Below are 57,671 nucleotides of genomic sequence, written 5' to 3' on the forward strand. Positions count from 1 at the left end.
TTCAAAAACAATCATGTATTTGTGACCTGGGAGAAGGCCTTGCAGAATCAGGCATATTGTCCGACGCAGCCATCGATCGAGTGTTAGCTGCAACCTCTAGGTTTATAGATGCGGCTCATGCATGGGGAGCGGACAGTGCTGTATGCACGCTTACGAGTGCCGCCCGTGATGCAGCAAACTCTACGATTTTGCTTGAGGGACTTCGAGCTCAAGGACTTGTACCACAAGTTATCCCCGGATCAGTAGAAGCTCGCCTTACCTTTATAGGTGTGGCGTCTGACTTTACAGAGAAACGCATTGTTGTTTGTGACAGCGGTGGCGGTTCAACAGAACTTGCGGTTGGTACGGTGTATGCTCATGGAGTGCTTGAGTTGGAGGAAGTAGTTTCTCTCCAAATTGGTGCGCGCCGTATTACGGATATGTTTTTGTTGGAATCTAATCCACCAACGCTTTTGGCGCGCAAAAAAGCATATGACTATTGCAATCAGGCGTATATGAGGCACATGCCTGCTGTTTTGCGCAATGCTGCGCTGCCAATTATTGCTGTAGGTGGAACGGCTACCTCACTCGTAGCAATGGATAAGCAGTTGCGGCCCTATGACAGTGCTGCTGTACATTTGTCTCATATCACAACACACAAAGTTGGCCAACTTGTAGACCTTCTCGGCAGCATGACGGTAGACCAACGTGCACACGTAGTGGGGCTACAACCTAAACGCGCAAAAGTTATTTTAGGTGGCACTATTGTGCTGCAGGCTTTGCTTCGGGTGGCAAACTCTCCATATATGCAGGTCAGTGAGCATGATTTGCTGTACGGGTTGGCAAATGTGGCCCATGCCGCGCAATTTGGTATGCAGAGTTTTGAGGATTGGGACATTCAACTCTCGCATCTGTGATAAAACTGCGGTAGGATAGTGCAGTACCTGTGTGGGGGCGTGGTGGAATTGGCAGACGCAGGGGATTTAAAATCCCTGGCCGAAAGGCTTGCGGGTTCGAGTCCCGCCGCCCCTACCAGCTTTTCTCTAGGCATCCATCACACGCGTACGAGGATTATTCACTCGGTTTAACAGGTTTGATGTAGTATGCCACGTTCTTCGTATGATTTAAAAGCTACCAAAACAGCCTCTAAGTCTGTACTGCATTCGCAGGTAGCCAATGTTCTTCGCGAGAAAATCTATAAACGTGAGTGGGTGCCAGGTCAGCGTATTCCTTCAGAAAACACGCTCGTAAAAAGCTATGGTATTTCACGAGGAACCGTACGCAAGGCGTTGGGCGCGCTCATAGAGGAGGGTCTCCTCAAATCAATTCATGGCAGCGGTACCTTTGTAGAGGATCACGCCATTTCTCATCCAGCAGGTGAGAAACCCATTTCATTTGCTAAATCACTCAACAAGCAAGGTAAGCAGTTTGTAACTCTTGTACAGAACAAGCAGTTGCTCGATGCTACGCCTGAGGTAGCTAGTCAGCTACATATTTCCGTTGGTGACTCCGTTATGTTTTTGCGGCGCATTCGTTTAGTAGAGAATGAGCCTATTATGTGTCAGGAAGGCTACTATCCTTTGCGAGAATGCCCTGGTATCGACAGAGCAGATTTTACAGTTGAGTCAGCTTTTGATGTTGTACAAACTTGTTCAGGTCGTAAAGTTAAAACATCTCGTATGCGTTATGTAGCTCGCGTTGCTGGTGATGAGCATGGTGCCTACCTTGATGTGGATGCAGCGGCGCCAGTTTTGTTGTTGGAACAAACCATTTTGCTTGATGATGACACGCCTGTGGAGTGGAGTTACACCTGGTTTAAGGCTGGACAAGAGATAGTGGGAATAGCCACTCAGGAACAATAACAATTTTCTCTTGCATTGTTCACGGTTTATGCATAAACTTGTTCATAAAAATATATACAAGTTAATGAGATGCGTAACAGCGTATTGGTAAGTTGGTAAGCTTGTGCAAGGGAGTTCCATATGGAAAAAGTAGTCCTGCAGCGTCCGTTCTTCGTAGTAAATCCCAAGTCCTACTTGTATGGGGAAGAGGTTTATAAGCTTGCAAAAAAGACTGATGAGTTGTGCGAGCGCTATAACTTTCAGTCTTTATTTACTGCACAACTTATTGATCTTCCCTGGATTATTGCGCATTGTCCTCACTTGATTCCCTGTGCACAAACCATGGAATCATTAAAACCCGGTCGTGGTATGGGACACGTATTGCCAGAGGCGTTGGCAGCAGCAGGCGTTAAGGCAACCTTCCTCAATCATGCAGAAAATCCTATGACTATGCATGAGCTGGCGGCAACTATTGCGCGCGCTCATGAAGTGGGCATTCTTACTTGCGTATGTGCGGACTCTGTAGAAGAGGCCCGTGCAATTGCACAACTGCGCCCCGATATTATGACCTGCGAGCTTACCAGCCTTATTGGCACTGGCCAGATTGCTGGCGAAGATTACATTCGCAGTTCTACTCAGGCTGTAAAGGAAGTTTCTCCTAACACTATGGTGCTACAGGCCGCCGGCATTTCTACTGGTCAAGATGTCTATGATGCTATTATGTATGGTGGCGACGCTACGGGTGGTACTTCTGGTATTGTTGCTGCAGATGACCCCTTTGCAACTCTGGAAGAAATGTTTGCAGCTTTGGACCGCGCACGTACCAAGCTTGCTAAGGAGCATAACTAATGAGCGTCTATAAGGGTCTTGTAACGGTACAGACACAAGCTGGCAAGCCTACCTATATTGATGTAACTAATCAGGTAGATGCCATTGTCCAGGAGTCTGGTATTACAGAAGGAACGGTTACGGTCATCTCGTGCCACACCACCTGCGCGCTTTTCTCGGATGAATTTGATCATGACCGCACGGGAGCTGGTGATCTGTTTTTGCAGGCAGATCTTAATGATGGCCTCCAAAAAATCTTTCCTGAGCAAAAAGATTGGTCTACCTATCGCTATCCCGGCGAGAAGCACTTTGAGGAAGTAGAAAGTTGGCCTTCTGCAGCAAGTTATCTTCCTAATGGGGATCGTACTATGCTTTGGAATGGAGATGCTCATCTGCGTGCTACGCTTTTGGGCAGTTCATGCATCTTTGAAGTAGAGGAAGGTAAGTTGCAAATGAGTGGTCTTGCCTCCATCTTCTTTGTAGATTATGACCGTACGCGTGAGCGTACACGTAAGGTCCGCGTTATTGTCATGGGTGAATAGTCATAAAAACTGCTACTTTTAGCATTTTTTGACCACGTTTGTGCAATACTTCTATAGTTTATTCGAGCTGTTTTAAACATTTTTGAAGGGGGGAAACATGAAGAACATCATTTTAGCTTGTGGCTCTGGCGTAGCAACTTCTACGGCTGTTGCAGCCAAGATTAAGGACCTGTTAGATTCCAACGGTCTTGCAGGTACCTTTACCATTACCACCTGCTCCATCTCTGAGGCAGTTGGTAAATCCAAGGATGCTGATTTGCTCATTGCCACTACCGTTAAGCCAGATGGTATTGAGTGCCCATTTATTTCTGGCATTCCATTCCTTACTGGTATGGGCCGTGCCGCTGCAGAGCAGCAGGTAGTTGACTTTATAAAGAACTAGTTTTGCTCGTACGAAAGTTCGTAAAAACGAGCTGTTGTTCATGATGAGAGAGGGAAATTAAACATGGACACTATCGTCAGTTTCTTTTCCGGTGTCTCCAGCTTGGGCGTATCTGTTGTAATGCCCATTGTTCTTACCATTATTGGCATGTGTTTTGGCGCAGGATTTGGTAAGTCTCTTAAGGCTGGTTTGACCGTTGGCATTGGCTTTATTGGTCTTAACCTTGTAATTAATCAGCTTATGGGTACGGACTTTGCTGGTGCTGTTACCGCAATGGTACAGCGTTTTGGTCTGTCCCTTTCCGTTATTGATGTAGGCTGGCCTGCCGCTTCTGCAATTGCAATGGGCTCTATTGTTGGCACCATTATTATTCCGCTGTCTTTGGCAGTTAACATTGTGATGTTGCTTACCAATACCACCCAAACTGCAGACGTTGATATTTGGAATTACTGGCACTTTGCCTTTACGGGTGCTCTTGTTGCTGTTGTTACCAACAATGTGGCTTTTGGTATTTGTGCTGCAATTATCAACGAGGTCGTTGTCCTTGTTATTGGTGATGTAACTGCTCCCATGGTTGAGGAATCTCTGGGCCTTCCTGGCGTTTCTATTCCTCATGGCTTTGCAGGTGCTTATGCTCCTATTGCTTTTGCCATGGACTGGCTTATTGACAAGATTCCTGGCCTTAACAAGATTGACATTAATGTACAGAGCCTTCAAAAGCGCTTTGGTGTATTTGGTGACCCTGTCATGTTGGGCTCTCTTATTGGTCTTGTAATTGGCATTCTTGCTGGATATGGCTTCCTTCCTGTTGTAGATGCTGCTACTGGCAAAGCTACTCCAAGCTTCCTTGCTACAGCAGTTTCTATGGGCGCTGTCATGGTTCTTATTCCTAAGATGGCTGCTTTGCTTATGGAGGGCTTGCTTCCTATTTCTGATGCTGCTTCTGCATTTATTCAGAATCACTTCCAGAGTCGCGGCAAGATTTACATTGGTCTTGACTCCGCCGTTGGTACTGGCCATCCTGTAACGCTTACCATGGCTCTTATTCTTGTACCTTTTGCAATTTTGTTGGCACTTATCCTTCCTGGCAATAAGGTAATGCCTTTGGTAGACCTTGCCTGCATTCCTTATATGTTGGTATTGGTTACTCCCATCGTTCATCAGAATGGCTTCCGTGGCATCTTGACTGGTATTGTTGTGTTGGCTGTTGGCCTTTACATTGCTACCGACCTGTCTCCCCTCATTACCACTGCCGCTGCAAATGTAAACTTTGATATGAACGGTGCTGCTGCAATTTCTTCCATCTGTGATGGTGCTAATCCGCTTACCTGGGTTATTGTTCGTCTGGGCGCGCTTGGTAATGGCATCGGCCTTATTATCCCTGCTGTTGGCGTACTTGCTCTTGCTGTATGGAATCGTACGCGCATTCTCAAGGAAGCCGCAGCAATGCACGAAGCAGAGACTGCTTCTGCAGAGTAGCTGGTTGTTTGTAGGAACTATATACAAATAAAGCTCCATGTGGAGGCGGGACTTTCGCAAGGAGGTTCCGCCTCTGGAGGTTGTAATGGGAACTTATATATATGATGCAAAGCGATTTGGCTTCTCGGTAACGTTTATTGGCATATTTTGCATTGCCATGTGTCTAGCAAGTATCGCTGCATTTTTTAATATGTTTAGCCTGCCTAAGGGTATTGCTGCGGTAGTACTTATTGTTGCGGGCTATCAAATATGGAACACTTTCATTGCACTTGCTAATCCACGCCAAGTTACGATTGATGAGCATAGTATCGCGTTTAGCGCGTATGGCCGCACCGACAGGTTTGTCTTGGATGACATTCATGCTTTTACCGTGCGCGAATTTCCAGGGAAGCGCTATGTTCGCATTAATGAGGGTGGTCTGTTGCGTGGCAGGTATTGGGTGCAAACAGGTTTTATGGACAACGGAGAAGCTCTTGAGGCTTGGTTGTCTGAGTTTGAATATCAGGTAAATCCCAATACAGTTAAGGCGCAGGCGCGTCACTCCAATCAAAACTATGCTGCTCACAAACAGCAAATTGAAGAGATTCTTGAGCGTGATAAGCGTCAAAAGCGCACCAAATCCAGTACAAAGGAGAAATAATGCTGGTAAATCTTCGCGATATTTGTGCTATTGCCGAGCAAAACAATATGGCAATCGCTTCCTTTAATACTCCGAGCCTTGAGGCAGTGCGCGCTGCTATTGATGCTGCCGAGAAAACCGGGTACCCCGTTATCTTATCCCATGCAGAGGGACATGAGCCGCTTGCGCCTTTGGATGTTATTGGACCAGCTATGATTGCTTTGGCAGAGCGCTCGAGTGCACTTATCTGTGTGCATCTTGACCACTGTGAACACCTATCGTATATGCGTCGCGCTCTGGAACTAGGTTTTACCGGAGCTATGTTTGATGGGTCCTACCTGCCGTATGAGGAAAATGTTGCCAATTCTCAACGCGCGGCAGACATGTGTGCCGCTTTTGATGCGGGCCTGGAGTGTGAGCTGGGTTCTATGGGTTCTCGCGAGGCGGGAGCTCGTGATGAGGGAGGCACTGCAGAAGAGTCCGGTGCTGTATATACAGATCCCCTACAAGCAGAAGCGTTTATCAACAGTACAGGTTTGGATATTTTGGCATGTTCGTTTGGTACCGTTCATGGAATCTATAAGGGCGAGCCTCATCTTAATTTTGATGTGCTCACCAATATTCGTAAGCGCGTGCATACGCCTCTTGTTATGCACGGTGGTTCAGGTGTATCTGATGAGGATTATCACAAAGCTATTGATGCAGGTATTCGCAAGATCAACTACTACACCTATGGCGTAAAATTTGCAGGTGACGCCGTTCGTTCGCTTATTGCCGAGCGCGAGGCTCAAAGCAGTGACGCAATTGTTTACTGGCACGATATGACCGCCGCAGCTTACGAGCGTCTTGTGGACGACTTTACGAACGTAGTAACTGTATTCGCCAACGGCGCAAAACCACTTGCCTAAGGAGGCAGTATGAGTTCTATTGATACATCCCTTTACACACCCGACTTGGTCTTTTTTGACTTTGAGGCCACTACCTATGAGGACTTCTTCCAGAAGTTTTCCAAGATTATGATGGAGAAAGGCTATGTAAAGGATAGCTGGCTTGCTGCTATTACAGAGCGTGAGCGCAATTTTGCCACAGGCTTACAGTTTGAGAGTATCCCCGTAGCAATTCCCCACGTAGACCCTCAGCATATCCTTAAGCCCTATATTGCAATCATTAAGCCTAAAACTTCTATTAGCTTTGAACCGATGGCCGGAATGGTAGACCATGCCATTGACACCAAACTCATTGTTAATCTTGGTCTGCTTAAACATGCAGAAGGCCAGGTAGAAGTGTTGCAGGCAATGATGGGCATGTTTATGGATGAGAAGGCAGTGGAAGACATTATGTCTCAAACGACTGCCGAAGGAATGGTTGATTGCTTCAAGCGCTATGCAAATTAGTGGTACGCTGTTATATCCGTACACCAGATTTAGCGCCAAAAGGAGGCACTCATGGAACTTAATTCCTATATTGATCACACCATCCTTAAGCAGAATGCTACCGAGGCTGACCTTGCCAAGCTGTGCGATGAAGCAATGAAGTATCACTTTGCCACGGTTTCCATCAACACATGTTGGACGGCATTTGCAGCTCAGCGTCTTGCAGGCTCTGGTGTAGGCGTAACAAGCTGCATTGGTTTTCCTCTAGGCGCTGCAAACACTGCAGGTAAGGTTGCCGAGGTAAAGCAGGCTGTAGCAGACGGTACCGCCGAGATTGATATGGTAATTAACGTAGGTAAGCTTATTGATGGCGATGATGAGTATGTAATCAATGACATCAAAGCTGTTGTAGAGGCTGCTGACGGTCATCCCGTCAAGGTTATTCTTGAGTGCTGCTTGCTTAATGACGAGCAAAAGGTTCGTGCATGCGAGGATTGTGTAGCTGCAGGTGCTGCCTTTGTTAAGACCTCTACTGGTTTTAGCACGGGTGGTGCAACTTTGGCCGATGTAGCTCTTATGCGCAAGACAGTTGGCGATAAGTGCAAGGTTAAGGCTGCAGGCGGTATTCACAACCGTGCAGAGGCAGAGGCTATGATTGAAGCTGGTGCTGATCGTTTGGGTGTAAGTGCTTCTGTTGCTATTGTTGAAGGCTAGATTAAGTTAAAAGCCAAGTAAACGATCGTACTAAAGCCGAGGTAAGGCTACACGTAACTACCAAGGTATAGCTTAGCAATTACAAAACTATAAAGAAGGTCTGTACAGCTTACGGGTGTACAGACCTTCTTTTTAAAGAGTCTATTTAAAAAATCCTATAGTCTGAACTGCTAACTCTAAACAAAGACAAGACGTATTTGGCGCGAGCCCATATAAAAATTAACGCTTAGTCAAAAATAACAACCATTTACCGGTCTTCCGCGCGTGCGCACTAACCCCACACTAAGATTTAGCTATAACAATGATATATCTTATTGCGAAGATAGCATTGGAAGTGTGGTTGTATGGGTAAATGGTTGCACAGTATTGGTCGTATCTCCTTTTTGGTAGTTTTAGGTGTAATACTTTTACTCACTATGCCTGTATTAGCGCTGGCTGTTCCGTCTGATAGTTTGGTTATACATACTTCTACCGATAAAAACGTGTATACAACAAATGATGTCGTTTTGTGTCATGTAACCATTGAAAATCCAACTAATGTTGATGCAAAAGATGTTGAGCTTACCGTAAAACTTCCTGACGGATTAGTTCTTGATGGTAAAAGTCATGTTTCTTTCCACATAGGTACTATTGCGGCTCATACAAACTTTGAGAAAGACCTTACCTGTAAGGCTGTTAAAGGTACATCTGCTATAGATGGGTCTTCGCAAAGCAAAAAAGATCATGCTTTATACAATAATAAAACGTCCGTAGGTCTTGCAAATCTTAGTGATAATTTCTCCCTTTGGCTTGTAATAGCACTTGTAGTTGTTGGTGGCATCTGTGTAGGCATAGCTCTTTGGAGTAAACACATGCATGGTGCGTGCGCACTTTTTATTGCGGTTATTGGTGCGTCACTTTGTTTAAGTAATGTGGCGTATGCTCAGCCAAATGCTTCTCAAAAGATGAATGTTCATACAACTAAAACTATTACAGTTAATGACATTACGTACGATATTACGTTTGACGTAAGTTATATCTGGGAGACCAATAGCCCTACCATTGCAATAGATAAGACTAAACTTACTCATATAGAAGGTATTGATGGCTTTGGACTTCCACATGACGGTGCTCTGAGTGGGGCCCTGGATAGCAAAAGCAAGAAGATTTCTTCATTTGAACTTATTGTTGCCGATGATAAAAACAACACTATAGGAACGTATGCTATAGATGTTAAGCAAAACTGGTCTATTGGGTCATTTGGACTTTTAAAAGGTGCAAATACTCTTACCGTAAAATGCACGTTTGAAGATGGCTCATGTGTAGTAGATAGTGTTGTTATAAATTATGACAAGACTGATAAGCTCGATGTATTAACGATAGACAAACAGGATTCTGATGCAGACGGGCTTATTAACTATCTGGAAACCTACTACAACACAGATCCCAATAAGAAAGACACCGACGGCGATGGTATAGATGACTATACCGAGATAGCTGGCATACATACTGATCCAACCAAGCAAGATTCAGATGCAGATAGCATCCCTGATGGAAGTGAGGATTCCGACAACGATGGTCTAAACAACCTTAAAGAGATTGAGTTTGGTACTAATCCAGCTTCTTTTGATACAGATCTCGACAGACTTTCTGATGGACAAGAAATTAAGATGAGCACAAATCCTCTTAAAGAAGACACTGATTCAGACGGTGCTTGGGATGGCTGGGAAGTGGCGCATACAACAGATCCTTTGCAAGCTCAGAAAAGTTTTGTTGTGAGTGCAACTCAAACAGGCTCTAACAATACAACTACGCTGACTGTAACAACAGAGGGTGCATCAGTAGAGCAAGTCTATATGCTCCCTATAACAGGAACAGATATTGATCTTACTCAAACGCCAGGATATATCTGTGGTTATGAGTTTAATGCTCCGAAGAATTTTATGTCTGCTACCGTTGAATTTAAGCTTGATGAGAAATTGTTTAAGAATAAAGACTTTAATCCTTGTGTGTATTACTACAATCCAGAAACTCAAGCGCTTGAAGAACAACAAACAAGTGTGAACGGCTCTACCGTAAGCTTTAAGCCAAGCCATTTTTCAATTTACTTGGTGGTGGATAAACACTCGTTTGACCAGGTATGGAACCGCGATATAAAAGATCCAACTAAGCAGTCTCAAGCTTCTGCATCGTATGATTTTTGTTTTGTACTGGATAGGTCTTTTAGTATGAAGACCACTGATCCCAAATGGTTAAGAAAAACAGCCCTTATCAATCTTGTTGATAAGTTCAGGGAAGGTGACAGAGCGGCAATTGTTGAGTACACAGCAAAAGTTACCAAAGTTTTAAACTTTACGGGTGAGAAAAGCTTTATAAAAAAGTATATAGGAGGCATTACTAACGACAGTGGTTTTGAAGAACATAGCGGCACTAATGGAACGGCCGGCCTTCAAATGGCACTTGATAAATTTAGTAAAGAGGCTCGTCCAGAAGCACGGAAAGCAATTTTCTTCTTAACTGACGGTGATGATAATGCATCTACCCAATACAGCTATATGCAGCTTGGTCAAATGGCAAAAGAGCAAAGTATTGCAATTTACTGCTTTGTGTTAGGTGATATTGTTTCTGAAGATAAGTACAACATGCTTGAACAGATTAGTAAAGCTACTGATGGCAAGTGCTATAGAGGCATAGATGCTGACATGTCTTCTTTTACTGGTCTTATTTTTGATGAAACTATTGATTATGAGACCGACTCTAATGGAGATGGTATATCTGACTACTATGCCAAGCTTATTCAAAATGGAACACTTACCCTAGCCAATGGAACTACTCCCTATAAAGGGGTTGATTTCTCTAATCCAGACTATGATCATGATGGTCTTTTAAATGGGCGAGAACTCAAAGTGTGCGTGTATTACTCACCAGATGGTAATAGGTATGTGTATCTCCAACAAATAAGTAACCCCTTGGTTAAAGAGTCTAGTCACAAAGTTGACTCACGAACCTTAGCTATTTTTGCTGCACTTTGTTATGAGGATGGTAGTGCGGCTGAGCGTGACGGTAGGTTTTATAAAGAAAGTGAGATTGTGGGAAATCCAGATCCAGAAGAAAGAGAAAAGAGTAACGATGAAATTGGCCAAAGATACTATTTCTTAGGGGGTGCTAATGTCTTTGGCTCTAACAAAGACGGCCATATCTCAGGCTCTTGGATAGTTGCAGAGTTTGTAAACCACTTTACAGTACCTAACATATTCGCGAACTTTAGTGCAACCGTATATGTTCGAGGCAATGATGTAGTACTTGCCTACCGCGGTACCGATGAGGACCCTGAGTGGATTAATGACTTACAAGGTGGTCTTACAAACTTTACCTTTGAAGAGTCTTATGCAGAAGTAACAGCTCTTTGTGTGGCTTATAAGTATGCTGCTACTGGCAAAAATGTCTATATAACAGGACATTCTTTAGGTGGATACTTGGCACAAGTGGGAGCAGCAAAATTCTTGCAGACCTCATACAAAAATCAACTAAAGTCTTGCGAATACTTTAATGGTATAGGTTTTGATTATGCACTATGGGCATGGGCATCAACTACACCATCCAAATATAATCATGTAAATAAAAGAAACATTCTAGGGTACTTTTATGGCAACGGTGGAAGATTGATTTCCCATAGGATTCATGGTGACTTTGTTTCTCCCATGGGATTCCATTCTGGAAGAACGAAAACATACTTTGCTGTTCGTCCATGCATTAAGAATCATACCAAAATACACGGATATGGAAATGATGGCGCGGGGATTAGCATGATTGTGGCTATATCTACTCTTAACAATAACAATGGAGAGTTAATTAATTTCGCAAGGCAAATCAACCTATATGGGAAAGGTTTGCTTTGGACTGTTCATGAGACTGATAGCTTTTTCTATCACAACTTAGATGGATAGTTTTGAGGCTAGGATATGAAAATGAAAATCACTTATCGCAAAGCAGTAACTGTTTTTATCGGGCTTGTTCTACTACTGTTCGTAGTGCCATCTCTTATAAATTTTGTACGTCTAGTAAAGGAATACCAAGAAGGCCCTAGCGTTCAGGCAGCAGTAGATTCTGCCAATATAGCATATGATAGACCGCTATATGGTCTTACATATAAGTTTGAGTATGAAGATAAAGATGCTGAAGGTAACACACAATACCACTTCATTTCTACAGGTGGAGAAAATGTTTCTAAAGTACTAAGAGCAAAGTTTAAATGGAGAGATAGTTGGTCATGGAAGATGCTCCCTGACTATCATCCTGCAGGGTGGTATTACGGAGTAGCAAATTACGAGGAGTGGGAAGAAGCTTTTATCAAATGGATTAAAAGTCCCAACTACGATGGACGTAAGCTTCCATATGAGTATCAAGAGTATGCGTATAAGCAGTAGATTCTCTGTAATAATCTCAATGGATAGATGTTGAGGTTTATGGCATGGAAAAAGATTCCTTATCGCAAAATAATATATAGCCTCATTGGAGTCGTTCTCGTACTGTTTGGCATTTCGCTAGCTTTACATCTAGTGCATATGGCAAAGGAGTATCAACAAGGTCCTTCTGCAGCTGCTGCATTGAATTCGTATGGTGTAAGCAGAGATAGTATAGAAGGCCTGTATTATAAATATGAGTATGAAGATAAAGATGCTGAAGGCAATACACAATACCATTTCATTTCTACAGGCGGAGAAAATGTTCCAAGGGTTGTAGTTTGTAAGTTTACCTGGTTGGATGAGTGGGATTTTGTAATGCTTCCTTCTCGTACTCCAGCTGGATGGCAGTATTTAGAGACTAACAAGGAAGAATGGGAGCAAGCCTTTATAGCTTGGATTAAGAGTCCCAACTATGATGGGAGAAGTCTTTCTCCCATCTACGAAGTATATGTTCCTAAAAAGCCTTAGGAAATGCCCTCTAACAATGCTATGAATTCCTCAAACTAAAGCTCACGGAGAATAATGAAAATCACGTATCGCAAAGCAGTAACTATTTTTATCGGACTTGTGCTACTCCTGTTTGTAGTGCCATCTCTTATAAATCTGATGCGTCTAGCAAAGGAGTATCAAGAGGGTCCTAGCGTTCAGGCAGCATTAGATTCTAACAGTGTAGGATATGATAGACCCCTATATGGTCTTACATATAAGTTTGAGTATGAAGATAAAGATGATGAAGGTAACACACAATATCACTTCATTTCTACGCGTGGAGAAAATGTTCCCAAGGTTATAGTTTGCAAATTTCTTTGGTTTGATGAGTTGAGTTTTGTAATGCTTCCTTCTCGCACTCCAGCTGGATGGCAGTATATAAAGAACAATGAGAATGAGTGGGAAGAGGCTTATATCAAATGGATTAAGAGCCCCAACTACGATGGGCGTAAACTTCCTCCTGAGTACCAAAAATATGTTCCTAAAAAGCCCCAAGAAGAACCTTCCAGCAATGACACTAGTGGAGTACCTTCTAACAATAGTGTTAGTTCATAAAGTTAAGATTTGTAGAAATCAATAAACGTTACCTATCCTAAAACACCATCTGTTTTGCTGTCTGTCTATAGGGTACTACTCGTTCAATCTTTTTCTGCTTTTAAGCAAAAAGTGAACTGCCCTATTTCCTGTATCCAAGAAAGAGGAGGCAGTTCACTAAAGCAGAATCCTTTTCACATACCAAAAGGATATAGCGCTCAGATGAGTCGTGGCAGATTATGCGCCTGCAATGCCCATGTGCAATGTGTGTTTACAATACCTATGCGCGACGTGCACTTAACTCACGAGCAACTTGTGCGCCTAAAGCAACGTTGTTAAATACCAGTTGGATATTTGCCTCAAGGCTGGCTCCACCAGTCAGCTTCTGGATTTTATCAAGAAGGAATGGCGTAATCTTCTTGCCAGTAATGCCCTTCTCATCCATCTCGGTAATGGCTGCTTCAATGGTTGCATTAATGGAATCCGCATCCATGGAATACTGCTCGGGGATAGGGTTAGTAACCAGCATGCCGCCGCCCAGGCCAAGCTCAGACTTGGTGTGGAAGATGCCTGCCAGCTCAGCGGGGGTGTCTACGCGGTAATCTACACTAAAGCCGCTCTTACGGGTATAGAAGGCGGGTAGTTCATCAGTCTGGTAACCAAATACAGTAACACCCTTGGTTTCTAGGTATTCGCGGGTAAGTCCCAAATCCAAAATGGATTTAGCGCCAGCACAAATAACCATAACGGGGGTTTGTGCAAGTTCTTCCAAATCTGCAGAGACATCCATGGTGGTTTCTGCGCCACGGTGCACGCCACCAATACCACCCGTTGCAAACACAGAAATGCCAGCCAAAGCTGCAACAATCATGGTTGCGGCAACGGTGGTAGCGCCATCCTCGCCACGCTCAACTAAAACAGGGATGTCACGACGGCTTGCTTTAGTAACCGCAAGGCCCTTCTTGCCCAAGTAATCAATCTCGTCTGCAGAAAGACCTGCGCGGAGCTTGCCTTCAATAATGGCAATGGTTGCAGGGACAGCGCCCTTATCGCGAATAATCTGTTCTACCTGCAAAGCAGTCTCTACGTTTTTGGGGTAGGGCATACCGTGAGAAATAATAGTGGACTCCAAAGCAACAACGGGCTTGTTGTTATCCAAAGCGTCCTGGACCTCGGGTGATACAACCAAATACTTCTTCAAAGACTCTGTATTCATACATAGTTCCTTTCTACGGGTCCCAGAGCGGGACATATAAAAACAGTAGGAATGCAAATGGAATGCAAACGCTTATAGTGGGGCGTTTGCACTAAAATACCTGCGTTACTTGGTGCGCGCTGGAGCTTGTTTCATGCGCTCAAGTACAGCACTTTCCGAAACGGCCTTACTAATGGTTTGCGGACTTTCAATGCATAATGCGGCGGTAGCCAAGCCAGCCTGTGCGCACTTTTCCAGAGTAAAGCCCTTGAGCCAGCCCCAAGCAATAGCTGCCATCATGGAATCACCCGCACCGGTGGTATTGACTACGTTTGCTTTAAGCGGAGCCATTTTAAAGCGCTCGTTTTTATCGGCTACCAAAAGGCCATCAGAACCTAGCGAGACAAACAAGCGCTCAATACCAGCATCTAAGAGCACGTCAAGAGCTTTGTTGAGGCTTTTCTTGTCTGTGATAGCAATGCCACTCAAAAGCTCTGCCTCAAGTCGATTAGGCTTGAGTGTGTGAATATGGCTTAACACGCCCTGGAGCTTCTCGGCCTTGGTGGTAGAAACGGGATCGCAAAAGAGGGGCACCTTTACGTGTTCGGCTAAGAACTTGATGGACTCAACAGGCAGGTTGGTGTCAATAATACAGGCAGCACCACGATTAATAAGATCAATCTTGCCAGCCAGGTAGTCTGGAGTGAGCTTCTCATAAATGTGCATGTCAGAGATTGCCAGCTCCATGTCTCCCGCTTCATTTGCAATAGATACGTAGGTGGATGTGCTGCCACCAGCAACAATCAAAGCATCGGTAATGTCCATGCCTGCGGTACGGCAGCGCTCTTGCAAAAAGATGGCGTTATCGTCATCACCAAATGCGGTAAGCAACTTGACCTTGGCTCCAAGTAGCGCCAGATTGTGGGCAATATTGCGACCAGCACCGCCGGGAGATGTGGTTACTATGCCAGGATTGGAGTCCTTAGCACGCAGGGGAGCAGAAGGCCTACCGGCAATATCTAGATTTGCGCCGCCCACTATAGTTACGTAGGGATCTTTGCGCACAATATAGCTGCGGCCTAAAATGGCACCTTTGGTAGTAAGGTTGGAAATATGCACCGCTACGGACGAGCGTGAAATGCCAGCCTTTTGTGCCAGTTCGAGCTGTGAGATATAGGGGTTCTCTTCAATCCAGCCAAGGATTTGTTGCTCTCGCTCGGTGAGTGGCTCCATGTGTACCCCTCCTTAACTAAACAAGAGATTAGATATATAAACACTAGATTAGTAATTGAAACTCAGTATAGGATGGCGCGTGTGCCTGTCAATAGTCATTTCTAACTATTTCGCGAGTGGCAGTTTATAGGGGTGTAAACAAACACCTGTTTATATAAAGATAGTACGAATTAACAGGGTTTCTCAACATTTGTTGAGAAAAAATACCCCCTTTGTGCTTGATTTCTAAATAAGTGTTGTGTTTACCGCTCACGGAATAAACATCCGTCTACCGACAGAAGTTAAGGTACCGCTCACCGGATTGTTATGCTTAATGGGTTAAGAAAGGCTATAGCCATTGTGATTTGTAGGTGAGTAACATGGCAAAGCGTGTATTTATTACGGTCTTGGACAGCTTTGGAATTGGCGAGGAGCCAGACGCAGCCGAGTATGGCGATGAGGGCAGCAATACGTTGTGTGCCTGTGCCACAAGCCCCTATTTTTGTATGGATAACTTGCGTGAGCTTGGCTTGTTTAACATTGACGGAGCGCTGGAGTCTGTATATGACACCACTATTGCTCCTGTTGATGCTCCAACTGGTGCATATATGCGCTTACGTGAGGCTTCCAAGGGTAAGGACACTACGGTAGGTCACTGGGAGATTGCTGGTGTAATTTCACCTGAGCGCTTCCCAACCTATCCTGATGGCTTCCCTGCTGAGGTTATTGAAGAGTTTGAGCGCCAAACTGGTCGTAAGGTGTTGTGCAATAAGCCTTATTCAGGCACGGATGTTATTCGTGACTTTGGTGACCAGATGGTAGAGACTGGCTCTCTTATTGTGTATACCTCTGCGGATAGCGTTTTCCAGATTGCGGCACATGAAGCTGTTGTACCTTGCGAGCAGCTGTATGAGTACTGCCGTATTGCTCGCAAGATTTTAACGGGTAAGCATGGTGTAGCTCGTGTTATTGCCCGTCCTTTTGTAGGAGAAAGCGGTAAGTATACGCGCACTTCTCACAGGCATGATTTCTCTTTGGAGCCTACTGGTCCCACAATGATGGATGTGCTGGTAAAAGCACAAAAAGATGTTATTGCCGTGGGCAAGATTGCAGATATTTTTGCACATCGTGGCGTAACAGAGACCATTCCTACTTCTGGTAATCCTGAGGGTATTGACCGCACCATCGAGTTGCTTGACCGTGACTTTGAGGGACTGTGTTTTATTAACTTGGTAGATACAGACATGATTTATGGTCACCGCAATGACGTGGACGGCTATGCCAAGGCACTTGCTTACTTTGATAAGCATGTTCCGCTTATGCTTTCCAAATTGCGCGAGGATGATTTGTTTATGGTCGTAGCAGATCATGGCTGTGATCCAGTAACCCCATCTACGGATCATTCACGCGAGTATGTTCCTTGGGTTATTGCTGGTAAGAAGGTTAAACCACATACAAACTTGGGCACCAGCACCACCTTTGCTGATGTTTCCGCTACTGTTTTGGAGTACTTAGACGCCCCTGCATTGGAGCACGGTACGTCTCATCTAAACAAAATTATGGAGGGATAAATAATGGCTACTCCCACCCCACACAATGCTGCGCTTGAAGGTCAGATTGCCAAGACAGTGCTTATGCCGGGTGATCCTTTGCGCGCTAAGTATGTAGCAGACAACTACCTTGAAGATGTTGAGTGCTTCAACACGGTTCGCAACATGTTTGGTTATACAGGCAACTATAACGGCAAGCCCGTCTCTGTTATGGGCGGTGGCATGGGCATACCTTCCATTGGTATTTATTCCTATGAGCTGTATAACTTCTACGATGTAGACGCTATTATCCGCATTGGTTCTGCTGGTGGCCTGGCACCTCAGGTGCAGCTCCGTGATTTGGTAATTGGCATGGGCGCTTGCACGGATTCCAACTATGCGTCTCAGTATCGCCTACCTGGTACCTATGCTCCTATTGCAGATTTTGATTTGCTTCGTCGCGCAGTTGCATCTGCCGAGAAGCTCGGCGTACCTACGCATGTAGGTAATGTACTTTCCGCAGATGTTTTCTATAACGATGATCAAACGGTCAATGAGCGCTGGGCAGGCATGGGCGTTTTGGCTGTAGAGATGGAATCTGCTGGCCTTTACATGAATGCAGCCCGTGCTGGCAAGAAGGCATTGTGTGTTTGCACCATTTCTGACCTACCGCTCACCGGCGCTTCTCTGCCGGCGGACGAACGCCAAACGAGCTTTACGCAGATGATGGAAGTAGCACTGTCACTTGCGTAAGAATATAGTACGTATTGTTAGTGCACGATGTATAGTGGCAAGGATTTTGGTTTTAGAGAAAGGAACTACGTATGTTAAACAGGAATCTTTCGCGCAGGGATTTTCTGGGCGCATCTGCAGCATTTGCAGTAACGCTCGGCTTGGGTGCATGCAGTAAGGGTGGCTCCCAGGGTGGTTCTGAGGCTAAATCTTCCTACAAGATTTCTATGATTACCGATACGGGCGGTGTAAATGACCAGTCCTTTAACCAGGGTTCTTGGGAAGGTCTCAAGCAGCTTGAGAAGGACAAGGGCTGGAAGGTTAATTACCTTGAGTCCAAGCAAGAGTCTGATTATGCCTCTAACCTGGACAAGGCTGTAGATGATGAGGCTAATCTCATCTGGGGCATTGGCTTTGCAATGGCAGATGCTGTAGCTGATGTAGCTAAGAAGAACAAGAATGTTCAATTTGCCATTATTGACAACGCTTATGAGACACCAGTAGAGAACCTCACTGGCGTAACTTTCCGTGCTCAGGAGCCTTCTTTCATGGTCGGTTACATTGCAGCTCGTACCACCAAGACCAACAAGGTTGGTTTTGTTGGCGGCATCAGTGGTGTAGTTATCGATCAGTTTGATTATGGCTACAAGGCCGGTATTGCGTATGCAAACAAGGAGAATGGCACAAACGTTGAGGTGCTTACTCAGTATGCAGACTCCTTTACTGATTCCGCAAAGGGTAAGGCTATTGCCTCCAAGATGTTCTCCGATGGTTGTGACATCGTATTCCATGCAGCAGGCGGCGTAGGCGCTGGCGTTATTGAGGCTGCTAAGGAAGTCAATAAGTTTGCTATTGGTGTAGACCGTGACCAGGCGTATCTTGCGCCTGATAACGTACTGACCTCTGCACTCAAGAAGGTAGATAAGGCCATCATTGAGGTATCCACCGAGATTCAGGGTGGTGCCAAGGGCGGTCGCAACATTGAGCTTGGTGCCGCAGAAGGCTGCGTAGGCATTCCTGAGGATCACCCCCACATCGATGATGCTGTGTACAAGGCTGCTATTGCATTTGAGAGCAAGTTTAAGGATGGTAGCGTAGTACCTCCTATGAATAAGGAGAAGTACGACGAGTATGTTGCAGCTCTCTAAGCTGTAGCGCTGTCTATATAAAACACGCGTACTACTGGGATGGTGAGGGCACCCCGGATTTGTGGGCGCCCTCACGCCTTTAGAAGTGCGCAAGAGGAGTGTGTTATGGAAGCGAGTCGCGATTACGCTGTGCAGATGCATGGCATAGTCAAACGGTTTGGAGCATTTACTGCTCTTAACGGCGTCGACCTCGATGTAAAAAAGCAGTCCATTCATGCTATTTTGGGCGAGAATGGCGCGGGTAAATCCACGCTTATGAACATCTTGTATGGCCTGTATCAGGCAGACGCAGGTAAGACCTTCCTCAATGGTGAGGAAGTAGATATTTCCAACCCTACCAAGGCAATCAAACAGGGTATTGGTATGGTTCACCAGCACTTTATGTTGGTAGAAAACTTTACCGTTACCGAGAATATCGTGTTAGGTGACGAGGTATGTGGCGCAGCAGGCGTGTTGGATATGAAGCGCGCTCGTGCTGAGGTTGCTGCTATTGTTGAGGAATACGGCTTTGACGTAGATCCCGACGCGCTTATCGAAGATATTACCGTTGGCATGCAGCAGCGTGTAGAAATCCTTAAGGCGCTGTATCGTGGCGCCGACACCCTTATTCTTGATGAGCCTACTGCAGTGCTTACTCCCCAGGAGATTGAGCAGCTTATTAAGATTATGCGTGATTTGGTAAGCAAGGGTAAAACCATCATTATTATTACGCATAAACTCAAAGAGATTATGTCCTCGGCAGATGAGTGTACCATCATTCGCCGTGGTGTATATATGGGTACCGTTGATGTATCCAAGGTTACGGAAGATGAATTAGCATCCAAGATGGTTGGACGTCACGTTAATCTAACGGTCGAGAAGACCCCAGCCAAGCCTGGTGATGTTGTCCTGTCCATTCGTGATTTGCATGTCAATAACGAGCGCGGCATTGAGGCTGTAAAGGGCCTTAACCTCGAGGTGCGCGAAGGCGAGATTGTTGGCATTGCTGGTATTGATGGTAATGGACAAAAAGAACTCGTAGATGCTATAGATTGTTTAATTAAGGCACAAAGCGGCACCGTTACCGTATGTGGTAAGGATATTACCAATACCACACCTCGCACAGTTATTGACAACAGTGTGTCAACGGTACCTTCTGATCGTCATCGTTGGGGCCTTGTTTTGCCCTTCTCGGTATCAGAAAACATAGTGTTGGAGCGCCATGGCGAGGACCGCTTTGGCTCGGGCATTATGCTTGACCATGCCAAGATTGATGAGTTTGCTCGCGACCTTATTGCTGAGTATGATATTCGCCCTGCAGATTGTGAGCACTCTACTGCAGGTGGCTTGTCCGGCGGCAACCAGCAAAAGGTTATTATTGCTCGTCAGGTTTCCAGTAATCCTAAGTTGCTCATTGTTGTGCAGCCAACCCGTGGTCTTGATGTTGGTGCTATTGAGTTTGTTCATAAGGCACTTATTCGTGAGCGCGATAGGGGTTGTGCAATTTTGCTTATCTCTCTTGAGCTTGATGAGGTTATGGATATCGCCGATACCATTGCAGTTATATATGACGGTGCCATTGTGGATGAGTTTGCACAGGGAACCATCACAGAAGAGGAGATTGGTCTTCTGATGGCAGGAGGTGCAAAATAATGGATACACTCGTTAAAGTTTTAAAGAAGCCCATTACCGCAACAATTCTTGCTATTTTCTTTGGATTTGTTGTTGCAGCAATTGTTTTGATGGCAGCTGGCTATGATCCCCTAGCTTCTTTTGGCATTTTGTTTAATGGTGCCCTGGGCAAGCCCAAGTACATTTCTAACGTCATTATTAAAGCAACCCCTATTATTCTGACTGGTGTTGCCGTTGCTTTTGCCTTTAAAACGGGCATGTTTAATATTGGTGCTGAGGGTCAGTACATTGTTGGTACCATTTTTGCTGTTATTGTGGGTGTTTCACTTAATTTACCTCCAGTTTTACAGATTCCCGTTGTTATTTTGGCGGGAACTTTAGGTGGTGCTTTAAGTGGTGGCCTGGTTGGTTTTCTTAAGGCTAAGTTTGGCATTCATGAAGTTATTACCAGCATCATGCTCAACTGGATTAGCTTGTATGCTTGCAATTTTGTGGTTAATACGCCTGCGTTCCACCAGCCTGATTCCACCAGTACCTTCCCGGTAAATCCTTCCAGCTTTACCATGATTCTTCCCAATTGGAAGCTTTCTGACGCTGGCCAAGAAGCTTTGAGTGGTATGCCTTGGCTGTATGATATGTTGGTAAAGACCGACGTAAACATTGGTATTGTTATTGCAATCTTGGCAGCTGTTGGTATTTCCTTGCTGCTTAAGCACACCAAGGTTGGTTATGAGATGCGCGCCGTAGGCTTTAATCGTGATGCAGCGCTCTTCTCGGGTATTGGTGTAAACAAAAACATTGTTTTGTGCATGCTTATTTCTGGCGGCTTGTGCGGTCTAGCAGGTGCTCTTACCATTACTGGCACCGCACCTCATAGCATTTCAACCCTTGCTGCTTTTGAGAATGCTGGTTTTAATGGTTTGGCTGTAGCATTTATTGCCGGCTCTTCTCCTATTGGCTGCATTCCTGCAGGTTTCTTGTTTAGTGGTCTTATCTATGGTGGACAAAGTGTCCAGCAAGTCATTGGTGCTCCCTCAGACATTATTAACATCATGATTGGTACCATCGTGTTCCTTATGGCATTGTCACAGGTACTACCTATGATTATTAGCCGTATTGAGAAGAAGGGAGCAAGTGATGCTCACTAGTCTTCTACTGCTTATTGGCATTACGCTTATGTATTCCACGCCGCTGGTATTTGGCGCATTAGGTGGCGTTATTTCCGAGCGCTCCGGCGTAGTTAACATTGGTATTGAAGGCATGATGATGGTTGGTGCCTTTACCGCCTCTGCTGTGAGCTACTTTACGGGTAATCCCTGGCTTGGTTTTGTGGCTGCGGGCATTGCGGGCGCAGCTGTTGCATTATTGCATGCTGTTGCTTCTATCACCTTCCGTGCAGATCAGACCATTTCCGGTGTAGCTATTAACCTATTGGCGCCTGGTATTGCACTGTTCTTTTGCCGTCGTTTGTTTGACAATGCCGCAATGACGCCTCCCGTAACCACACTTCCCAAATTGTTTGGTGAAGGTGCTTTTGTGGGAACCGTGTTTGCTCCGCTTAATGTGGACGTTACGGTTGTGCTAGGTCTTCTCGCCGCGCTTATCATGTGGTTTGTATTTTATAAGACCAAGTGGGGCCTGCATATTCGCGCTGTTGGTGAGCACCCTGCAGCTGCAGATACCTTGGGTATTAACGTAGAGCTTACCCGCTATGTATGCGTTTTGCTTTCTGGCATGCTTGCTGGCTTTGGTGGTGCTTCGGTAACACTGGCAATCGTTTCTCAGTTCACGCAAATTTCCATTAGTGGACAGGGCTTCATTGCTCTTGCTGCCGTTATCTTTGGTAAATGGAAGCCGCAGGGTGCGTATGCTGCCTGCTTGCTCTTTGGTATGGCACAGGCGCTTACCATTATGTTGGGCGGCGGTGTTATTGCTGTTCCAACTCAGATTATGGCAATGCTTCCTTACGTCCTTACCATCATTATTCTTATCCTCTTTGTGGGTCGCTCTGCTGCTCCTAAGGCAGATGGTGTTCCCTATATCAAGGGCGCTCGCTAAGATTGAGGGCGTACGTTATGACTGCAAGTGCGCTCGGCTCTATTGCTGGGCGCACGTATTGTTTATAGGCGTACTTGTAGTTTGTAAGGAAAGACTATGGTTGACGATAAAACCTTGGTGGCTGAGGCAATTTCTGCACGTGAGCGTGCATACGTTCCGTACTCTCATTTTTCTGTTGGCGCTGCCTTGCTGGATGCTCATGGCAAGATTTGGCATGGCTGCAATATAGAGAACGCATCGTATACCCCCACCAATTGCGCGGAGCGTACAGCATTTTTTAAGGCGGTTAGTGAGGGCGTTGTTGATTTTGTTGCCATTGCTGTGGTGGGCGGAGCAGCAGGGGAGCCCATTTCTGATTGGTGTGCGCCTTGTGGCGTATGTCGCCAGGTCATGCGCGAGTTTTGCGATCCGCAAAACTTCCGTGTGCTGCTAGCTTGTGCGCCTGACGAGTATAAAGCTTATAGCCTTGACGAACTTCTCCCTCAAGGATTTGGCCCTGATAATTTGGAACGTGCTGCGTGTAATCACGAGCACCACTAGGAGGATACTCGTATGAGGATGTACGATATTATCGAAAAAAAACGTGATGGCAATCAGCTGACGGATGAAGAGATTGCTTTCTTTGTAAAAGGTTACGCAACGGGTGAGATTCCTGACTACCAAGCTTCCGCACTATGTATGGCCATTTATTTTCAGGGCATGACCGCGCGCGAGACAGCCACCCTTACTATGGAAATGGTTCATTCCGGTGATGTGGTTGATCTATCCAAGATTGATGGCATCAAAGTGGACAAGCACTCTACGGGTGGCGTTGGCGATAAAACCTCGCTGGTTGTTGCTCCTATTGTGGCGTCGTTGGGTGTACGCATGGCCAAGATGAGTGGCCGCGGTTTAGGCCATACGGGCGGCACGCTGGACAAACTCGAGTCCATTCCTGGTCTGTCTGTTGCAATTGAATCTGAGCGTTTTGCACACATTGTAAACGAGGTTGGTGTGGCCATCATTAGCCAAACTGGCAACCTTGTTCCTGCCGATAAACGCCTCTATGGCTTGCGTGATGTTACTGCTACGGTAGATAGTTTGCCCCTTATTGCCTCCAGCATTATGAGCAAGAAGATTGCTGCGGGGGCAGATAAGATTTTGTTAGATGTTAAGTGTGGTAGCGGCGCCTTTATGAAGACCGTTGATGATGCCATTGCCTTAGCTAAAGAAATGGTTTCTATTGGTGAAGAGGTTGGGCGCACTACCGTTGCTCTTATTACGGATATGGGTCGTCCTTTGGGTATGTGCATTGGCAATACCCTGGAAGTGGCAGAGGCTGCTACTACGCTGCAGGGTAAGGGCCCCAAAGATTTGACTGACATTTGTGTTGAGCTTGCGGGTAATCTTTTGCATCTTGCTGGCAAGGGAGATATGGATACCTGTCGTGATTTGGCACGCGCTCAGATTGCAAATGGCGAGGGTTTTGCCAAGCTTAAAGAAATGGTGGCAGCTCAGGGTGGCAACGCTGCTTTGCTCGATACTCCTTTTGAGATGCTGGTTCAGCCTCGTCCATCCCGTGAGTTGCGCGCAGCTCACGCAGGTAGCATTTTTGCTATGGATACGGAACGCTGTGGCATTGCCTCTGTTGCCTTAGGAGCGGGTCGAGAGAAAAAGGAAGATACCATCGACTACTCTGCTGGCATTGTGCTTGCTAAAAAGACGGGCGACAGCGTTCAGGCCGGAGATTTGCTTGCTACACTGTACGCTGCCAATGAGGACCTTTTGGATGCTGGCGAGAAAATCTTTACGGATGCACTGGACATCCGCGAGCAGGAGGCGGTAGCGGCACCTTTGTTCCACGCACGCGTTTCTCGTGAAGGTGTAGAGCGTTTTGACAGCTAAGCCATAGGCTTCGTTGTTGCATTCCATAGCTGAGCAACTTGTTTATACTGACAGTCATTCACGGGTGTGGATGGCTGTCTTTGTTTGATGTACGCAGCTATATTGCAGGCAGCCAGCTCTGGGAAGGAACAGTATGCTTGCTGATTATCACGTTCACTCTGAGTTTTCTGACGACTCATGGTATCTCATGGCAGACGTTTGCTTGGATGCTATTCGCCACAATATAGATGAGATTTGTTTTACCGATCATGTGGACTATGGCATTAAGCCTGATGTTGAGCAGTATCAAGCAGACCCTTCAGCGGCTCTTATGCACAAGAATCCAGATGGCGTGCTTGAACCTGCGCTCAACGTAGATTACGAACGTTACTTTCCAGCAATCGATGCAGTTCGTGAGCAATTTGCACAGCTTGGGGATGGACGTCATCTGGGCGGCTTGACCGTGAAGGCTGGCCTAGAGCTGGGAGTACAAACACAGTATTTTGCTGAGTACCAAGCACTCATGCAGCGTTATGCCAGCCGTATGGATTTTGCGCTTTTGTCCGTTCACCAGGTACAGAATCAAGAGTTTTGGACGGGTGAGTTTATGGAGGGGCGAAGCCAGGCTCAGTATAACCAGGCATACTACGAAGAGCTTCTCAACGTGGTTAAGGGCTTTAAAGACTACTCGGTGCTGGCGCATCTTGATTTAATCAAACGCTATGAGCTTGAGCTTGTGGGTGCTAGCAATCTGTATCCTTTTGAGAAAATCCGTGATATTGTGGCGGCAATTTTGGAGCAAGCAATTGCGGATGGAAAGGGCATTGAGCTTAATACGTCGAGCTTTAGGTATGGTCTGCCTGACCTTACGCCTTGCACAGAAATATTGCAGCTGTACCGTGATGTGGGTGGGCGTATTATTACCATCGGCTCCGATTCCCACAAAGAAAGTAATTTAGGTGCGTATATGAGCTTGGCTAAAAAGCGCCTATTGGCACTAGGCTACAAACAATACTGTACGTTTGATGCTTGGGAGCCTGTATTCCACTCATTAGAAGATTAAGCAATGTACAAAGTACTATCTACTATCTATACTTATATATAGATAGTAGATAGGAGTGCATATGGCAACGGCTACCGTTTCTGCAAGTGTTGATGTACATGTTAAAGAAGTAGCAGGTTCTTTTATTCGCAATGCGGGGCTTACTACTAATGAAGTAATTCGTACCATTTGGCAACACATTGCTTTAACAGGTGAAATACCTTGTATTACGAGTACGGCTGATGTGCATGCGTTAGGGGAGCAAGTAGATTCACCTGTGTTTCTTGAACTTATGCACATGAGAAAGAATACGCGCCGAGGAACAGGCCTCAGTACCATGACGATAGAAGACTTTAAGACAGAGTTGGAGAACAAGGATGTCTAAGCTTCTACTCGATGCAAACATTTTGCTTGATTTTATTGATCCAGATAGACCGGAGTCAGATCAAGCGGTGGAATTGTTTAGACGCTGTATCAATGGGATTGATACAGGTTGCGTAAGTGCCGGCTCGCTCATTGACGTGTATTATGTCAGTAAAAAGTATCTTGGCGAGCAGGCCGCTCGAGATTATTTTCGCGCATTTGTAGATGCATTTACCGTTTGTTCTCTCGATAAAGCAATTTGCAAAATTGCCGCAAATTCAAATGAGCCAGATGCAGAAGACGCAGCGGTGCGTGCTATTGCGGAATCCATAAGCGTAGATTTTATTATCACAAGGGATGCGGGAGCCTTTAAGACTTCAAAGATTAAATCTATGAGTGCAGCAGAGTATCTGGATATCTTTGCTGGATAGCGCTGTTTATATGCGGTAAAGCACCCGTTTGCAAAAACAGCTCGGAAAAAACTCCGAGCCGTTGCGCATGCTATGGTGCCCCCAACGAGAATCGAACTCGTATTGCCGCCTTGAAAGGGCGATGTCCTAACCGTTAGACGATGGGGACGAGTGCGTAAGAAGTATAACAAATAAATGCAAAAAGTCATACAAGAAAGAGAATTTTTACCACTCAAAGCCTTTATCAAGAGCAAAACTCTTTGCTTGTTCCATAAAATCATCTTGTTCTTGCGCCCATGCAATAAGATCAGGGGTGTCCATTAAAATAGGCTCTGCTTCCACACAGGCCATGGCAACCTCTTCAAAACTGCCCTGGTCAAAAGCGGGGCGAACGGGTAAATAGGTCTCTACGTAGATAGGTTTTATCAGTAAAAAGGGGCCAGCTTCATACGAGCGCATAAAACCCTGCAAGGCACGACGTGCGGCGCTCATGCGATCAAGTTTATACAACAAAATAATACGTGCCAGTGCAAACCAAGCATTACCACGATGATAATAACTAGCCTCAAGTGCTTCGAGTTTTTCTTCTAATTCAAGACGAGCATAGGCAAGCGCTAAGGTATAGCGGGCGCCAACATGGTCTGCTTGGTCGCTATGAATAAGCGTTTCACAGGTGCGTACTGCCTGAGAATAACGCGCAGTTTCTAACATGGCACGCGATGCTGCTGCGCGAGCACGCAGTGAAGGACGCGCATAAATATTGTCCCAAGCATCAGAAATATACCGACGAGAGATTGACTGTGCGGCATGAGAATCTAACAATTCAAACGTGCGCTCTGGTGCATAGTCATGCGACAAGATTTGCAGTGTTTGTGCATCGGTGCAGTGAGGGTCCACTGCCAAAATGTTGCTACAAGAGTTGTTAATGGAGGCAAGCCAGGCTTTACGCTTTTGATAAAAAGCCTCATCTTCCATGCCTTCAAAACTGTCATGTCGAGGAGCAATGGTGCTCATGAGCTGAGCAAACATATAAAAAGCGCGATCTTCGGCTGTGGTAATAAACTTTTCGGGATCTTTATTAATAGCGTCGTCTAGCTCTACGCCAGCAGCAATGGACAAAGGACCAATATCTTGCGATTTTCTCGTCCGAATACGCTCGAGAAATTCATCCCATACGTTCATTTATGCCTCGCTATTCAAAAAGTCTTCTGCACGTTTAGTAAGCCAATTGCCCAAAGGACCATGCTCTCCATCATCGCGGCCTTCTTGCAGCAACACGCTTGCTTCAGAGACAGCTAAGATAAGCTCATCTTCACTAAAGGGCATGACAGGAAGCCGACAAAATACACCATCGGGGAGTTCGTCCTGGCGCATAAGAACAGAAGCTGCCTGAGGATAGCTGCTCATGAGCTCTTGCAAAAAGAGCTCTGCTGCTTGCATATCACGACGTTTATAGGCAAGTGCAATGCGCGCCAAGAGCACCCAAGCATCTTCATGCGCAGGGTTACCCAAGCGCAGTGTGCGCGCCACAACGGATTCTAAGGCACGCTCATCCTCGAGCTTGGCATATACCAATGCTGCAGTGTAGCGTGCACCAGAAACATCTTGTGGGTCTAAATCCAAAAGCTCCTCTACGAGCTGTGCGGCAATGCGATAACGACCGCATACAAGTGCTCGCAGAGCAAGCGTTGCAATCCAGCGTTTATAGGGACGCATAGCAAGGTCTTCTGCGAGTTCTTCATCCAAGAGTGTGTGGCCAGAAACTGTATCGCGAGCAGCTTCGCAATCCAATTTGACTTGCGCCACGCGGTCTTTAAGAAAGCGGTAGTACGATTCAAAGCTAGGACAGTGCGATGCAGCTAACATGCGTTGTGCGTCATAGCATTTTGTGTCCAGCGTTATAGCCTCATTAAGCAAAGCTTTGGCAGTAGCAATGATTTTCTCGGCAGTTTTTTCATCCGAGAAGGGCAGGCGGTAGTCAATAAGCGACGTTGCTTCTGCCACCAAATGAAAAGCGCGTTCAGCATCCGTTTGAGGCAGCGAGTCTCGTTTCTCTGTGTATATACGCTTGAAGTCTGCAATGGCTTGTGCAGCAGCATTGGTATCTGACCAATCAAGCGTTTTGGCAAAGCATAGGCTCATGCGCTGGTAGTCCTCTGTCCAAGGGTCATACGACATGGTTTGCCTCCTTTGCCTAGCTACAAGAGATTGTATTGACGGATTACATACTACCCAAAACAGACATCTGAGGTAGTAGGCAGCGGAATCACAGGTATGAGCCTACTGATACCTGTGATGCATAGAATGACTAGTAAATAGTAGTCATTTACGCGTATTGGGGCAATAAATGTATAAAATATGCCATAAAATGAATAAAATTACTGTAATATTTCGAGACTTTATGGGGGTGACGGACTATACTAGAAGGTAACGAATTCCCGGTAATTGGCTGCACAAAGCTTGCAGCCCTTAAAGGAGGAGAAAATGGGACGTTTTACCAATCCGCGCGACTTGTACTTTGGAGAGGGTGCACGTCATGAGGTAAAGAACCTCAAGGGTTCTCGTGCAATAATCGTTTCTGGTGGCAGCTCTATGCGCCGCGGCGGTTTTTTGCAGGACATCGAGGCAGATCTTAAGTCTGCTGGTTTTGAAGTGGCATTTTTTGAGGGTGTCGAGTCAGATCCATCAGTAGAGACTGTTATGAAGGGTGCTGCTGCAATGGCAGAATTCCAACCTGATTGGATTATTGCTGTTGGTGGTGGCTCTCCTATCGATGCTGCTAAGGCTATGTGGATTAAGTACGAGTATCCCGAGACCACCTTTGAGCAGATGTGTGTGGTATTTGGTCTTCCAGAGCTTCGTCAAAAAGCTCATTTCTGCGCAATTTCTTCTACCTCTGGTACCGCTACTGAGGTAACTGCATTCTCTATTATTACTGATTATTCCAAGGGCATTAAGTATCCTATTGCGGACTTTGAGATTACCCCTGATGTAGCAATTGTTGACCCTGAACTTACCTATACCATGCCTGCTAAGCTTTGTTCTCACACCGGTATGGACGCCCTTACTCACTGCGTAGAGGCTTATGTTTCTACCGTTGCCTCTATGTACACCGATGGTAATGCTCTTCATGGTATTCGTGAGATTGCCGAGTGGTTGCCTAAGTCTTATAAGGGCGATAAAGAAGCTCGTCAGCACATGCATGATGCACAGTGCATTGCTGGTATTGCCTTCTCTTCTGGCCTGCTTGGCATCGTTCACTCTATGGCTCACAAAACTGGTGCTGCATTTAGCGGTGGCCATATTATCCATGGTTGCGCAAACGCAATGTATCTTGGTAAGGTCATTCAGTTTAACGCTAAGGATGCACGCGCTGCCGAGCGTTATGCTTTTGTAGCTAAGGAAGTGTTACACCTTGAGGGCAACACCAATGAGGAGCTTGTAGCTGCTCTGGTACAGTTTATTCGTGATATCAATGATAAGCTGGACATTCCTCAGGCTATTAAGAACTACGGTGAGGGCGGCACCAAGTCCGAGACCTCCATCATTGATGAGGCAGAGTTCCTCGAGAAGCTTCCTACCATTGCTGCCAACGCAATTGACGATGCTTGCACTGGTTCCAACCCCCGCAAGCCTACTCAGGAAGAGATGGAGCAGCTCCTCAAGTGCGTCTATTATGACCTGCCGGTTGAGTTCTAAGTCACACATACGTAAGATGTGCTTCTGTGCAGCCGTATAGGCTTGCGCGCGTCATAAAGACAAGATGTCTAAAAATCCTCGTCATATATATGGCGGGGATTTTTGTATCCCTGCACTTGCGTTTTGTACTGTGGGCGCGTCGCATGAATAATTAAGGTGTTATCTATAACATATCTTGCAATAAGGCATAAAAGCAAAAGGGTTTACGTGTTTAAGATACCGTTTAGCTTTTACACTTTACTCTTTCGTACAACAGGGTAGACTTACCAACTAGTCACTCTTTTGATTACGAATGAAACTCGTGAGGTATGTATGTCTAAACGTGATAGCACTATCTTGGAAATTCTTACGCGTCGTAAGCGCATAGAAGTATCCGAGCTCTCGGAGCTTCTCGATGTTTCCAACGTAACCATTCGCAAGGATTTGGACGCCCTCCAGGCACAGGGCCTTGTCATCCGCGAGCATGGGTTTGCACTGCTTGCTAACCCCAATGACGTAAACGGCCGTCTTGCGTACCATTATGCCGAGAAGCTCAAAATTGCTAAGCGTGCGGCAGAAATGGTAGCGGACGGCTCAACCATTATGATCGAGAATGGCAGTTGTTGTGCACTTCTTGCTCGGGAAATTGCAGCAACTAAGCACAACATTACCATCGTTACTAACAGCACCTTTATTGCAAATTATGTACGTGAATTTCCATCCATTAACACCACCTTGCTGGGCGGTTTTGTCCAGCCAGATTCACAGGTTGTAGTGGGTCCTCTGGTACGCCTTTGCGCTCGTGAGTTCTCGGTAGAGTATTTATTTGCTGGTACTGATGGTTGGTCTGCTGCTGTGGGCTTTACCAACTCTGATCAAATGCGTGCAGAGTCTGTTCGCATCATGGCAGAGTCTGCCAATGAGGTCATTGTTCTTACAGAGTCCGAGAAGTTCTCGTATACAGGAGCTGTTCCTCTGCGCATTCAAGATAGGCCCATTACGGTTATTACAGACAATCAGATACAGTCTGCGTATGTGAAGCAAGCTCAAAAATTAGGGCTGGATATCGTTCGTGTATAGCTTTGAGTACGGTCGGTTTGCCAAAAGCTCACTTTGCGATTTTAGGCACTGACGGAACACTTCTACACATACCTTAAAGCACAAACGGAGAAACTATTTTTGGAATCGTCCAGAAATAGTTTCTTTTTTATGAACGAGGTATTAAAAAACGCGTATGTCTACCTGCTGGTATTTAAATACTATACCGCTGAGGTCAAAAAAACTTACGTTCGCAAGTAATATTGTTATGAACGAAGCAATATAGTATACTCTACAAAGTTTACACGGGATATACACATCCCGCGCACAGTAAGGAATCGTTTAGGATTGGAGGTAGTCAGTGGTCGGTATTGTTCTCGCAAGCCATGGTGGACTTGCAGAAGGCGCCTACTCTTCCGCAAAAATGATCTTTGGCGATCAGGAAGATGTAGCAATTGTTTCACTTACTCCCGACATGGGGCCTGCGGACTTTAAAGAGAGTTTGCAAAAGGCTGTATCAACCCTCTCCAGCCAAGATAGTGTTTTGTTCTTGGTGGATCTTAAAGGTGGTACCCCCTACAACCAGACAAGAACGCTGCTTGATGAAGAGAAGCATGAGGATTGGGTTCTTGTCTCCGGTTTGAGCTTGCCCATGGTCTTGTCTGCATTTGATTCTCGTGATGCAGCAACGGCACGTGAGATTGCAGCTATTGTTGCCAGTGGTGCTACCAGTGGCGTAAGCATCATTCCCGAGGAGCTCAATGTAGTAGTTTGCGCTGTTCCCGAGAAGGCCCAGGAAGCTGACGACTCTGTACTTAAGCCTGGTACCGTCATTGGTGACGGCAAAATCAAGACCGCATTAGTGCGCATTGACTCTCGTCTGTTGCATGGTCAGGTTGCCACTGCTTGGACTAAGCAGGTAACTCCTACACGCATCATTGTTGTTTCTGATGGTGTTGCCAAGGACGCTATGCGCAAGACGCTTATTACCGAGGCTGCTCCTCCAGGAGTTCGCGCAAACGTAATTCCCGTAAGCAAGCTTATTGAAATCTGGAACGATTCCCGTTTTGGTGGCACTAAGGCGCTGTTCTTGTTCGAGAAGCCCCAGGATGTGGTTCGTGCACTTGAGGGTGGCGTCGAGTTTGAAGCAGTCAACTTTGGTTCCATGGCTCACTCCGCTGGCAAGGTTCTTCTTAACGACACCTTGTCGGTAGATCAAGATGATGCTAATGCCATTAAGTACTTGCATGAGCATGGTCTTAAACTCACGGCACAAAAGGTGCCTTCCGATAAGCCCCAGGATGTTTGGCCGCTTGTTGTTAAAGCTGGTTTAGATAAGTAAATCTCTCGGATAAGAAAAAGGAGGAGTCATGGGCATTTTACCGGTTGTACTTGTTTTAGTCGTTGCATTTCTCGCCGGTCTTGAAGGCGTACTGGACGAGTGGCAGTTCCATCAGCCAATCATAGCTTGTACTCTTATTGGTATCGTTACTGGTCATCCTATGGAGGGCGTACTTCTTGCTGGTACCCTTCAGATGATTGCTCTTGGTTGGATGAATATTGGTGCTGCAGTTGCACCAGATGCTGCTCTTGCTTCCGTTGCTTCTGCAATTTTGGTATGCATGAAGGGCGCATCTGTATCTGACGGCGTTGCTTCGGCAATGGCTTTGGCAGTTGCTGGTTTGGTACTCACCATTTTTGTTCGTACCATTACCGTAGGTATTATTCACCTTGCAGACAATGCTGCTGAGCAGGGCAATCTTACGATGGTTAACAACCTTCACCTGTTTGCTTTGCTGCTTCAGGGTTTGCGTATTCTCATCCCTGCAGCATTTGTAATTGCTGTTCCTGCAGAGGCAGTTCAGGCAGCTCTTGAGGTTATTCCTGTATGGGTATCTGGCGGTCTTGCTGCTGCTGGTGGCTTCATTGTTGTTGTTGGTTATGCCATGGTTATTAACATGATGGCTACCCGTGAGCTTTGGCCATTCTTCTTCATTGGCTTTGTACTGTCTGTTCTTTCTGGAATCACCCTTATTGGCATGGGCATCATTGGTGTTTGCCTTGCCCTTATCTACCTCAACCTTAAGCCTGAGTTTAATGGCGGCGGTGGGGGAGCCGGCGGTAATTCCGTTGAGGCTCAGCTTGATTCCATCTTGAATGACTACGAGTAGAAAAGGAGTGTGAGAATAATGACCGATTCCGTAAAGGAAGTAAAGCGCGTTAGCAAGGCAACCCGTCGTAAGGTTTGGTGGAAGAGCCAATTTTTGCAGGGTTCCATGAACTACGAGCGTATGCAGGCACTTGGTTGGTGCTATGGTATGGGACCAGCTCTTAAGGAACTGTATCCCAACAAGGAAGATTTGGCAGCAGCGCTTAAGCGTCACCTTGAGTTCTTTAACACTCATCCCTATCCCGCAAGCCCTATTTTTGGTGTCGAAATGACCCTGGAAGAAGAGCGCGCAGCTGGTGTAGAGGTAGAAGACGCAGCTATTCAGGGTGTTAAGATTGGTATGATGGGCCCCTTAGCTGGTGTTGGTGACCCAATTTTCTGGGGTACCCTCCGTCCTGTGCTTGGTGCATTTTGTGCAACGTTGGCGCTGTCTGGTTCCATTGTTGGTGCTTTCGTATTCTTCCTCGTTTGGAATGCAATCCGCCTGTCCTTCATGTGGTACACCCAGGAGTTTGGTTACCAGCAGGGCACGAACATCACCAAGGATCTTTCTGGTGGTCTTTTGCAGAAGATTACGATGGGCGCATCCATTCTTGGTATGTTCATCATGGGTGTTTTGATTCCTCGTTGGACGTCTATGCCCATGGGTAAGGTTATTTTCTCCAAGGCAGTACTCTCTAATGCAGCAGATACCTATCCTTCAGTAACGGGCTTGGCAGATGCTATTAACGGCGGAACGGTGTCCCCCGACGTACTTGCTGGTGGCGTAAACGGTGTAAGCTCTTTAAGCGGTACTGACAGCATCCAAATGATTGATGGCGTTGCTAAGGTTGTTCGTACCACTACGCTGCAGTCCATGCTTGATCAGTTGCTACCTGCTTTGCTTCCCTTGGGTCTGACCTTCTTGTGCATTTATCTGCTTAAGAAGGGTGTAAGCCCCATCACGATTATCTTTGCTCTGTTTGCAGTAGGTATCTTGGGCGCTTTGGTGGGTATCTTCTAATATGTGTTTGGTAATGGGTTGAGGACTATGTTTGAGTTTCTAAAAAAGAGCGTGGAGTCCCTTGGTCAGGCGGCTGAGCAAAAGGCTTCCAACAATGAGCAGCTTGAACATGAAGAGCCGCAGTTTGCCTTTGTGAATGATTCGGTGGAGTTTAGCGCTAAAGCAAATTGCACGCTCAATGCCCTCAATCCAAAACCAGGTAGTATTGCGTTGGGTGACGGTGGTATTGATTTTATTGCGGTATCGGGCTACGGGTTTATTGCCATTCCTTGGAAAAACATCCAAAAGGTTCGCGTGGATGTGTATGGCAAGTATGTCCGCAGCATTGAAATTATCACCGATGATGACCAGGTAATTCCCTTTATTTTGTCTAAGGGGTATGACGTGCTTCATGTGATTTACAACCACATTGGTCGCGAGAAAATCGTCTCGTCCAATCGTTCTTTTGGAAGCCGTACAGTGTAGGTCATCAGCTCGCAACACTCACAATGACATAACAAAAGATAACGTGCTGCTCCATTGTGAGCAGCACGTTTGCGTTGGCGCAGTGTTAGTATAGCGTTAGCACAGCAATGCGTTGGTATGCCAGCGCGCTTGATTTTAGAAGAACGCTTCCACTCCCAAATCTTTATATTGCTGTGCATACTCGCTGAGGTCTTCTGCATGCATATTAGGAATGCCGTTCAGTTTATAGTCTTTCTCAAGCAGTGCATATTTATTCTCACCAAAGTTGTGGAAAGGCAGTAGCTGTACTCGTTTGGCACCTAGTTGAGTAAGACAATCAGCCATACCTCGCGCGTCGCTAAGTGAGTCATTAAAGCCAGGAATAACAGGGGTGCGCACAAGCACATCAATGCCCATATCAATAGCTGTTTTAATATTGGACAGCACCAACTCATTGCCACCGCCTGTACCCAAGAGGTGCTTGGAACTATCCCAATGCTTAAGGTCAATAAGCATGTGGTCTAGGTGCTGAGCAATGGCTACAAAGGTTTCTGGTAACACATAAGCTTCAGTCTCTATGCAGGTATCAATAGTGTGAGCATGGAGTTTCTCGAGCAGTTCAATACAAAAGTCCGGCCAAGTCATGGCTTCGCCACCAGAAAGCGTTACGCCGCCTCCAGAGTCTTCATAAAAGAGTTTGTCTTGCAAACAAACCTCCAACACTTCATCGGTGGTGTAGGTTTTGCCAGTACAGGTAAGGGCTCTACCAGGGCAGGCTTTAATTGCTGCCTGGGCTTCAGGTGAATCACCGCGCACGTTGGCGGTATTGACATGTGCTTTACCTGCTGTAGTGCTGATGCCCGCATCGGGAATGAGTGATATGCAGGTGCCACAAGCAGTGCAGTTTTTCTCGTTCCATTCAAGCTGAGGGAGCCTCTTTTGGCTTTCTGGATTAGCGCACCAAAAACAACGCAAGGGACAGCCCTTAAAAAAGACGACTGTGCGGATGCCTGGTCCATCATTAAGGCTGAACTTTTGAATATTAAAGATGGTTGCGGTCTGCATATACTCCTCTTTCGCATCACAATAAGTATAAACGAAAGCAAAATAGGTTTCTTACATAAATAAACGCATAATTTTGGCGTATTTGAATTGACATTTATTCGTAATATTGCCAAAATTAGTTACGAACGAAAGCAAAATATGGTTTGTACAAAAACGATACAAACTTACAAACATATATTGATACGCATATATTGTCCATACCGTAGGGAAGGCAATCATGGAGAACACACAGCACTTTGGCGCATTAACCGACCGCATGAAGGCATTTCGTGAGGAAGTTCTTGACGAGAAGCCCTTTGTAGACGCAGAACGTGCTGTTCTGTGCACAGAGTCGTATAAAGAGACCCTCAACCAGCCTCCAATTATGCGTCGTGCCTTGGCCTTGGCACATATTTTGGACAACATGACCATCTACATTGAGGATAAAACCTTGCTTGCTGGTAATCAGGCAAGCAAGAATTGCAACGCACCGGTATTCCCTGAGTACACCCTAGGTTTTATCGTGGACGAGCTTGATACGTTTGAAAAACGTGATGGTGACGTCTTTTACATTTCCGAAGAGGATAAGCAGCGCATTCGTGACATTGCCCCTTACTGGAAGAACAACACCCTGCGTGAGCGCGGCTTGGTGCTGTTGCCAGATGAGGTTTCTGTCTTTATGGAGACCGGCGTCTTTGGTATGGAGGGCAAGCTTAACGCGGGCGATGCTCACTTGGCTATCAATCACGAGCGCTTGCTTAAGGAAGGCCTGCGCGGCTACCGCGAGCGTGTTATTCAGGAGCAGGCTGCTTTGGACTTTACTGATCCAGAGTCTGTCGATAAAAACATGTTCTACAAAGCCTGCCTGGTAGTTATTGACGCCGCTCAGCGCTATGCCCTGCGCTACTCTAAGCTTGCTGCACAAATGGCAGAGACGCAGACAGACCCCAAGCGCAAAGCAGAGCTTATGCAAATGAGCCAGATTTGTGAAAAGGTTCCCTTTGAGCCAGCAAGCAGCTTCCGTGAGGCTGTCCAGGTTGCATGGTTTAGCCAGGTGCTTCTACAGATTGAGTCCAACGGTCACTCATTGTCCTTTGGTCGCTTTGATCAGTACATGTACCCCTATTACATGGCAGATATTGCAAGCGGTGCTATTACGCGTGATGAGGCGCTGGAACTTCTCACCAATCTATGGATTAAGACACTGACCGTTCAAAAGATCCGCAGCAAGGCTCATACTGCATCTTCTGCTGGCAGCCCCATGTATCAAAATGTAACTATTGGTGGTCAGACAACGGATAAGAAGGACGCGGTAAATGAGCTGTCCTATCTTGTTTTGCAGTCAGTAGCCCAAACTCGCTTGACGCAGCCTAACCTTACGGTGCGCTACCACGCCAATATAGATAAGAAGTTCCTCGATGAGTGCGTAGAGGTTATGAAGCTAGGCTTTGGTATGCCAGCACTCAATAATGATGAGGTGATTATTCCTTCCTTCATTGCCTGGGGTGTAGCAGAAGAAGATGCCTACAATTACTCCGCTATTGGTTGTGTAGAGACAGCTGTTCCTGGCAAGTGGGGTTATCGCTGCACGGGCATGAGCTACCTCAACTTCCCGCGCTTGCTGCTGTGCACCATGAATGGTGGCGTAGATTTGACTTCGGGCAAGCGCTTTACCCGTGACTATGGTCACTTTACAAATATGACCAGCTATGATGAGCTGCTTGAGGCTTGGGATAAGACCATTCGCGAGATGACTCGCTATTCCGTAATCGTAGAGAATACCATCGACAAAGCCTCCGAGAAGGATGTTCCTGATGTGCTGTGCTCCGCTTTGACGGATGACTGCATTGGTCGCGGCAAGACCATCAAGGAAGGCGGTGCTGTTTACGATTTCATATCTGGCTTGCAGGTAGGCATTGCTAACATGGCAGACTCTTTAGCTGCTATTAAGAAGCTTGTGTTTGAAGAGCATAAGCTTACAACCGAGCAGCTTTGGAATGCTATTCTTGATGATTTCCAATCGCCAGAAAACCAAGAGATTCAGCAGATGCTTATTGATGAAGCACCTAAGTATGGCAACGATATTGACTACGTAGATAACCTCGTGGTAGAGGCATACGACTCTTACATTGACGAGATTAAGAAGTATCCTTCTACACGTTATGGTCGCGGTCCTATTGGCGGTATTCGCTATGCTGGCACCAGCTCCATTTCTGCAAACGTAGGCCAGGGTATGGGCACCATGGCAACACCCGATGGCCGCAATGCTCACGATCCTTTGGCCGAGGGCTGCAGTCCTGCTCATAATTGTGATAAACAGGGTCCCACAGCAATTTTTAAATCCATCACCAAGCTTCGTACCGAGAAAATCACGGGTGGTGTACTGCTCAACCAGAAGGTAACTCCTGCAATGCTTGCTCGTGACGAAAACAAACAAAAGCTCGAGATGATGGTGCAGACCTTCTTCAATCGTTTGCACGGCTATCATGTGCAGTTTAATGTGGTTTCTCGTGAAACCTTGCTGGATGCCCAGATACACCCCGAAGACCACAAGGATTTGATTGTGCGTGTAGCTGGTTACAGTGCCTTCTTTAATGCCCTGTCCAAGGCCACGCAGGATGACATTATCGATCGTACCGAGCAAACCATTTAAGTTTTGCAGGTACGGCACTCAGTGTGAACTGCATTGAGCGTCCCCTATAGAGTTGATTTACAGAAGCTCATCAAATCTTTTGGTGAGCTTCTCATTTGTATGTATATGTTGCGCACAACTTGGCACCTGAGGCGCTCAGAGCTGCTTGCGCGTATAAAACAGGGCTGCAGGTGGTACCATCTGTAGAGCAAACATTCGTGTGACATGGCAGCGCGGTCGTGTGACATATTTTGAGGAGTTATCATGCGTGACAAGTTGGAAAAGCTCATCGCTGCATACGAAGAGCTCGAGAAAAAGATGGTGGATCCCGCTGTTGTCTCGGATCCCAAAGAGTATGCACGCATTGCAAAAGAACATGCAAGTCAATCTGACCTCGCAGCTAAGGCCCGCGAGTACCTCCAAGCTTTGGATGATATTGATGCAGCAAAAGAAATGTTGCATGATGCGGATGCGGACGAGAAACTCATGCTGCAGGAGGATATTTCTTCCAATGAATCATTGCTTCCTGGCCTTGAGGAAGAAATTAAGATTATGCTCATTCCGGGTGACCCCAATGATGAGAAGGACACGATTGTAGAGATTCGTGCAGGTGTAGGTGGAGATGAGGCAGGTATTTTTGCTGGAGACCTCTTTGCTATGTACCAGCGCTTTGCTTCTTCTCGTAAGTGGAAGATTGAGGTATTGTCTTCCAGTCCATCTGATGCGGGTGGTTTTAAAACCATCGAGTTTAAGGTTACAGGTGATAAGGTCTACTCCGTCATGAAGTTTGAAAGTGGCGTTCATCGCGTACAGCGTGTTCCTAAGACGGAGTCTCAGGGTCGTATTCAGACGTCTACTGCTACCGTAGCGGTACTGCCTGAGGCAGATGAGATTGATATTCAAATTGCGCAGGAAGATTTGCGTATTGATACCTATTGCGCTTCTGGCCCTGGTGGACAGTGCGTTAATACCACCTATTCTGCAGTTCGTATTACACACCTTCCCACCAATACGGTTGTGCAATCCCAGGACCAGCGCTCACAGATTCAAAACCGTGAGGTGTGCATGCAGATGCTGCGCGCTCGTTTGTACGAGATGGAGCTTGAGCGCCAGCAGGCAGAACAGGGTGCAGAGCGCCAAAGCCAGATTGGTCATGGTAATCGTTCCGAGAAAATCCGTACCTATAACCAGCCTCAAGATCGCGTAACTGATCACCGTATTGGTTTTAACAGCACCTATAATGGTGTGCTTCTGGGTGATACCTTACCAAGTGTCATTGAGGCATTGGCTGCAGCCGAGCGTGCCGAAAGACTTGCACAGGCTGTTTAAGGTATAAGCGCTGGCTTTCTCAATACTGGAAGTGCATAGACGTATCGTATGGAACAAACCTGGACAATAGGCAAAGTCCTCTCATGGACTACGGGATACTTAGAGCGTAAGGGCGATGAGCACCCTCGCTTGTCTGCTGAGTGGATTATTAATGCTGTGACAGGTTTGTCTCGTGTGGAACTATATACCAACTTTGATAAGCCACTCAGCACTGAAGAGTTGGGCCGTATGCATATGGCTGTAGAGCGCCGTGGTAAAGGTGAGCCGCTACAGTATGTGACGGGAGAAATGCCTTTTAGGCATATTGTTTTGCGCTGTGAAGAAGGCGTTCTTATCCCGCGTCCAGAGACAGAAGTTTTGGTAGATGTAGCACTTGAAGCACTGGATGCGCAAGCCAAGCAGCCCTCTGCTCCTTATGTGCTTGAGGTGGGCACGGGTACCGGGTGCATTGCGCTTTCTATTGCAAGTGAGCGTCCTGGAACACATGTGGTTGCAACCGATATTTCTTCTCGAGCCATTGCCTTAGCCACGCGTAATCGCAATGCGCTGTCCTTGGAATCCTTTGTGGATATTGTTGCCTGCGACCTTGTATCAGGGGTGGACCCCGAGCTTATGGGCACGTTTTCTGTGCTGGTATCTAATCCACCGTACATTCCCACTGCCGTATTGGAGCACGAGGTGCCTGCGGAGGTTAAGGACCACGAGCCTCATGTGGCTTTAGATGGCGGTGCTGATGGTCTGGATATATTAAGACGCTTGCTTGAGGTTGCCCCTCAGGCTTTGTGTCCAAAGGGCGTATTTTGTGTAGAGCTGCATGAAGACTCGCTGGATGATGCTGCTGCTTTAGCGCAAGCACAGGGTGTGTGGGAAACTATTCGTATTGTAGAAGATTTAACGCATAGGCCTCGGATTTTGGTCTGCACACGTGCAGCATAGGAATATCATGGGCACCATTATTACAGCTAATCAGCAAACTCCCGAACCAGATGTTATTGCTACTGCATCGCAGGTTTTGGCAGATGGCGGTGTGTGCGTTATGCCAACAGACAGTGTGTATGGTATTGGATGTGCAGCATTTGCCCATAACCCTGGGCATGAACGTATCTTTGTCATTAAAGAGCGTGAGCGTACACAAACGCTCCCGCTGCTCATTGCAGACCCCACAGATCTTTTCGTATATGCAAGCTCACTACCACAATGGATGATGCAGCTTGCTCAAGAGTTTTGGCCTGGCGCACTTACGTTGGTGGTAAGCGGGACTTCTCATATATCTGCAGAGTATCTCAAGGCGGATGGATCGGTGGCACTGCGTGTACCACAGTCCAACCTCGTACGTGCACTTGCCGCTCACATAGATATGCCGCTTGCCACAACGAGCGCAAATATTCATGGTGCTCCCGCGGCTACTTCTGGTGCGTCGGTTAATCAGAAACTTATCGAGCAGGCAGATCTTATCATCAATGCGGGGCCTGCGCCACTTGCCTGTGCCTCCACGATTGTGGGAGCGCGTGATGGTCGCCCCGCAATTTTGCGTGAAGGCGCCATTGCCACTTCGGATATTATGCGCGTCATTGCCTCATAAGCCCCACATACCTCTTGGAGCCTCTATGGATAGTTTTAGTATTGATACTGCTTCCAAGCAGACAAGCTATAGTGCCATGCATGAACCTGTGAGTTTTACCTCTGCAGACAACGCGTCTATCTGTCGCGGACATATCTGGTTGCCAGCACAAGCAGGTGTTGCTTGTGTACCCCAGATGGTGGTGCAAATTGCACATGGTATGGCAGAGTACAGCATGCGCTACGAGTCCTTTGCGCAGGCATTGTGCAAGCAGGGGATTGCTGTTTGTGCCATAGATCATATAGGCCACGGGGACACCACGCCCGATCCAGCTCAACGCGGCGTATATGACCCCGCTACCGGTGCTCATCAGCTTATTGCAGATCAACAGAGCCTGCGTTTGCACATGCAGCAGCGTTTTCCTCACGTGCCCTATGTGCTCTTTGGGCACTCAATGGGTTCGTTTGTAGTGCGCGCGTATCTTACACACTATGGCCAAGGCTTAGCAGGTGCCATTCTTATGGGTACCAATTGGCAATCTGGTTTGGCAATGCTTAAGCTGTTCTTAGCAGGTCAAGCGCTCATTCATGGCTGGGAGTATCGCTCTTGTTTGGTAGATAACCTAGCAGCTGGTGGCTACAACAAGAAGATTGATTTGCTTCCTGCCGAGAAAACCGCCCAGCAGCAAGAAAAACTTACGGGTCATGAGTGGCTTTCTCGGGATTCGCAATCCACGCAGGCATATACAGATGATCCTGCTTGTGGTTGGATGTTCTCACTAAGCGGCTATAAAGTTATAGCCGACCTTTTACAACAGGCGCAAAGCGCCAAGGCTATTGCTCGCGTTCCGCAAGACTTGCCCATCTTTATTATTTCTGGTGGGGATGACCCTGTAGGCTCAAACGGTGATGGTCCCGTTCGTGTATTTAAGGCATATCGTAAAGCTGGTTTAGACCGCGCAGAGCTGGAAATTGTAGCGCATGCTCGCCATGAACTTCTCAATGAAATTGAGCCGGATCGCACGATGGTCATTCAAGAGTTAAGCGCTTGGCTTAAGCAAATTATGTGCACGTAGCATCTTTTTACGTACCTTACCGAAAGTGCGTTCCACTCATCGAAATATCAAGCTCATCTGAGGACACTCACGTTATATCTGTAGTGACTGAATATGTATGAAACGTTCTTCAGGTGGGGAGTTGACCCATGAGTGCTGATGGAGCAGTACGTATATGCAATTGCGTCCATCCAAGTGCGCGTGACATAGACGATGCTGTGGCTGTGTTATGCAATGGTGGCCTGGTGCTTATGCCGTCGGATACCACCTATATCATGGCTACGCTACTCCTGCGTAAAAACAGACTATCCAATGGTATTGAGCGCTTACATACCATCAAGAAGCGTCATCGCGCATCTGCTTTTCCCTGGTTGGTTGGTTCATGGCATCAGTTAGAGGTGCTGGGCTGTGAGCTTTCGGAAGATGCGGTAGACATCGCTGCTCAATTGTGGCCACAGCCCATTACGTTAGTGGTGCATGCTTCTGCTGCCGTGCCTCAGGCTTTGGCGCGCCCGGATGAGACCGTGGCAATTCGTATGACCTCACACCCACTTGTAGCTGGTATTATTCATGCATGTGGTACGCCACTTATCGTAAGTAGTGCTAATAGGCACCTGCATGAAGTTCCCAAGTATTTCTCGCAGCTTAATCCTCGCATGATTGAAGCTGCAGATCTTGTTTTTCACGGCGTTCCTAACCTCTGTCATGGGCCCAGTACTATTATCGATTGCACCGAGGGTGAGACTCGTGTGCTGCGTCGTGGTGCGGTTCCGCTTTCACAAATCGAGAAGGTCTTGGGACATCGCATCATGTCCTAATAAGCAAGAAAGGTACAGCATGGCTGCTGCACAAACATTTTTTTCTGGCGCTTTTGGCCAGCGAGATACACGCGAATATGTTATGAGCTTGGATGCTGGGACCACCAGCGTGCGCGCTATTTTGTTTGATGAATACGGCTTGATGGTAGCGCAATCCTCGCGTGCCATTTCTATTTCGTACCCTCACCCTGGATGGGTAGAGCAAGACCCTGTAGAAATCCTCTCTGCTCAAATTGCTTGTATGGCTGAGGTGCAGTTTAAGAGTGGCGTGCGCTCTGATCAGATTTGCGCCATTGGTATTACTAATCAGCGCGAGACGGTTGTAGTGTGGGATAAACGCACTGGTCAACCCATCTACAACGCAGTGGTATGGCAGTGCCGCCGTACGGCTCCCATTGTGGATGCCCTTATCGCCGATGGCTATGATGAGCTTATTCGTCAGCGCACGGGTCTTATTCCTGATGCGTATTTCTCGGGCACTAAGATTAAGTGGATTTTAGAAAACGTAGACGGCGCACAAGAGATGGCTGCTGCAGGCGATCTTTTGTGCGGCACCATTGATAGCTGGCTTATTTATAACCTAACTGCTGGTGCGGTGCATGCAACGGACTATACCAATGCAAGCCGTACCATGCTGTTTGACATCCATCGTCTGTGTTGGGATGAGGATTTGTGCCGTATTTTGGGCGTATCTATGTCCATGCTTCCCGAGGCACTGCCATCTAATGCAAGCTATGGTCGCGTGAGTTCGGACATTATGTCTCATCAGCCACCCATTTGTGGCGTGGCAGGAGACCAGCAGGCTTCGCTCTATGGGCACTGTTGCTTTACGCCGGGTAGTGTCAAAAATACCTACGGCACGGGCTGCTTTATGCTCATGAATCTTGGCGAGAAACCCACGGATTCACAAAACGGCTTGGTAACTACCATAGGTATTGCTGAGGATGGCCACATAGACTATGCATTAGAAGGCTCCGTGTTCCAAGCGGGCTCTGTTATTCAGTGGCTGCGTGATGGCTTGGGGCTCATATCCCATGCTGCTCAGTCTGAACAAATTGCTCTGTCGGTACCTGATACTGGAGGATGTTATATCGTACCTGCTTTTAGTGGCATGGGTGCTCCTTGGTGGGATGCAGATGCGCGTGGCGTTATTTGTGGTATTACTCGTGGGGTAGACCGTGCACGGCTGGTGCGTGCGGCTTGTGAGTCTTTGGCCTATCAAACCTACGATATCCTTAAAGCCATGGAGGCAGATTCTGGTCAGGAACTTACATCGCTCCAGGTAGATGGTGGCGCCTCAAGCAATAACTTTATTATGCAATTCCAGGCAGATCTTATGGACATCAAGGTGGTTCGCACGCCTCAAAATGAGACAACCGCTCTAGGCGCAGCGTATCTTGCCGGCATTGCTTGTGGTTTTTGGGACAGTCGTGAAGAGGTGGCATCCATGGATGCCCATGGGGATGTTTTTACACCATCTATTACGGGATTGCAGCGTGAGCAACTGCTTGCTGGTTGGCGCGCGGCCGTACGTAAGACTATCTCACGATAATTTGTCATCTGCCCACATCCGCACCGTTATTTGCGGTACGCTTACCGTATGAGAATTATAAGTAAGGAGCTTGTATGCGTATTGCAATTGCATCTGACCATGCTGGGTTTATTCAAAAAGCACCCATCATTGAGCAGCTTATAGCCTTAGGGCATGAGGTACGTGACTTTGGTCCTGCCAATGAGGACCGGGTAGACTATCCTGACTATGCCGATAAGGTCGCGCGTGCTGTTGCTGCAGGCCAAGCAGATCGTGGCATTCTTATTTGTGGTACTGGTATTGGCATGGCACTCACAGCGGATAAAATTGCGGGCATTCGTGCTTCTGTTATTCAGACTCCCGAGTTTGCTCATTTGTTCCGTGAGCACAATGATGGCAATGTTCTGTGCATTTCCGGCCGCTTTACTGAGCTGGATATAAACAAGCAGATTGTAAATGAGTTTTTAACCACCGGGTTTGGTGGTGGACGTCACGCTGGCCGTGTGAAGAAGATTATGCGTGAGGATGATGCAAGCTTCAGCGGCGTAAAAGAGTAGTTTAGCGGTACGCCGTGTACACTCCAGAGCACTTCTTACCTCATCAGTATTACTGCAAGCAAACCTTGTAAGAAAGGAAACCTTATGCCCAACTTTGACGAGTCTCGTCTTACTATCGTTGACCACCCTTTGGTTCAGCACAAACTGCACATTTTGCGCGATGAAGAGACGAGCACCAAACAGTTCCGCGAGCTCGTAACTGAGCTTGCTATGTTTGAGGGCTACGAGGCTATGCGCGATCTTCCTCTGGAAGACGTGCAGGTAAAGACTCCTTTAGAGACGGCAACCTGCAAGCGCATTGCTGGTAAAAAAGTTGCTATCATTCCTATCTTGCGTGCAGGCATGGGCATGGTAGATGGCATGTTGAGCCTGGTTCCTTCTGCACGCGTTGGTCATGTTGGCATGTATCGTGACCCACAGACCCATGAGCCTCATCAGTATTACTGCAAGCTTCCTTCTGATGTTGCTAATCGTACCTGCTTGATTGTTGATCCCATGTTGGCAACGGGCGGCTCTCTTACTGCTGCTATTCAGTTCTTGCGTGAGGCTGGTGCAACAGATGTTCGTGCTTTGGTCTTGGTTGCAGCTCCCGAGGGCGTAAAAACTGTTTTGGATTTTGACTCAGATGTTCAGCTGTATACCTGTGCGCTTGATCGTCAGCTTAATGATCATGCCTATATTTTGCCTGGTCTTGGTGATGCAGGCGATCGTATCTACGGTACCAAGTAGTTGCTTGTAGAAGGCAAGCCGCAAGAGAAACCTGCAGAGATGTCATCCGTGTATGCTAAGAAATATCGCAATCGTACGCGTTGGGCCCATACTGTTAGCAAGATGGTGGGTTACTTGCTGGTGGGCAGCTCAATCTTTCTGCTGATTCTTTTGTTTATGTTGTTGCGCACTAACCCCAACCCCGTGCCAGCACTCGTTATTATTTCTGCCTTTGTCTTGCTTTGCTTCTTCTATGCTTACGTTATGGTTTTGCCCGATGACCTTACGCTTACCGCAACGGACCGTACGCTCCAGACGGCATCGCAGTTGTTAACCTTTGCTTCTCGGGGCTTATCGCCCGAGATGGCTGCAGGCATTTGTTCCATTATCTTGCCAGAGACGTTTGCGAGCGCTATTGCTGTGACTGATGGAGCACAAATGCTGGCAACGGCGGGCAAAAATGCAGCTAAGTATCCCATGGGGCATCCCGTTAATCAGGCAACTTTGGATTCGGTCAAAACGGGCCAAATGCAAATCTTTTATCGCGATGAAGTTCCTTCAAATGACATGTTTCCCCTGCGTGCTGGCATTGTAGTGCCACTTAAGGTGCACAATGAAGTTGTGGGAACTATCGAGCTGTACTATACGCGCGCTGGTCAGATTGACCAGCGCCAAATTGCTCTGTCTACGGGCTTTGGTGAGCTGCTCTCCTCACAGCTGGTTTCTTACGAGCTTGAGCAGCAGTTTAAGCGCTCTTCTCAAATTGAGTTACGCGCTCTTCAATCCCAGGTAGACCCCCATTTCTTATTTAATACCATTGGTACTATTGTTTCTGTGGTGCGCACAGACCCTGGTCGTGCCCGTAAGCTGCTTATTGACTTCTCAAATTACTATCGACAAACCCTTGGTGATTCAGAAAGTCTCATTCCGCTCTCGCGTGAGTTTGAGCAGGGCATGCGCTATATTAACCTTATGCAAGCACGCTATGGAGAAGATCGTCTGAGCATTACTACGAGCTTGGACCCAGATACAGCAGACATGCTTGTGCCACCGTTTATTCTTCAGCCCATTTTGGAAAACTGTATTAAACATGGTATGCGCGAGATAGAGCCGTTACATATTGTGTTTACCAGTACGTCCATTGATGATGGTGTAGAGATTACGGTGGCGGATGATGGCGTAGGAATGTCACCTGAAGTTCTTGCGTCTGCCTTTGATAGCACTGCGCGTACCGAACAAACGCTCCAAAAGGGTTGTGGATTGGCGCTATGCAATGTAATGTCTCGTGTTCGGTACTTTTTTGATTTTAAGTCGGGGATTGATATTCAGTCCACGCTTGATAAAGGCACAACCGTTCATTTTACGCTTGTCGGCGCACCACGTAGAACTAAACCTGCCGAGTAGCGTTTGTTGTACGTGTTTGTTGCACCTAGATGGTATGACAGGCAACTCGCTACCTGCGTTTAAAGTGGCTCTTGGGGTTAAGGGGAAAAGATGAACTCTTGGAAAGTACTTACAGTTGACGATGAGCCACCTATCCGTGCAGAACTTCGCTACTTGTTGGAGCAGGATGCTCGTGTGGCGGAAGTGCAGGAGGCTGGCAGCGTCAGTGCTGCGATGCTGGCTATTTTAGAAAATCAGATTGACATTGTATTTCTGGATATTTCTATGCCGGGCACCAGTGGCATGCAGCTGGCCGAGTTTTTGCAAAACCTTACCAACCCGCCAGCGGTTGTCTTTGTAACAGCATATGCGGAGTTTGCTGCCGATGCATACAATCTTGATGCCGTGGATTACGTGCTTAAGCCTGTGGAGCTTGATCGAGTAGAACATGCTCTTGATAAGGTCGAGGCATTGCAGCCCCAACCACATAAGGCTACGACTACAGAGTCACGTATGTTGGTAGAACAAGATAACAAGCAAACATATATCCTTACCAATACCATTGTGTATGTAGAAGCACGCGGCAATTATGCCAACGTATACACCAAGAACAACTCATATCTTGTTAAAAGCTCTATGGGTGCGTTGGAAGAGCGTCTTGCATCAGAAGGATTTATTCGTGTGCATAAGAGCTTTATCGTGAACAAGCGCCAAGTTTGTAAGATACATGCTATTGAGCATGGTTTGCTTGAGCTGTCGCTCCATGACCGCCAAGAGACGGTTCCTATTTCACGCCGCAAGGCAGCGTTTGTAAAGGCAGAGTTGGGTATTACTAGCTAGCATCGGGTTTACCCAGCGTTTCTCTAGCGATTACTTATTTCTGCATCTATAACAAGCTCAGCATCTTCGGAGGATTGTTCAGCAAAGCCTCCTCTATGTGTATGACGATGCAACGTATAACCAAGGCAGGTCCACAGTAATAAAACAAGCCAGTTAGAGGCGGTCAGACTGCTGGGGACGCCAGGCATGACGATAAAAAATAACAAAATAAGGCTATTTATACAGGCAATGCTAATGCCAACCATACCGCCCGGAACTTTGTAGGGGCGCGCAAGGTCAGGCTCACTGAAGCGCAGTTTAAGGCAGCTAAATGAGGCAGCTACGCATGAGAAAATAAAGCCTGCAGAGGCAACGGTTGCCAGTGGTGTTAGTATGTCATGTCCTAAAAGAGGTCCGGCTACCGTTACGCCTGCCAAGATGTAGCAAGCAACATCAGGTACATTGCCCGTGTCGTTAAGGTGCATCAGACAGGAAGGCAATTGATGATGGCGCGCTAAACCATATGCTATGCGAGAAGAGGCTCCTAAAAATGCATTCATGGGGCCAAGCGAGCCAAAGATCATGACGCCAATCATAATGGCATACGCAAAAATATTAAGCTGTTTAAGGGTACTAAGAGCAGGACTGGGGCTTTGAATAAACTCTCGCCAGGGCATTAAGGTGCCAAAAGAATAGATTGATACCAGGTAAAAACAACCTGCAGCAAGAATTGCTAAAGAGATAACTTTGCCAAATTTTGACCAGTTAATGCCACGAGCTGCTTCTCCCGCATGAATAGTAATGGTGTCAAAACCTGCATAGTAAAACGGTGCAATGGCCAGCACTGCAATAACGCCTTCAGGCAGATTTTGTGCACTTGTACTTCCTAAGGCAGAAGTGCTTACCGGAACAAATGTAGGCAGAGTGTTGCTTGCAGAACCAGCAAATAATGTAATAGATAAGGTAAGCGCCATGCCTAAAAGCAGGGGCTTTACCAAAAATGCGCTGAGACGCGCTTCCGATTGCACACCGCGTAAGTTACTGCGAATAACCCACAAACAAAAACCAGCAGAAATGAGTACCGGCCATAAATAAATATCAGTATGCATGACGCTGTATAGCTTGATGCTTCTAAGCCAAGCAAATGCAGGGAACGCGGCCACCTGATCAGAGAGCAAACTTGAAATAACGATGGCTTCCCAAGGGCAGATAAGTGCGTTGCTGAGCAATAAGAACCAGCCGCATAAAAAGGCTGGCTTTTCACCAAAGGCTCTAAAGGCATGTACGGCAGCACCGCCCGCAACAGGAATAGCAGAAGCAAGCTCGCTAAAGGCAGAGCCGATAGGCACCAAGATAATGGTGGCAAGCAAAAAAGCATACATGGAAGGTAGGGGTCCACCGCCAAGCACCATCCAGTTGCCTACGAGAAGAGTCCATGAGGTGCCAACAATTGCGCCAAAGGCAATTGTAAAGAGATTCCAAAGCGACAACGTCTTTTGTAGATGTGGGCGCTCACTGTTGTCTTTAGAAAAGTATTTCACCAAAAAACTCCTTCGACCGCTCTATTATCCATGGTCTTCTTACAAGGTAAGCCCAACATATGAGGCTATTCCTTAAAAGGAGTGATTTTGCCCGTAGGAAGCATATACATGAATATGAGGGCAAAAATATGCTGCTTCCTCTGGTTTACGTGACGCCTCCAACCGTTAATCATCAATTATTTTCCGATTATCAAAATGACGCACACACTCAAAGTAAATGGCGCATTTGTTTGTCTGACAAGTTCGTATTCTATGGTCAAGGAGAGTTTTGTTATTGGGTGCACCAACTCATACAAATGTATAGATGGAAGAGGAGGGGATGTAATGTCAGACAAGACTACACAAGCTGAAGCTGCAGGTGGAATGAAAAAGGAGCTCTCTCTCTTTAACTTCTTCACCATTGGCTTTGGCGCCATTATCGGCACGGGCTGGGTTTTGCTCGTAGGCAATTGGATGGTTATGGGCGGTGGCCCAATCCCAGCAATGATTGCCTTTGCATTAGGAGCACTGTTCCTTGTTCCTATTGGCATGGTGTTTGGCGAGCTTACCGCAGCTATTCCTATTTCGGGAGGAATTATTGAGTATGTAGACCGTACGTACGGTCGCAAGCTCGGCTTCCTTACCGGATGGATGCTTCTTTTGGGTAATGCACCATTGTGCCCTTGGGAGGCAATTGCAATTTCCACCTTGCTTACCGATCGCTTTGCAGAGTTCCCGGTTCTTGCATGGCTGCGTTCGGTTAAGTTGTACACACTGCTTGGTGCAGATGTGTATCTGTGGCCAACCGTTATTGCTCTTGGCTTTGCTGTACTGGTTATTTTCCTTAATTTCCGCGGTGCAGGAGCTGCAGCTAAGCTTTCATCCTTCCTTACGAAGGCATTGCTGGCTGGCATGATTTTGGCTATGGTCATCTCGTTTGCAACGGGTTCACCCTCTCACGCTCTGCCTGTTTTCTCGCAGGTAAGCAACACCGCTGGTGGCGATACTACAGCAACCAGTTTGTTGGGCGGTATTGTTGCAGTTTTGGTAATGACACCGTTCTTCTATGCAGGCTTTGACACCATTCCTCAGCAGGCCGAAGAGGCTTCCGAGGGTCTGGACTGGAAGAAGTTTGGCATTATTCCAGCACTGGCACTTCTTGCATCTGGTGGTTTCTACCTCATTTGCATCTATGCCTTTGGCACCATTATTGACTGGCACGAGTTTGTTGTTCCTGCAGTACCTGCACTGGCAGTTTTGGAGCGCATTAACCTGTTCTTCTACATTGCCATGCTTATTATTGCAACGCTTGGACCTCTGGGCCCCATGAATGCATTCTTTGGCGCATCCACTCGTCTGATGTTGGCTCTTGGCCGCAAGCAGATGTTGCCCGAATCTTTTGCACAGATTGATCCTCAGACCGGTGCTCCCAAGACGGCAAATATCGTATTGGCAATCCTTACCCTTATTGGACCTTTCTTGGGCCGCAACATGTTGGTTCCTCTGACCAACGTTGCTTCTCTGGGCTTCATCTTTGCATGCACCATGGCAGGTTTTGCTTGTCTCAAGCTGCGCAAGACTGAGCCTGATTTAAAACGTCCGTATAAGGTTAATGGTGGCATGGCTGGTATCTTAGCTGCAATTGGCGCTGGTCTTATCATCATTGCTTTGATGGTTGTACCCTTTAGCCCTGCTGCACTTAATACCATTGAGTGGGCTATCACCATTGGTTGGATTGTTATTGGCTTCATTATCCTGCTGGCATTTGGATCCAAGAAGAAGGCTACTGCTTAGATACAGCAAGGCAGTGCTTAAAAGCGGTGCTTAAACGAAGTTAAGCACAGCAAAAGCAACATGAATGAATAAGGCATGGGCTAAGAAGACCTATGTCAAACAAAAAGAAAGTTCGAAAAAGGAAGTTGGAGGGGTTAGTATGGCAAAGTACGCATTCGCAGGCGGTATCCTGGTAGACGGCACTGGTGCTGCTCCCGTTCAGGACAGCTTGGTGTTGGTAGATGACAAGATGATCACCTACGCTGGTCCTCGTACAGAGATTCCTGAGGGCTATGAGGTTCGTGACATCACGGGCAAGACCATTATGCCTGGTCTTATCGATACTCACCTGCACTTCTCTGGTAACCTGACCGACGATGACAATGACTGGGTAATCGAGTCTGTAGCTCAAAAGCAGACGGTTGCTGTAAAGCAGGCTTACGATGCATTGACTCATGGTCTTACCACCGTATGTGAGATTGGCCGCAACGGTATTGCTGTTCGCGACGTAGTTAACATGGGCATTATGAAGGGTCCTCGCATCTTTGCTACAGGCTTGGGCTTCTGCCGCACCGCAGGTCACGGTGACTCTCATCGTTTGCGCCAGGACCACAACAAGGATTCCCATCCTTGGGGCGACCAGGTAGACGGTCCTTGGGATCTTCGTAAGGCTGTTCGTCGTCGCCTTCGCGAGAATCCTGATGCTATCAAGATTTGGGCAACCGGTGGCGGCATTTGGCACTGGGACTCTGGTCGCGATCAGCACTACAACTATGAGGAGATTAAGGCAGTATGTGACGAGGCTGCAATGGTTGGCATCCCCGTATGGTCTCACTCCTACAACAATGTAAGCGCAGCTTATGACTCCGTACGTTGCGGCTGCGAACAGCTGATTCACGGCTTTGAGCTGGATGCCAAGACCATGGACCTCATGGTAGAGCAGGGCACCTTCTTTACCCCAACCATTGGCTTCCTTCCCACTTGGTATGCTACCTATCCTCCCGTATACACCCCTGAGCTGGACAAGTATGAGGGCGATACGGTTGTAGAGAAGGAACTTCAGCGCACATACGCTAACCTGCGTGAAGCTAACGAGCGTGGCGTCATTCTTACCATTGGTTCCGACTCCTTCTCCTTCGTAACACCTTACGGTTGGGTAACCATTGACGAGATGTATGACTTTGTAGACAAGGCCGGCATCTCCATCATGGATACCATCAAGGCTGCTACCATCAACGGTGCCAAGATGGTTCACAAGGAGGACGAGTTTGGTTCCCTCGAGGCTGGCAAGTTTGCAGACCTTCTGGTTGTAAACGGCGACGTAGCTAATAACATCCATGATTTGACCCCCGACAACATGGAAGTTATCATGAAGGAAGGCGACATCGTCATTAAGGATGCTCTCTAAGATCATCTGGCGGATTGCCTTACACGACTAGGTATCACCGCGTCGCTTTTTGACCGGCGTCGCGCTCCGTTCGCGGCGCCGGTTTTTGTTTACCTTTGCTTTACGCTAGATGTATAGTAATAGTGTCATATTGCATAAAACGAAGGTGTTATACATGGCAATTGCCCTCATCGGATTGGGTATTTTCTGTGCTTTAGTGGCATGCATGCCAAGCGCATATCTTTTTGAATGTGCTCAAAAAGATGAGAATTGCTCAACTATTTTTATGGGATTAGCTGGGGTTATTTGGTCATACGTGTTTCTCTGTACGGCCATGGCAATTGTAAAAATGTTAGTTGCAACGCAATTCTTAGCTTTTGCGTTTGCAGTAGTGGTAACATTCCTTGTGTTCTGGGGAATTGAGTCAGCGAGGGCTTTTCGCTTATTTTTTAGTCAAGCGGAGTCTCACAGAAGGGGCGAATCGTGAATCCTCTTTCCAATCTATCAGCCGAGATGGAAGAGCTGCTTGGCAGTTTTATGTCCCAGCCCATTAAAGGCGATTTAATCTTTGGTCTTACCAACTATATATTTTGGATGGGCATAGCCGTTATCTTGCTTTTTGTTGTCATGTTTGCTTTCAAAAAGAAGCAGGCTCAGAACTTGGTCCCACAGGGTGTCTTTGTAAATGGCGTCGAATATGTGATTGATTTTGTAAAGGATGACATTTGCAAAAGCATCTTGGGTGATAGCTGGCAAAAGCATTTTCCATTTTTGGCTGCTCTATTTTTCTTCATTTTGATTAACAACCTGGTCGGTCTTATCCCAGGAGGACACCCTGGTACGGGCACCATTGGTGTTACGGGAGCGCTTGCGTTATGGTCCTTTTTGTACTTTGTCTACATTGGCATCAAGCGCATGGGAGCATTTGGCTACATTAAAAGCTTAGCTCCTAAAGGCGTAATGTTTCCCATTAACGTACTTGTTTGGCTCATCGAGATATTCTCTACGTTCTTGCGCCTCGTCACTCTTGCAGTCCGCCTGTTCTGCAATATGTTTGCAGGTCACGTTGTTATGGCTACCTTTGCAATTTTGGCAGCTTTGTTCATTGAGCCGCTATTGCAGGGTTTCTCGGTAGTTGCACTAGGTCAAGCAGGAGCTTCCGTTTTCTGGGTAGCTATCTTGTTGGCAATTTACGGTGTAGAGATCTTGGTTGGTGTTATTCAAGCTTATGTCTTTACGCTGTTGTCTAGTGTGTACATTCAGTTGGTAGAAGAAGAGGAATAACGGCTTCACACAGATGTCTATAATCTGTTGGGCATATAGTTTGCTGTCATAGGTCGCCCTATCAAAAGGGCGAATGATAAAGGAGGAATTGTGGGAGTTATCGGTTACGGCCTCGGCGTTATCGGAGCCAGTTTTGGTATTGGCCTTGCAGCATATGGTGTTGCAAACTCCATGGCTCGCCAGCCAGAAGTACAAGGTCGTCTGTTTACCGTATTTATTCTTGCATCTGCATTCGTTGAAGCTCTTGCACTTATTGGCTTCGTAGTAACCCTCGTTTCGCACTAATCATTACATATGAGTTATACGAGTTGGAGGCACGACATGAGGTTTAAGGGAGGACATGCAGGTGCGCTTAGCGCAGCCACTGTAGTAGGCATTGCTTGCATGCCGCAGATTGCACGTGCAGAAGGTATTTCTGGTGCAGACATCTTGCTTCCTAAGCCTGCCGAGTTTATCCCTGCTCTTATCGCATTTTTGATCATCTGGATTGTTCTGGCCAAACTGGTTTGGCCTTCGGTTCTTGGAATGATGCAAAAGCGTCAACAGCAGATTCAGGATGACCTTGACGCTGCGGAGCAGTCCAAGACTGCTGCCGAGAAGGCTCGTCAAGAGTATGAGGCTGGCATTGCTGATGCAAAGAGGGAAGCGGACGAGATTATCGCCCAGGCAAAGTTTGATGCCGAGGCCGAGCGTACACGCGTTATGGATAAGGCACGTACTGATGCAGCCGCCATTGTTGCTAAGGCTCATGACACCGTAGATGCAGAGCGTAAGAAAGCCATGATTGAGCTTTCTACCTCAGTCGTTGATCTGTCGGTCGAGATTGCAAGCAAAATCATAGGTGGCGCACTGTCCGAGGACGATCAACGTCGTCTTGCCGAGAAGTACCTCGAGGAAGTGAGCACCAATCATGAGTAGCACTCCTCAGGCAACCAAGGCCGAGCAGTATGCTCGTGCTTTGATTGAGGCTGCTCAAAAAGAGGGTAGGGCTAACACCGATCTGGTGCAGGTAAACCATGCGCTTAAGTTTTTGCCAGAAGTGCTTGAAACTTTGGCATCCATGCACAATAACAATGACATGGAACTTCTCGATAGCGTTGCCCGGGAGTATAAAAGCATCTTGGACAACGAGACCGATATTGTGCAGGTAACAGCAACTACGGCAGTTGCTATGGACGATCAGCTGCGTACAGCAATCAGGGCAAAGCTCGAGCGTGAGCTGCAAGCGTCCATTTATTTGAACGAGCGCATTGACCCCTCAATTTTAGGCGGCATTGTGTTAGAGATTCGTGGAGACAGGTATGACGCTTCGGTGCGCGCACAACTTGCAAACATCAGAAAGTCTCTTGCCACCACTTATATCGGAAGTGATGAGCAATGACAGATACAATCAGCTCGGCTGAGATTATGGGAACGCTGCGCAAGCAGCTGGCTCAAATCAATGCGACTGTGGACCAGCGCGAGGCTTCCACTGTTTCCCAAGTGGGTGACGGTATTGCTATTGTTTCTGGTCTTAAAACTGCCATGGCTGGAGAGCTTTTACAGTTTACAAGCTCTGCTACAGGTCACAGTGCTTACGGATTGGTCCAAAACTTGGAAGAGGACCGCGTAGGTGCAGTACTGTTTGGCGATGTGGATGCCATTAAAGAAGGCGATGAAGTCCGCGCAACAGGTCGCATTATGGACATTCCTGTTGGTCGTGAAATGCTTGGTCGTGTAGTTAATCCTCTTGGTCAGCCCATTGATGGCCTAGGGCCCATTAACACCACGGCACGTCGCCCCATTGAGTTTAAGGCTCCTGGCATTATGGACCGCCAACCGGTGTGTGAGCCAGTTCAGACGGGTTTCTTGGCAATTGATGCCATGGTACCCATCGGTCGCGGGCAGCGCGAGCTCATCATTGGTGACCGTAAAACTGGTAAAACTGCCATTGCAATCGATACCATTATCAATCAGCGCGAGTCCGATCTGATTTGTATTTACGTCGCTATTGGCCAAAAGGCTTCAAAGGTTGCTGCCATCAAGGAAACCTTGGCTCAACACGGTATTCTTGATAAGACCATCATCGTGTTGGCGTCTGCTTCTGATTCTGCACCAATGCAGTATATTGCCCCTATGGCTGGCGCTGCTATTGGCGAGTACTTTATGTATAACGATAAGGACGGCAATCCTGCAGACGCAGACCATCCTGGCGGTCATGTGCTTGTGGTATACGATGACCTGTCTAAGCAGGCTGTTGCATACCGTCAGATGTCGCTTACGTTGCATCGTCCGCCAGGACGCGAGGCATATCCTGGTGACATCTTCTATCTGCATTCTCGTTTGCTCGAGCGTGCCGTTAAGATGAGCGACGCTCACGGTGCCGGTTCTATGACGGCTTTGCCAATCATCGAGACGCAGGAAGGTGACGTTTCCGCCTACATTCCTACCAACGTTATTTCTATTACAGACGGCCAGATTTACCTGGTGCCAAGTTTGTTCTTCCAGGGTCAGCGTCCTGCAGTAGATGTTGGTATCTCGGTTTCTCGCGTTGGTGGTTCTGCACAACTTAAATCTATGAAGCAGGTTGCAGGTACCCTTCGCTTGGATTTGGCTGCTTTCCGTGAGAAGCAGGCGTTTGCTCAGTTTGGTAGTGACCTTGATGCAACTACGCAGTACCAGCTCAGCCATGGTACCCGTATGATGGAGTTGCTTAAGCAGGGACGATACGCTGCTTTGGATGTAGCAGATCAGATTATTATTCTGTTTGCTGGCAAAGAAGGTTTCTTGGATGACCTTGAGGTCAGCCAAATTGTACCGTTCCGTGACGCTTTAGCTGCCTTTATGGAAGAGCGTCATCCTGAGGTTCGTACCAAGGTTCGTTCTGAGCGCATTAGCGATGCTTTGGCCGAACAAATGAAGCGTCAAATTGGCGAGTTTAAAGAGGCGTTTCTCAACGGTGATTTTGACCGTCTTAACTCTTTTAAGAGTGAGGATGCCACTTCTGACTCAGCCCAAGATGTAGAGAAGGACTAAGGTTTAGCTCATGTCTAACCTACGAGAGATATCAAGGCGCATCTCCTCGGTTACCGCAACCATGCAGATCACGCGTACGATGGAGATGGTCTCCACCGCAAAGATTCGCAAGGCTTTGGACCGAGCAGAGCAGGCTGCTCCTTACAAGGACGCCATTAAGCGCATGCTCTCTAATGTTGTAGGCTCAAGCCTTGACACTTCTCAGCCGCTGCTTGAGCAGCGTGATAAAACGAAGGTTGTTCTTTTTATTCTGATTGCTTCCGATCGCGGTTTAGCTGGTGGCTTTAACATCATGCTTCAGCGCGAGGTGCAAAAAGAGATGGAGCAGCTTTCCAAGCAAGGCATTGAGTCTCGCATAATTACCTGTGGACGTAAGCCTACGGAGTACTTCCAGTCTCGTAGTGTTGAGCCTGTGTTGTCCTTCTCGGGTATGTCGTCCGAGCCAACCATGGATCAGGCGGATCGTATTGCGTCGTTTGTTATGGATGGCTATACCAATAAGAGCATCGATAAGGTCGTAATCTATTATCAGCAC

At 47.0% G+C, this 57,671-nt stretch carries 57 protein-coding genes and 2 tRNA genes (2 of these 59 cut by a window edge); 52 read left to right on the plus strand and 7 right to left on the minus strand.

Annotated features, from left to right (window positions below):
- The 15 genes from SPD80_RS04170 to SPD80_RS04240 form a co-directional block, all read left to right on the plus strand.
- Positions 1-896, plus strand: the 3' portion of a protein-coding gene (locus tag SPD80_RS04170) for a phosphatase (protein ID WP_320828629.1). Its footprint begins 103 nt before the window's first position; only the last 896 of its 999 coding nucleotides appear in the window; its start codon lies beyond the left edge, outside the window; it ends in the stop codon at positions 894-896.
- 33 nt (positions 897-929) lie between these two features.
- Positions 930-1,014, plus strand: a tRNA-Leu gene (locus tag SPD80_RS04175).
- 68 nt (positions 1,015-1,082) lie between these two features.
- The gene (locus tag SPD80_RS04180) at positions 1,083-1,841 is read left to right on the plus strand and encodes a GntR family transcriptional regulator (RefSeq protein WP_320828631.1); all 759 of its coding nucleotides are present in this window, start codon (positions 1,083-1,085) and stop codon (positions 1,839-1,841) included.
- A 120-nt stretch (positions 1,842-1,961) separates the two neighbouring features.
- Positions 1,962-2,669: a triose-phosphate isomerase gene (locus SPD80_RS04185; RefSeq protein ID WP_320828633.1), complete on the plus strand. Its 708-nt coding sequence runs from the start codon at positions 1,962-1,964 to the stop codon at positions 2,667-2,669.
- On the plus strand, positions 2,669-3,190 hold the full coding sequence (locus SPD80_RS04190) for a YjbQ family protein (protein ID WP_320828634.1): 522 nt from the start codon (positions 2,669-2,671) through the stop codon (positions 3,188-3,190). Before SPD80_RS04185 ends, SPD80_RS04190 begins: the two co-directional genes overlap by 1 nt.
- Before the next feature lie 97 nt (positions 3,191-3,287).
- Positions 3,288-3,572, plus strand: a complete 285-nt coding sequence (locus SPD80_RS04195) for a PTS sugar transporter subunit IIB (RefSeq protein ID WP_320828636.1) — start codon at positions 3,288-3,290, stop codon at positions 3,570-3,572.
- Positions 3,573-3,635: 63 nt separating this feature from the next.
- Positions 3,636-5,051, plus strand: a complete 1,416-nt coding sequence (locus tag SPD80_RS04200; protein ID WP_320828637.1) for a PTS galactitol transporter subunit IIC — start codon at positions 3,636-3,638, stop codon at positions 5,049-5,051.
- Positions 5,052-5,136: 85 nt separating this feature from the next.
- On the plus strand, positions 5,137-5,691 hold the full coding sequence (locus SPD80_RS04205; RefSeq protein WP_320828638.1) for a hypothetical protein: 555 nt from the start codon (positions 5,137-5,139) through the stop codon (positions 5,689-5,691).
- A complete protein-coding gene (locus tag SPD80_RS04210) occupies positions 5,691-6,578 on the plus strand; it encodes a class II fructose-bisphosphate aldolase (RefSeq protein ID WP_320828639.1) in 888 nt (295 codons plus the stop codon). The genes SPD80_RS04205 and SPD80_RS04210 overlap by 1 nt, the downstream gene beginning before the upstream one ends.
- 9 nt (positions 6,579-6,587) lie before the next feature.
- Positions 6,588-7,064, plus strand: coding sequence for a PTS sugar transporter subunit IIA (locus tag SPD80_RS04215; protein ID WP_320603962.1), 477 nt, complete (start codon positions 6,588-6,590; stop codon positions 7,062-7,064).
- A gap of 51 nt (positions 7,065-7,115) precedes the next feature.
- Entirely contained in the window at positions 7,116-7,757 is a 642-nt protein-coding gene (gene deoC / locus SPD80_RS04220; protein WP_320828640.1) for a deoxyribose-phosphate aldolase, read from the plus strand.
- 344 nt (positions 7,758-8,101) lie between these two features.
- The gene (locus tag SPD80_RS04225) at positions 8,102-11,683 is read left to right on the plus strand and encodes a VWA domain-containing protein (RefSeq protein WP_320828641.1); all 3,582 of its coding nucleotides are present in this window, start codon (positions 8,102-8,104) and stop codon (positions 11,681-11,683) included.
- A 21-nt stretch (positions 11,684-11,704) separates the two neighbouring features.
- Positions 11,705-12,163 carry a hypothetical protein gene (locus SPD80_RS04230; RefSeq protein WP_320828642.1) on the plus strand — a complete coding sequence of 153 codons (459 nt, stop codon included), beginning with the start codon at positions 11,705-11,707 and terminating at the stop codon, positions 12,161-12,163.
- Positions 12,164-12,301: 138 nt separating this feature from the next.
- Positions 12,302-12,670 carry a hypothetical protein gene (locus SPD80_RS04235; protein WP_320828643.1) on the plus strand — a complete coding sequence of 123 codons (369 nt, stop codon included), beginning with the start codon at positions 12,302-12,304 and terminating at the stop codon, positions 12,668-12,670.
- A 54-nt stretch (positions 12,671-12,724) separates the two neighbouring features.
- A complete protein-coding gene (locus tag SPD80_RS04240; protein ID WP_320828644.1) occupies positions 12,725-13,246 on the plus strand; it encodes a hypothetical protein in 522 nt (173 codons plus the stop codon).
- 259 nt (positions 13,247-13,505) lie between these two features.
- Here SPD80_RS04240 and SPD80_RS04245 read toward each other — a convergent pair whose 3' ends face one another.
- Together SPD80_RS04245 and SPD80_RS04250 are read right to left on the minus strand one after the other, a co-directional pair.
- Positions 13,506-14,426, minus strand: coding sequence for a pseudouridine-5'-phosphate glycosidase (locus SPD80_RS04245; RefSeq protein WP_407061950.1), 921 nt, complete (start codon positions 14,424-14,426; stop codon positions 13,506-13,508).
- 120 nt (positions 14,427-14,546) lie between these two features.
- Entirely contained in the window at positions 14,547-15,653 is a 1,107-nt protein-coding gene (locus tag SPD80_RS04250; RefSeq protein WP_320828645.1) for a PfkB family carbohydrate kinase, read from the minus strand.
- A 359-nt stretch (positions 15,654-16,012) separates the two neighbouring features.
- Between SPD80_RS04250 and SPD80_RS04255 the strand changes: the two genes are divergently transcribed.
- The 11 genes from SPD80_RS04255 to SPD80_RS04305 all read left to right on the plus strand — a co-directional run bounded on the left by SPD80_RS04255 (position 16,013) and on the right by SPD80_RS04305 (position 26,409).
- Positions 16,013-17,203: a phosphopentomutase gene (locus SPD80_RS04255; protein ID WP_320604840.1), complete on the plus strand. Its 1,191-nt coding sequence runs from the start codon at positions 16,013-16,015 to the stop codon at positions 17,201-17,203.
- Positions 17,204-17,914, plus strand: a complete 711-nt coding sequence (gene deoD, locus SPD80_RS04260) for a purine-nucleoside phosphorylase (protein ID WP_320604886.1) — start codon at positions 17,204-17,206, stop codon at positions 17,912-17,914.
- A 71-nt stretch (positions 17,915-17,985) separates the two neighbouring features.
- Positions 17,986-19,041 (plus strand): BMP family ABC transporter substrate-binding protein, encoded by a 1,056-nt coding sequence (locus SPD80_RS04265; protein ID WP_320604842.1) that lies wholly within the window; start codon positions 17,986-17,988, stop codon positions 19,039-19,041.
- A 105-nt stretch (positions 19,042-19,146) separates the two neighbouring features.
- Positions 19,147-20,673 (plus strand): ABC transporter ATP-binding protein, encoded by a 1,527-nt coding sequence (locus tag SPD80_RS04270; protein WP_320604844.1) that lies wholly within the window; start codon positions 19,147-19,149, stop codon positions 20,671-20,673.
- Positions 20,673-21,800: an ABC transporter permease gene (locus SPD80_RS04275; protein ID WP_320604847.1), complete on the plus strand. Its 1,128-nt coding sequence runs from the start codon at positions 20,673-20,675 to the stop codon at positions 21,798-21,800. The genes SPD80_RS04270 and SPD80_RS04275 overlap by 1 nt, the downstream gene beginning before the upstream one ends.
- Positions 21,790-22,710, plus strand: coding sequence for an ABC transporter permease (locus SPD80_RS04280; protein WP_320604849.1), 921 nt, complete (start codon positions 21,790-21,792; stop codon positions 22,708-22,710). The genes SPD80_RS04275 and SPD80_RS04280 overlap by 11 nt, the downstream gene beginning before the upstream one ends.
- Positions 22,711-22,806: 96 nt before the next feature.
- Positions 22,807-23,250, plus strand: a complete 444-nt coding sequence (locus SPD80_RS04285) for a cytidine deaminase (protein ID WP_320604851.1) — start codon at positions 22,807-22,809, stop codon at positions 23,248-23,250.
- Positions 23,251-23,262: 12 nt separating this feature from the next.
- Positions 23,263-24,594 carry a pyrimidine-nucleoside phosphorylase gene (locus SPD80_RS04290; protein ID WP_320604853.1) on the plus strand — a complete coding sequence of 444 codons (1,332 nt, stop codon included), beginning with the start codon at positions 23,263-23,265 and terminating at the stop codon, positions 24,592-24,594.
- Positions 24,595-24,727: 133 nt separating this feature from the next.
- Positions 24,728-25,636, plus strand: a complete 909-nt coding sequence (locus SPD80_RS04295; protein WP_320604855.1) for a histidinol-phosphatase HisJ family protein — start codon at positions 24,728-24,730, stop codon at positions 25,634-25,636.
- 61 nt (positions 25,637-25,697) lie between these two features.
- Positions 25,698-26,000 (plus strand): hypothetical protein, encoded by a 303-nt coding sequence (locus SPD80_RS04300; RefSeq protein ID WP_320604857.1) that lies wholly within the window; start codon positions 25,698-25,700, stop codon positions 25,998-26,000.
- Positions 25,993-26,409: a PIN domain-containing protein gene (locus SPD80_RS04305; RefSeq protein ID WP_320604859.1), complete on the plus strand. Its 417-nt coding sequence runs from the start codon at positions 25,993-25,995 to the stop codon at positions 26,407-26,409. The genes SPD80_RS04300 and SPD80_RS04305 overlap by 8 nt, the downstream gene beginning before the upstream one ends.
- 73 nt (positions 26,410-26,482) lie before the next feature.
- On the opposite strand, the gene SPD80_RS04310 is transcribed toward SPD80_RS04305, so the two are convergent.
- The 3 genes from SPD80_RS04310 to SPD80_RS04320 form a co-directional block, all read right to left on the minus strand.
- A tRNA-Glu gene (locus SPD80_RS04310) sits at positions 26,483-26,557 on the minus strand.
- Positions 26,558-26,613: 56 nt separating this feature from the next.
- The gene (locus SPD80_RS04315) at positions 26,614-27,570 is read right to left on the minus strand and encodes a hypothetical protein (protein WP_320604861.1); all 957 of its coding nucleotides are present in this window, start codon (positions 27,568-27,570) and stop codon (positions 26,614-26,616) included.
- Positions 27,571-28,566, minus strand: coding sequence for a response regulator receiver protein (locus SPD80_RS04320; protein ID WP_320604863.1), 996 nt, complete (start codon positions 28,564-28,566; stop codon positions 27,571-27,573).
- A gap of 306 nt (positions 28,567-28,872) precedes the next feature.
- On the opposite strand from SPD80_RS04320, the gene SPD80_RS04325 reads away from it, so the two are divergent.
- From SPD80_RS04325 to SPD80_RS04350, 6 genes are all read left to right on the plus strand, one after another.
- Entirely contained in the window at positions 28,873-30,087 is a 1,215-nt protein-coding gene (locus tag SPD80_RS04325) for an iron-containing alcohol dehydrogenase (protein ID WP_320604865.1), read from the plus strand.
- A gap of 312 nt (positions 30,088-30,399) precedes the next feature.
- A complete protein-coding gene (locus SPD80_RS04330; protein WP_320604867.1) occupies positions 30,400-31,146 on the plus strand; it encodes a DeoR/GlpR family DNA-binding transcription regulator in 747 nt (248 codons plus the stop codon).
- A 319-nt stretch (positions 31,147-31,465) separates the two neighbouring features.
- Entirely contained in the window at positions 31,466-32,446 is a 981-nt protein-coding gene (locus tag SPD80_RS04335; protein WP_320604869.1) for a PTS sugar transporter subunit IIB, read from the plus strand.
- A 28-nt stretch (positions 32,447-32,474) separates the two neighbouring features.
- Entirely contained in the window at positions 32,475-33,275 is an 801-nt protein-coding gene (locus tag SPD80_RS04340; protein WP_320604871.1) for a PTS mannose/fructose/sorbose transporter subunit IIC, read from the plus strand.
- A gap of 18 nt (positions 33,276-33,293) precedes the next feature.
- A complete protein-coding gene (locus SPD80_RS04345) occupies positions 33,294-34,277 on the plus strand; it encodes a PTS system mannose/fructose/sorbose family transporter subunit IID (protein ID WP_320604874.1) in 984 nt (327 codons plus the stop codon).
- A gap of 27 nt (positions 34,278-34,304) precedes the next feature.
- A complete protein-coding gene (locus SPD80_RS04350) occupies positions 34,305-34,742 on the plus strand; it encodes a DUF956 family protein (protein WP_320604876.1) in 438 nt (145 codons plus the stop codon).
- 135 nt (positions 34,743-34,877) lie between these two features.
- On the opposite strand, the gene SPD80_RS04355 is transcribed toward SPD80_RS04350, so the two are convergent.
- The gene (locus SPD80_RS04355; RefSeq protein ID WP_320604878.1) at positions 34,878-35,786 is read right to left on the minus strand and encodes a glycyl-radical enzyme activating protein; all 909 of its coding nucleotides are present in this window, start codon (positions 35,784-35,786) and stop codon (positions 34,878-34,880) included.
- 217 nt (positions 35,787-36,003) lie between these two features.
- Here SPD80_RS04355 and SPD80_RS04360 point away from each other — a divergent pair, with 217 nt between their 5' ends.
- The 11 genes from SPD80_RS04360 (at position 36,004) to SPD80_RS04410 (ending at position 48,178) form a co-directional block, all read left to right on the plus strand.
- The gene (locus SPD80_RS04360; RefSeq protein WP_320604880.1) at positions 36,004-38,418 is read left to right on the plus strand and encodes a glycyl radical protein; all 2,415 of its coding nucleotides are present in this window, start codon (positions 36,004-36,006) and stop codon (positions 38,416-38,418) included.
- Between the two features lie 243 nt (positions 38,419-38,661).
- Entirely contained in the window at positions 38,662-39,726 is a 1,065-nt protein-coding gene (prfA, locus tag SPD80_RS04365) for a peptide chain release factor 1 (protein WP_320604882.1), read from the plus strand.
- Between the two features lie 48 nt (positions 39,727-39,774).
- The gene (prmC, locus tag SPD80_RS04370; RefSeq protein ID WP_320604884.1) at positions 39,775-40,662 is read left to right on the plus strand and encodes a peptide chain release factor N(5)-glutamine methyltransferase; all 888 of its coding nucleotides are present in this window, start codon (positions 39,775-39,777) and stop codon (positions 40,660-40,662) included.
- A 7-nt stretch (positions 40,663-40,669) separates the two neighbouring features.
- Entirely contained in the window at positions 40,670-41,308 is a 639-nt protein-coding gene (locus SPD80_RS04375; protein ID WP_320605194.1) for an L-threonylcarbamoyladenylate synthase, read from the plus strand.
- 25 nt (positions 41,309-41,333) lie between these two features.
- Positions 41,334-42,362, plus strand: a complete 1,029-nt coding sequence (locus SPD80_RS04380) for an alpha/beta hydrolase (protein ID WP_320605196.1) — start codon at positions 41,334-41,336, stop codon at positions 42,360-42,362.
- A gap of 128 nt (positions 42,363-42,490) precedes the next feature.
- A complete protein-coding gene (locus tag SPD80_RS04385; RefSeq protein ID WP_320605198.1) occupies positions 42,491-43,159 on the plus strand; it encodes an L-threonylcarbamoyladenylate synthase in 669 nt (222 codons plus the stop codon).
- 19 nt (positions 43,160-43,178) lie between these two features.
- Positions 43,179-44,711 carry a glycerol kinase GlpK gene (gene glpK, locus SPD80_RS04390; protein ID WP_320605200.1) on the plus strand — a complete coding sequence of 511 codons (1,533 nt, stop codon included), beginning with the start codon at positions 43,179-43,181 and terminating at the stop codon, positions 44,709-44,711.
- Between the two features lie 74 nt (positions 44,712-44,785).
- On the plus strand, positions 44,786-45,247 hold the full coding sequence (rpiB, locus tag SPD80_RS04395) for a ribose 5-phosphate isomerase B (RefSeq protein WP_320828650.1): 462 nt from the start codon (positions 44,786-44,788) through the stop codon (positions 45,245-45,247).
- Between the two features lie 84 nt (positions 45,248-45,331).
- Positions 45,332-45,976 carry a uracil phosphoribosyltransferase gene (upp, locus tag SPD80_RS04400; RefSeq protein WP_320605204.1) on the plus strand — a complete coding sequence of 215 codons (645 nt, stop codon included), beginning with the start codon at positions 45,332-45,334 and terminating at the stop codon, positions 45,974-45,976.
- 39 nt (positions 45,977-46,015) lie between these two features.
- Positions 46,016-47,359 (plus strand): histidine kinase, encoded by a 1,344-nt coding sequence (locus SPD80_RS04405; RefSeq protein ID WP_320828665.1) that lies wholly within the window; start codon positions 46,016-46,018, stop codon positions 47,357-47,359.
- A gap of 90 nt (positions 47,360-47,449) precedes the next feature.
- Positions 47,450-48,178 (plus strand): LytTR family DNA-binding domain-containing protein, encoded by a 729-nt coding sequence (locus tag SPD80_RS04410; protein ID WP_320828651.1) that lies wholly within the window; start codon positions 47,450-47,452, stop codon positions 48,176-48,178.
- Positions 48,179-48,201: 23 nt separating this feature from the next.
- Here the strand turns inward: SPD80_RS04410 and SPD80_RS04415 are convergent, their stop codons facing one another.
- On the minus strand, positions 48,202-49,698 hold the full coding sequence (locus SPD80_RS04415) for an APC family permease (protein WP_320828652.1): 1,497 nt from the start codon (positions 49,696-49,698) through the stop codon (positions 48,202-48,204).
- 324 nt (positions 49,699-50,022) lie between these two features.
- Here SPD80_RS04415 and SPD80_RS04420 point away from each other — a divergent pair, with 324 nt between their 5' ends.
- From SPD80_RS04420 to atpG, 9 genes are all read left to right on the plus strand, one after another.
- On the plus strand, positions 50,023-51,471 hold the full coding sequence (locus SPD80_RS04420) for an APC family permease (RefSeq protein ID WP_320605212.1): 1,449 nt from the start codon (positions 50,023-50,025) through the stop codon (positions 51,469-51,471).
- Positions 51,472-51,610: 139 nt separating this feature from the next.
- Positions 51,611-52,858: a metal-dependent hydrolase family protein gene (locus SPD80_RS04425; RefSeq protein ID WP_320605214.1), complete on the plus strand. Its 1,248-nt coding sequence runs from the start codon at positions 51,611-51,613 to the stop codon at positions 52,856-52,858.
- A 154-nt stretch (positions 52,859-53,012) separates the two neighbouring features.
- Positions 53,013-53,324 (plus strand): hypothetical protein, encoded by a 312-nt coding sequence (locus SPD80_RS04430; protein WP_320828654.1) that lies wholly within the window; start codon positions 53,013-53,015, stop codon positions 53,322-53,324.
- The gene (gene atpB / locus SPD80_RS04435; RefSeq protein ID WP_320828655.1) at positions 53,321-54,121 is read left to right on the plus strand and encodes a F0F1 ATP synthase subunit A; all 801 of its coding nucleotides are present in this window, start codon (positions 53,321-53,323) and stop codon (positions 54,119-54,121) included. Before SPD80_RS04430 ends, atpB begins: the two co-directional genes overlap by 4 nt.
- 90 nt (positions 54,122-54,211) lie before the next feature.
- Positions 54,212-54,406, plus strand: a complete 195-nt coding sequence (locus SPD80_RS04440; RefSeq protein WP_320828656.1) for an ATP synthase F0 subunit C — start codon at positions 54,212-54,214, stop codon at positions 54,404-54,406.
- Between the two features lie 36 nt (positions 54,407-54,442).
- Positions 54,443-55,039, plus strand: coding sequence for a F0F1 ATP synthase subunit B (atpF, locus tag SPD80_RS04445; protein WP_320828657.1), 597 nt, complete (start codon positions 54,443-54,445; stop codon positions 55,037-55,039).
- Positions 55,032-55,502 (plus strand): FoF1 ATP synthase subunit delta, encoded by a 471-nt coding sequence (locus SPD80_RS04450; protein ID WP_320828658.1) that lies wholly within the window; start codon positions 55,032-55,034, stop codon positions 55,500-55,502. Before atpF ends, SPD80_RS04450 begins: the two co-directional genes overlap by 8 nt.
- Positions 55,499-57,136, plus strand: coding sequence for a F0F1 ATP synthase subunit alpha (gene atpA / locus SPD80_RS04455; RefSeq protein WP_320605226.1), 1,638 nt, complete (start codon positions 55,499-55,501; stop codon positions 57,134-57,136). Before SPD80_RS04450 ends, atpA begins: the two co-directional genes overlap by 4 nt.
- Before the next feature lie 10 nt (positions 57,137-57,146).
- On the plus strand, positions 57,147-57,671 hold the 5' portion of the coding sequence (gene atpG, locus SPD80_RS04460; RefSeq protein ID WP_320605228.1) for an ATP synthase F1 subunit gamma. The gene runs 390 nt beyond the window's last position; only the first 525 of its 915 coding nucleotides appear in the window; it begins with the start codon at positions 57,147-57,149; its stop codon lies off the right edge, out of view.

This window comes from Atopobium sp., from assembly GCF_034113385.1.
Lineage (GTDB): Bacteria > Actinomycetota > Coriobacteriia > Coriobacteriales > Atopobiaceae > Atopobium.

Excerpts from the sequence above, each read along its gene's own strand:
- SPD80_RS04180 (WP_320828631.1), top strand. The coding sequence starts at position 1,083 with ATGCCACGTTCTTCGTATGATTTAAAAGCTACCAAAACAGCCTCTAAG.
- SPD80_RS04185 (WP_320828633.1), top strand. The coding sequence starts at position 1,962 with ATGGAAAAAGTAGTCCTGCAGCGTCCGTTCTTCGTAGTAAATCCCAAG.
- SPD80_RS04190 (WP_320828634.1), top strand. The coding sequence starts at position 2,669 with ATGAGCGTCTATAAGGGTCTTGTAACGGTACAGACACAAGCTGGCAAG.
- SPD80_RS04195 (WP_320828636.1), top strand. The coding sequence starts at position 3,288 with ATGAAGAACATCATTTTAGCTTGTGGCTCTGGCGTAGCAACTTCTACG.
- SPD80_RS04200 (WP_320828637.1), top strand. The coding sequence starts at position 3,636 with ATGGACACTATCGTCAGTTTCTTTTCCGGTGTCTCCAGCTTGGGCGTA.
- SPD80_RS04205 (WP_320828638.1), top strand. The coding sequence starts at position 5,137 with ATGGGAACTTATATATATGATGCAAAGCGATTTGGCTTCTCGGTAACG.
- SPD80_RS04210 (WP_320828639.1), top strand. The coding sequence starts at position 5,691 with ATGCTGGTAAATCTTCGCGATATTTGTGCTATTGCCGAGCAAAACAAT.
- SPD80_RS04215 (WP_320603962.1), top strand. The coding sequence starts at position 6,588 with ATGAGTTCTATTGATACATCCCTTTACACACCCGACTTGGTCTTTTTT.
- deoC (WP_320828640.1), top strand. The coding sequence starts at position 7,116 with ATGGAACTTAATTCCTATATTGATCACACCATCCTTAAGCAGAATGCT.
- SPD80_RS04225 (WP_320828641.1), top strand. The coding sequence starts at position 8,102 with ATGGGTAAATGGTTGCACAGTATTGGTCGTATCTCCTTTTTGGTAGTT.
- SPD80_RS04230 (WP_320828642.1), top strand. The coding sequence starts at position 11,705 with ATGAAAATCACTTATCGCAAAGCAGTAACTGTTTTTATCGGGCTTGTT.
- SPD80_RS04235 (WP_320828643.1), top strand. The coding sequence starts at position 12,302 with ATGGCAAAGGAGTATCAACAAGGTCCTTCTGCAGCTGCTGCATTGAAT.
- SPD80_RS04240 (WP_320828644.1), top strand. The coding sequence starts at position 12,725 with ATGAAAATCACGTATCGCAAAGCAGTAACTATTTTTATCGGACTTGTG.
- SPD80_RS04250 (WP_320828645.1), bottom strand. The coding sequence starts at position 15,653 with ATGGAGCCACTCACCGAGCGAGAGCAACAAATCCTTGGCTGGATTGAA.
- SPD80_RS04255 (WP_320604840.1), top strand. The coding sequence starts at position 16,013 with ATGGCAAAGCGTGTATTTATTACGGTCTTGGACAGCTTTGGAATTGGC.
- SPD80_RS04265 (WP_320604842.1), top strand. The coding sequence starts at position 17,986 with ATGTTAAACAGGAATCTTTCGCGCAGGGATTTTCTGGGCGCATCTGCA.
- SPD80_RS04270 (WP_320604844.1), top strand. The coding sequence starts at position 19,147 with ATGGAAGCGAGTCGCGATTACGCTGTGCAGATGCATGGCATAGTCAAA.
- SPD80_RS04275 (WP_320604847.1), top strand. The coding sequence starts at position 20,673 with ATGGATACACTCGTTAAAGTTTTAAAGAAGCCCATTACCGCAACAATT.
- SPD80_RS04280 (WP_320604849.1), top strand. The coding sequence starts at position 21,790 with ATGCTCACTAGTCTTCTACTGCTTATTGGCATTACGCTTATGTATTCC.
- SPD80_RS04285 (WP_320604851.1), top strand. The coding sequence starts at position 22,807 with ATGGTTGACGATAAAACCTTGGTGGCTGAGGCAATTTCTGCACGTGAG.
- SPD80_RS04290 (WP_320604853.1), top strand. The coding sequence starts at position 23,263 with ATGAGGATGTACGATATTATCGAAAAAAAACGTGATGGCAATCAGCTG.
- SPD80_RS04295 (WP_320604855.1), top strand. The coding sequence starts at position 24,728 with ATGCTTGCTGATTATCACGTTCACTCTGAGTTTTCTGACGACTCATGG.
- SPD80_RS04300 (WP_320604857.1), top strand. The coding sequence starts at position 25,698 with ATGGCAACGGCTACCGTTTCTGCAAGTGTTGATGTACATGTTAAAGAA.
- SPD80_RS04305 (WP_320604859.1), top strand. The coding sequence starts at position 25,993 with ATGTCTAAGCTTCTACTCGATGCAAACATTTTGCTTGATTTTATTGAT.
- SPD80_RS04315 (WP_320604861.1), bottom strand. The coding sequence starts at position 27,570 with ATGAACGTATGGGATGAATTTCTCGAGCGTATTCGGACGAGAAAATCG.
- SPD80_RS04320 (WP_320604863.1), bottom strand. The coding sequence starts at position 28,566 with ATGTCGTATGACCCTTGGACAGAGGACTACCAGCGCATGAGCCTATGC.
- SPD80_RS04325 (WP_320604865.1), top strand. The coding sequence starts at position 28,873 with ATGGGACGTTTTACCAATCCGCGCGACTTGTACTTTGGAGAGGGTGCA.
- SPD80_RS04330 (WP_320604867.1), top strand. The coding sequence starts at position 30,400 with ATGTCTAAACGTGATAGCACTATCTTGGAAATTCTTACGCGTCGTAAG.
- SPD80_RS04340 (WP_320604871.1), top strand. The coding sequence starts at position 32,475 with ATGGGCATTTTACCGGTTGTACTTGTTTTAGTCGTTGCATTTCTCGCC.
- SPD80_RS04345 (WP_320604874.1), top strand. The coding sequence starts at position 33,294 with ATGACCGATTCCGTAAAGGAAGTAAAGCGCGTTAGCAAGGCAACCCGT.
- SPD80_RS04350 (WP_320604876.1), top strand. The coding sequence starts at position 34,305 with ATGTTTGAGTTTCTAAAAAAGAGCGTGGAGTCCCTTGGTCAGGCGGCT.
- SPD80_RS04355 (WP_320604878.1), bottom strand. The coding sequence starts at position 35,786 with ATGCAGACCGCAACCATCTTTAATATTCAAAAGTTCAGCCTTAATGAT.
- SPD80_RS04360 (WP_320604880.1), top strand. The coding sequence starts at position 36,004 with ATGGAGAACACACAGCACTTTGGCGCATTAACCGACCGCATGAAGGCA.
- prfA (WP_320604882.1), top strand. The coding sequence starts at position 38,662 with ATGCGTGACAAGTTGGAAAAGCTCATCGCTGCATACGAAGAGCTCGAG.
- prmC (WP_320604884.1), top strand. The coding sequence starts at position 39,775 with ATGGAACAAACCTGGACAATAGGCAAAGTCCTCTCATGGACTACGGGA.
- SPD80_RS04375 (WP_320605194.1), top strand. The coding sequence starts at position 40,670 with ATGGGCACCATTATTACAGCTAATCAGCAAACTCCCGAACCAGATGTT.
- SPD80_RS04380 (WP_320605196.1), top strand. The coding sequence starts at position 41,334 with ATGGATAGTTTTAGTATTGATACTGCTTCCAAGCAGACAAGCTATAGT.
- SPD80_RS04385 (WP_320605198.1), top strand. The coding sequence starts at position 42,491 with ATGAGTGCTGATGGAGCAGTACGTATATGCAATTGCGTCCATCCAAGT.
- glpK (WP_320605200.1), top strand. The coding sequence starts at position 43,179 with ATGGCTGCTGCACAAACATTTTTTTCTGGCGCTTTTGGCCAGCGAGAT.
- rpiB (WP_320828650.1), top strand. The coding sequence starts at position 44,786 with ATGCGTATTGCAATTGCATCTGACCATGCTGGGTTTATTCAAAAAGCA.
- upp (WP_320605204.1), top strand. The coding sequence starts at position 45,332 with ATGCCCAACTTTGACGAGTCTCGTCTTACTATCGTTGACCACCCTTTG.
- SPD80_RS04405 (WP_320828665.1), top strand. The coding sequence starts at position 46,016 with ATGTCATCCGTGTATGCTAAGAAATATCGCAATCGTACGCGTTGGGCC.
- SPD80_RS04410 (WP_320828651.1), top strand. The coding sequence starts at position 47,450 with ATGAACTCTTGGAAAGTACTTACAGTTGACGATGAGCCACCTATCCGT.
- SPD80_RS04420 (WP_320605212.1), top strand. The coding sequence starts at position 50,023 with ATGTCAGACAAGACTACACAAGCTGAAGCTGCAGGTGGAATGAAAAAG.
- SPD80_RS04425 (WP_320605214.1), top strand. The coding sequence starts at position 51,611 with ATGGCAAAGTACGCATTCGCAGGCGGTATCCTGGTAGACGGCACTGGT.
- SPD80_RS04430 (WP_320828654.1), top strand. The coding sequence starts at position 53,013 with ATGGCAATTGCCCTCATCGGATTGGGTATTTTCTGTGCTTTAGTGGCA.
- atpF (WP_320828657.1), top strand. The coding sequence starts at position 54,443 with ATGAGGTTTAAGGGAGGACATGCAGGTGCGCTTAGCGCAGCCACTGTA.
- SPD80_RS04450 (WP_320828658.1), top strand. The coding sequence starts at position 55,032 with ATGAGTAGCACTCCTCAGGCAACCAAGGCCGAGCAGTATGCTCGTGCT.
- atpA (WP_320605226.1), top strand. The coding sequence starts at position 55,499 with ATGACAGATACAATCAGCTCGGCTGAGATTATGGGAACGCTGCGCAAG.